This window comes from Achromobacter pestifer, assembly GCF_902859625.1.
In the GTDB taxonomy this organism is placed as follows: domain Bacteria; phylum Pseudomonadota; class Gammaproteobacteria; order Burkholderiales; family Burkholderiaceae_B; genus Achromobacter; species Achromobacter pestifer.
In genome coordinates, this window is sequence record NZ_CADIJX010000016.1 from 57,672 (window position 1) to 101,137 (window position 43,466).

39 protein-coding genes and 2 tRNA genes (1 of these 41 only partly in view) are annotated in these 43,466 nt (G+C 64.3%); 11 read left to right on the forward strand and 30 right to left on the reverse strand.

The genetic code is table 11. The features are described 5' to 3' along the window. The 5 genes from HV753_RS30185 to HV753_RS30205 form a co-directional block, all read right to left on the reverse strand. Positions 1-549, reverse strand: the 5' portion of a protein-coding gene (locus tag HV753_RS30185; RefSeq protein ID WP_175178250.1) for an amidohydrolase family protein. The gene continues 645 nt to the left of window position 1, outside the view; only the first 549 of its 1,194 coding nucleotides appear in the window; its start codon is at positions 547-549; its stop codon lies beyond the left edge, outside the window. Between the two features lie 27 nt (positions 550-576). Continuing rightward, positions 577-1,518: an ABC transporter permease gene (locus HV753_RS30190; protein ID WP_175178251.1), complete on the reverse strand. Its 942-nt coding sequence runs from the start codon at positions 1,516-1,518 to the stop codon at positions 577-579. Next, positions 1,508-2,500: an ABC transporter permease gene (locus HV753_RS30195; protein WP_175178252.1), complete on the reverse strand. Its 993-nt coding sequence runs from the start codon at positions 2,498-2,500 to the stop codon at positions 1,508-1,510. Before HV753_RS30195 ends, HV753_RS30190 begins: the two co-directional genes overlap by 11 nt. A gap of 74 nt (positions 2,501-2,574) precedes the next feature. Continuing rightward, on the reverse strand, positions 2,575-4,152 hold the full coding sequence (locus HV753_RS30200; RefSeq protein ID WP_175178253.1) for an ABC transporter substrate-binding protein: 1,578 nt from the start codon (positions 4,150-4,152) through the stop codon (positions 2,575-2,577). A gap of 102 nt (positions 4,153-4,254) precedes the next feature. Further along, positions 4,255-4,992: an aspartate/glutamate racemase family protein gene (locus HV753_RS30205; RefSeq protein ID WP_175178254.1), complete on the reverse strand. Its 738-nt coding sequence runs from the start codon at positions 4,990-4,992 to the stop codon at positions 4,255-4,257. Positions 4,993-5,310: 318 nt separating this feature from the next. Between HV753_RS30205 and HV753_RS30210 the strand changes: the two genes are divergently transcribed. Then, positions 5,311-5,961 (forward strand): GntR family transcriptional regulator, encoded by a 651-nt coding sequence (locus HV753_RS30210; RefSeq protein WP_246288426.1) that lies wholly within the window; start codon positions 5,311-5,313, stop codon positions 5,959-5,961. A gap of 148 nt (positions 5,962-6,109) precedes the next feature. On the opposite strand, the gene HV753_RS30215 is transcribed toward HV753_RS30210, so the two are convergent. Continuing rightward, entirely contained in the window at positions 6,110-6,400 is a 291-nt protein-coding gene (locus HV753_RS30215) for a DUF3579 domain-containing protein (RefSeq protein WP_175178283.1), read from the reverse strand. A gap of 179 nt (positions 6,401-6,579) precedes the next feature. Between HV753_RS30215 and HV753_RS30220 the strand changes: the two genes are divergently transcribed. Beyond that, entirely contained in the window at positions 6,580-7,761 is a 1,182-nt protein-coding gene (locus tag HV753_RS30220; RefSeq protein ID WP_175178256.1) for an aspartate aminotransferase family protein, read from the forward strand. A gap of 56 nt (positions 7,762-7,817) precedes the next feature. After that, a complete protein-coding gene (argF, locus tag HV753_RS30225; protein WP_175178257.1) occupies positions 7,818-8,759 on the forward strand; it encodes an ornithine carbamoyltransferase in 942 nt (313 codons plus the stop codon). A 70-nt stretch (positions 8,760-8,829) separates the two neighbouring features. Here argF and HV753_RS30230 read toward each other — a convergent pair whose 3' ends face one another. The 5 genes from HV753_RS30230 to HV753_RS30250 are packed head-to-tail and all read right to left on the reverse strand — an operon-like array spanning position 8,830 to position 12,698. Continuing rightward, positions 8,830-9,681, reverse strand: coding sequence for an alpha/beta fold hydrolase (locus HV753_RS30230; RefSeq protein ID WP_175178258.1), 852 nt, complete (start codon positions 9,679-9,681; stop codon positions 8,830-8,832). 33 nt (positions 9,682-9,714) lie between these two features. Beyond that, positions 9,715-10,290, reverse strand: coding sequence for a DUF4286 family protein (locus tag HV753_RS30235; protein WP_175178259.1), 576 nt, complete (start codon positions 10,288-10,290; stop codon positions 9,715-9,717). A gap of 12 nt (positions 10,291-10,302) precedes the next feature. Continuing rightward, positions 10,303-10,833: a carboxymuconolactone decarboxylase family protein gene (locus HV753_RS30240; protein ID WP_175178260.1), complete on the reverse strand. Its 531-nt coding sequence runs from the start codon at positions 10,831-10,833 to the stop codon at positions 10,303-10,305. A 2-nt stretch (positions 10,834-10,835) separates the two neighbouring features. After that, on the reverse strand, positions 10,836-11,789 hold the full coding sequence (locus tag HV753_RS30245; RefSeq protein WP_175178261.1) for a Bug family tripartite tricarboxylate transporter substrate binding protein: 954 nt from the start codon (positions 11,787-11,789) through the stop codon (positions 10,836-10,838). 42 nt (positions 11,790-11,831) lie between these two features. After that, positions 11,832-12,698, reverse strand: a complete 867-nt coding sequence (locus HV753_RS30250) for an amidohydrolase family protein (protein WP_175178262.1) — start codon at positions 12,696-12,698, stop codon at positions 11,832-11,834. A 97-nt stretch (positions 12,699-12,795) separates the two neighbouring features. Between HV753_RS30250 and HV753_RS30255 the strand changes: the two genes are divergently transcribed. Next, positions 12,796-13,704, forward strand: a complete 909-nt coding sequence (locus tag HV753_RS30255; protein WP_175178263.1) for a LysR substrate-binding domain-containing protein — start codon at positions 12,796-12,798, stop codon at positions 13,702-13,704. Here the strand turns inward: HV753_RS30255 and HV753_RS30260 are convergent. Genes HV753_RS30260 through HV753_RS30280 form a run of 5 tightly spaced genes read right to left on the reverse strand, consistent with a single transcriptional unit; the run spans position 13,701 to position 21,691 of the window. After that, positions 13,701-15,101, reverse strand: coding sequence for a heavy metal sensor histidine kinase (locus HV753_RS30260; protein WP_175178284.1), 1,401 nt, complete (start codon positions 15,099-15,101; stop codon positions 13,701-13,703). The two genes, HV753_RS30255 and HV753_RS30260, sit on opposite strands and share 4 nt — an antisense overlap. A gap of 22 nt (positions 15,102-15,123) precedes the next feature. Continuing rightward, complete coding sequence (locus HV753_RS30265; protein ID WP_175178264.1) at positions 15,124-15,810, reverse strand: heavy metal response regulator transcription factor; 687 nt, start codon at positions 15,808-15,810, stop codon at positions 15,124-15,126. 31 nt (positions 15,811-15,841) lie between these two features. Further along, the gene (locus HV753_RS30270) at positions 15,842-19,033 is read right to left on the reverse strand and encodes an efflux RND transporter permease subunit (protein WP_175178265.1); all 3,192 of its coding nucleotides are present in this window, start codon (positions 19,031-19,033) and stop codon (positions 15,842-15,844) included. Next, entirely contained in the window at positions 19,030-20,202 is a 1,173-nt protein-coding gene (locus HV753_RS30275) for an efflux RND transporter periplasmic adaptor subunit (RefSeq protein WP_175178266.1), read from the reverse strand. Before HV753_RS30275 ends, HV753_RS30270 begins: the two co-directional genes overlap by 4 nt. A gap of 4 nt (positions 20,203-20,206) precedes the next feature. Continuing rightward, positions 20,207-21,691 (reverse strand): efflux transporter outer membrane subunit, encoded by a 1,485-nt coding sequence (locus tag HV753_RS30280; RefSeq protein WP_175178267.1) that lies wholly within the window; start codon positions 21,689-21,691, stop codon positions 20,207-20,209. 235 nt (positions 21,692-21,926) lie between these two features. On the opposite strand from HV753_RS30280, the gene argG reads away from it, so the two are divergent. Then, a complete protein-coding gene (argG, locus tag HV753_RS30285; RefSeq protein WP_006224929.1) occupies positions 21,927-23,267 on the forward strand; it encodes an argininosuccinate synthase in 1,341 nt (446 codons plus the stop codon). A 547-nt stretch (positions 23,268-23,814) separates the two neighbouring features. Here argG and HV753_RS30290 read toward each other — a convergent pair. The 8 genes from HV753_RS30290 to HV753_RS30325 form a co-directional block, all read right to left on the reverse strand. Then, entirely contained in the window at positions 23,815-25,743 is a 1,929-nt protein-coding gene (locus HV753_RS30290) for a potassium transporter Kup (protein ID WP_175178268.1), read from the reverse strand. Then, positions 25,740-26,855 (reverse strand): sensor histidine kinase, encoded by a 1,116-nt coding sequence (locus HV753_RS30295; protein WP_246288427.1) that lies wholly within the window; start codon positions 26,853-26,855, stop codon positions 25,740-25,742. Before HV753_RS30295 ends, HV753_RS30290 begins: the two co-directional genes overlap by 4 nt. A 66-nt stretch (positions 26,856-26,921) precedes the next feature. After that, entirely contained in the window at positions 26,922-27,593 is a 672-nt protein-coding gene (locus tag HV753_RS30300) for a response regulator transcription factor (RefSeq protein ID WP_006218435.1), read from the reverse strand. Between the two features lie 64 nt (positions 27,594-27,657). Further along, positions 27,658-28,161: an ExbD/TolR family protein gene (locus tag HV753_RS30305; RefSeq protein ID WP_175178269.1), complete on the reverse strand. Its 504-nt coding sequence runs from the start codon at positions 28,159-28,161 to the stop codon at positions 27,658-27,660. Beyond that, positions 28,161-29,129, reverse strand: a complete 969-nt coding sequence (locus HV753_RS30310) for a MotA/TolQ/ExbB proton channel family protein (RefSeq protein ID WP_175178270.1) — start codon at positions 29,127-29,129, stop codon at positions 28,161-28,163. The genes HV753_RS30305 and HV753_RS30310 overlap by 1 nt, the downstream gene beginning before the upstream one ends. Before the next feature lies 1 nt (position 29,130). Next, entirely contained in the window at positions 29,131-29,928 is a 798-nt protein-coding gene (locus HV753_RS30315; RefSeq protein WP_175178271.1) for an energy transducer TonB, read from the reverse strand. 232 nt (positions 29,929-30,160) lie between these two features. Beyond that, a complete protein-coding gene (locus tag HV753_RS30320) occupies positions 30,161-30,847 on the reverse strand; it encodes a TehB-like domain-containing protein (protein WP_175178272.1) in 687 nt (228 codons plus the stop codon). 93 nt (positions 30,848-30,940) lie between these two features. Further along, positions 30,941-31,654, reverse strand: a complete 714-nt coding sequence (locus tag HV753_RS30325) for a Crp/Fnr family transcriptional regulator (protein WP_175178273.1) — start codon at positions 31,652-31,654, stop codon at positions 30,941-30,943. 57 nt (positions 31,655-31,711) lie between these two features. On the opposite strand from HV753_RS30325, the gene HV753_RS30330 reads away from it, so the two are divergent. From HV753_RS30330 to HV753_RS30350, 5 genes are read left to right on the forward strand one after another with little or no spacing between them, the layout of a single operon-like run. Further along, positions 31,712-32,716, forward strand: coding sequence for a substrate-binding domain-containing protein (locus HV753_RS30330; RefSeq protein ID WP_175178274.1), 1,005 nt, complete (start codon positions 31,712-31,714; stop codon positions 32,714-32,716). Then, positions 32,713-33,498, forward strand: coding sequence for an ABC transporter permease (locus HV753_RS30335; RefSeq protein WP_175178275.1), 786 nt, complete (start codon positions 32,713-32,715; stop codon positions 33,496-33,498). Before HV753_RS30330 ends, HV753_RS30335 begins: the two co-directional genes overlap by 4 nt. Then, positions 33,491-34,189, forward strand: coding sequence for an ATP-binding cassette domain-containing protein (locus HV753_RS30340; protein WP_175178276.1), 699 nt, complete (start codon positions 33,491-33,493; stop codon positions 34,187-34,189). The genes HV753_RS30335 and HV753_RS30340 overlap by 8 nt, the downstream gene beginning before the upstream one ends. Next, complete coding sequence (locus HV753_RS30345) at positions 34,186-34,626, forward strand: CopD family copper resistance protein (protein ID WP_175178277.1); 441 nt, start codon at positions 34,186-34,188, stop codon at positions 34,624-34,626. The genes HV753_RS30340 and HV753_RS30345 overlap by 4 nt, the downstream gene beginning before the upstream one ends. 31 nt (positions 34,627-34,657) lie before the next feature. Next, the gene (locus tag HV753_RS30350) at positions 34,658-36,760 is read left to right on the forward strand and encodes a TonB-dependent receptor family protein (RefSeq protein ID WP_175178278.1); all 2,103 of its coding nucleotides are present in this window, start codon (positions 34,658-34,660) and stop codon (positions 36,758-36,760) included. 123 nt (positions 36,761-36,883) lie between these two features. On the opposite strand, the gene HV753_RS30355 is transcribed toward HV753_RS30350, so the two are convergent. From HV753_RS30355 to rnr, 6 genes are all read right to left on the reverse strand, one after another. Continuing rightward, a tRNA-Val gene (locus tag HV753_RS30355) sits at positions 36,884-36,959 on the reverse strand. Positions 36,960-37,127: 168 nt separating this feature from the next. After that, positions 37,128-37,400 carry an HU family DNA-binding protein gene (locus HV753_RS30360; RefSeq protein WP_003812968.1) on the reverse strand — a complete coding sequence of 91 codons (273 nt, stop codon included), beginning with the start codon at positions 37,398-37,400 and terminating at the stop codon, positions 37,128-37,130. A 359-nt stretch (positions 37,401-37,759) separates the two neighbouring features. Then, a complete protein-coding gene (locus HV753_RS30365; protein ID WP_175178279.1) occupies positions 37,760-38,440 on the reverse strand; it encodes a Fe2+-dependent dioxygenase in 681 nt (226 codons plus the stop codon). A gap of 58 nt (positions 38,441-38,498) precedes the next feature. After that, positions 38,499-39,743: a cystathionine gamma-synthase family protein gene (locus HV753_RS30370; protein ID WP_175178286.1), complete on the reverse strand. Its 1,245-nt coding sequence runs from the start codon at positions 39,741-39,743 to the stop codon at positions 38,499-38,501. A 61-nt stretch (positions 39,744-39,804) separates the two neighbouring features. Beyond that, complete coding sequence (gene rlmB / locus HV753_RS30375; RefSeq protein WP_175178280.1) at positions 39,805-40,542, reverse strand: 23S rRNA (guanosine(2251)-2'-O)-methyltransferase RlmB; 738 nt, start codon at positions 40,540-40,542, stop codon at positions 39,805-39,807. 142 nt (positions 40,543-40,684) lie between these two features. Further along, positions 40,685-43,150: a ribonuclease R gene (gene rnr / locus HV753_RS30380; protein ID WP_175178281.1), complete on the reverse strand. Its 2,466-nt coding sequence runs from the start codon at positions 43,148-43,150 to the stop codon at positions 40,685-40,687. 208 nt (positions 43,151-43,358) lie between these two features. Here rnr and HV753_RS30385 point away from each other — a divergent pair. After that, positions 43,359-43,443 (forward strand) — tRNA-Leu (locus HV753_RS30385). The last annotated feature ends 23 nt before the right edge of the window (positions 43,444-43,466 follow it).

The window sequence follows — 43,466 nt, forward strand, 5'->3', positions numbered from 1 at the left end:
GCCCGCCGGGTCCAGCCCGCCCACCACTTCCGCGCCCATGCGCAACGCCTCGTCCATCAGTTCCAGCGTGCCCGGACGGATCAGCAGCCCGCTTTGCGGGAACGCCACGATCTCCACGTCGATCTGGTCGCGGTACTGTTCGCGGGCGCGCATCACGCCCTCGATGGCGCCCAGGCCGATGTCCGTGTCCACGTCGACGTGGCTGCGGACATGGCTGGTGCCATCGGCAATCGACATCACCAACTGGCGTGCCGACTGGCGGTACGGATCAATGCCCAGGCGCGTCTTTTCGGCGCGTTCGTTTTCGATCTTGTCGATCAGGCGCGGCCCCACCTCGTTGCGGTACCAGGGCATGCCGTACATCGTCTTGTCCAGGTGCGCGTGGGCATCGATCAGCCCCGGCAGCAGCAGCGCGCCGCCCCCGTCCACCACGGGCACGCCTTCGGGCGCCGCGCCACCCAGCGCCTGGATGCGGCCGTCGCGCACCAGTACCGATGTCGGCTCGCCGCCGGCCGGGCGGACGCGGGTATACAGCGTTGCGTTTTCCATGCTTGACCTCTTATTCAAGGATGCGCCTCAGCGCAAACGGGGATTCAGGGCATCGCGCAGCCAATCGCCCAGCAGATTCACCACCAGCACGATCAGGCTCAGATACAGCGCAGGGAAGACCACCACCCACCACTGCCCCGAAAACAAGAACTGGTTGCCCAGGCGGATCAAGGTGCCCAACGACGGCTCGGTCGGCGGCATGCCCACGCCCAGGAAGCTCAGCGTCGCCTCGATCAGAATGGCCAGCCCCAGATTCAGCGTGGCAGTCACCATCACGGGCGTCAGGGTGTTGGGCAGGATGTGCGTCAGCATGATGCGCAAGGGACTGACCCGGATCAGCCGTGCCGCCTGCACGTATTCCTTGCCGCGCTCAACCAGCGCGGACGCCCTCACCGTCCGCGCGTACTGCACCCAATTGGTCATCGAGATGGCCAGGATCAGGATCACCGACGACAGCGTTTCGCGTAGACCAGGCGGCAGCAGTTGCCGGAACACGGCCGTCACCAGAATGGCGACAAGAATCGTGGGGATACTTAGCAGCGTATCGCCCAGCCGCATCAGCGCGTTGTCGATCCAACCGCCGAAGTAGCCCGCGGCCAACCCCACCAGCAGCCCGATCGCCAGCGACAGCACCACCGTCGCCAGACCGATCACCAGCGACATGCGTGAACCATACAAAATGGCCGACCACACATCGCGCCCCTGCGTGTCCGTGCCCAGCAGGAATTGGGGATCGGCGCCTTCAATCCAGACAGGCGGCAGCTCGGCATTCAGCAAGTCCAGCTGCGCCAGGTCGTAAGGGTTCTGCGGCGCGATCCACGGCGCAAACAGCGCCAGCAACACCACCGCCAACAGCACGATGCCGGCGCCCATCGCCACGTAATCGTGCCGCAGGCTCCACCACAGGTCGCTTTGCAGAAAACGGGACAACCGGCTCTGCGTGCCGCCCGAAAAAGGGTTAGTGAGCATTGGCGCCTCCTTTGACGTGCTGGCTGCGCAGGCGCGGGTCGACCACGCCATACATCATGTCCACCAACGTGTTCAGCGCCACGAAGATGAAGGACACGATCACCAGGTAGGCGGCCATGACGGGAATGTCCACGAACATGACCGATTGAATGAACAGCAAGCCCATGCCCGGCCACTGGAACACGGTTTCCGTGATCAGCGCGAAGGCGATCAGGTTGCCGATCTGCATCCCCGTCACGGTGATGACGGGCATCAGACAGTTGCGCAGCGCCAGCCGAAAATGCACCACGCGATCCGGCAGCCCGCGGGCCCGGGCGAACTTGATGAACTCGGTGCGCAGCGTTTCCAGCATTTCGGCGCGCACCAGCCGCATGATCAACGTGATCTGGAACAACGCCAGCGTGATGGACGGCAACACCAGTGCGGCGCGGCCCGATGGTGTCAGCAGACCGGTGGACCATCCGCCGATCTTCACCGTGTCGCCTCGGCCAAACCCAGGCAACCAGCCCAACTGCACCGAGAAGATCAGGATCAGCATGATGCCCACCACGAAGCTGGGCAAGGAGATGCCCAGGATGGACACGAATTGCAAGGCCTGCGCCACGCGCGACTTGCGGTAGATGGCCGTCAACACGCCCAGCGGCACGCCGATGACCAGCGACAGCAGCGTCGCCATCATGACCAGTTCAAAGGTGGCCGGAAAGCGTTCGGCCACCAGCGCGAAGACGTCCTGTTGATTGCGGTACGAAATACCGAACTCACCCTGCGCCGCGTTGGTGACGAAATGCACGAACTGCATGCCCACCGACGTGTTCAGCCCCAGCCGCTCGCGCAACTCATCGCGCTGCGTCTGCGAGGCCTGCTCGTTCAGCATCATGTCGACGGGGTCGCCGACGAAACGGAAAATCACGAAAGCCAACAACGCCACCGCCAGCATCACGCCAACCGCGTTGAAGACCCGTCTAACAATGAATGCCAGCATGTGAGGCTCCCTTCAGACCCGATGTCAGACTTCAGGGCTGCCGCGAAGCGCACGGCAGCCCGCCCACGCACGCCCTACTGCATGCGTACGTTCCACAGTCGTGCCTTGTTGTCCGGCATCTGAAGCACTTCACCCACCTTGTTGCCCACGGCCCAGGCCATGGGTTGCTGATGCAACGGCAGGAAGCGCACGTCGTCATGCAGCGTCTGCAACACCTCGGCCATCATCTGGATGCGCTTCTCGCGGTTCATCTCGGCGGCGGCCGCGTCGATCTTCGCGTCCAGCGCGGCGTCGCCCCACTGCCCCCAATTGAAGACGCCCGCAGGCCCCGTGCGGCTATGCATCACTTGCAGCAGGATCGACAGCGCGTCGATCTGCGGCTCGTTGGCCCAGCCATGGATGGTGATGTCGAACTCGCCGCGCGAGCGCTTCGGGTTCTGTAGCGAACGCGGCCCGCTGGCCAGCGTCGCCTTCACGCCAATGCGCGCCCACATCGACGCGGCGGCCTGGCAAAGTTCTTCCTCATTGACGAACATGTCGTTCGAGCACAGCAGGGACAGCGTGAAGCCATCGGGGTACCCAGCGTCGGCCAGCAGCTTCTTGGCGCGCGCGGCGTCAAATGGCAGACGCTCTTCCTGCTTGCTTTCGTAGCCCGGAATCGACGGGGCCACCAACGCCCCCGTGGTGCGCGACAAGCCGCGCATCACGCGCTTTTGCAACAGGTCGGGCGACAGCGCCATGTACAACGCCTGGCGCACGCGCAGATCCTTCAGCGGATTCTTGTCGGTGATGTTCGAGGCCACCAGCTTGTCGCCCAGGTTGAAGCCGAAGTACAGCGTGCGCAATTCGGTGGCTGCCAGCACCTTCACATTCGGCGCGGCACGCAAACGGTCCAGATCTTGCAACGGCGCGTTTTCGGTGAAATTGATATCGCCTGACAACAATGCCGCCACCCGGGTTGGCGCTGACGCGATCGGGGTGAATTCGATACGGTCCAGGTTGTGGCGGGGCGTGTCCCACCAGTCCTTGTTCACCACCAGCACGGTGCGCGTATCGGGACGGTACGACTCCACCTTGAACGGGCCGGTGCCGTTGGCGTTGTGCGTGGCGTAGCCTTCGATCTTCTTGGCGGCGTCGGTTGGCCGGGTACTGTTGTTGTCCACCAGCCATTGGCGGTTGAAGATGAAGATGTTGGTCAGGTCGTTGAGCATCAACGGGTAGGGATGCGTCATTTCAATGTCGACCGTGAAATCGTCCACCTTGCGCACCGCCTTGAACGCCGGCAAATTGCCTTTCAGCGGCGAGGCATCGTCCGACACGCGGGTCATCGATGCCACCACGTCGTCGGCCGAGAACGACGCGCCGTTGTGAAACTTCACGCCCTGGCGCAGCTTGAAGCGCAGCACCGTGGGCGACGTGGCTTCCCAGGATTCGGCCAACGCGGGCGTGATGTTGAACTTATCGTCATAGCGGATCAGCGCTTCGTACACGTGGTTCAGAAACGCCAGGTTGAAGGTACTGCCGTAGGAATATGGGTCCAGCGAATCCAGGTCACGCGCGGCGCCCCACTTCAGCGTATTGGCGGCGGAAGCCCCGGTGATGGCGGATAGCGCGATCACCGCCCCGGCGGTCCATTTGAGCAACGTCTTCATGGCTGCAACTCTCCCTTGTCTATCGGTCTGAAATACCGGTTTGTGCGCCAGGACCAGGCCCGGCGTGATGTGTGAAGAAGCAATCGGGTCGGGCCGGGCGCCTCAGGCCTGGACGCACAGGCGCTGGGCGCGGTCCAGCGAGGCCAGCGCCAGCACCTGGGCCAGCGCGGCGCGGTAGGAATCGATGATGGGCACGGCGGGCCGGCGCGGCAGCACCGGCAGGTAGCCGGCCAGGGCAGCGCCCGCCACGATCACCACGTCGGCACCCTGCGCCACGGCAGCGTCAAGCGCGCGGCTGACCTCGGCCGCCGACTCTGGCGAACGCGACACGTAGTCCAGCGCATTGCCGGGCAAGGCGATGATGCCGGCGCAGCGAGCATCCAGGCCCAACTGGCGGATCTGTTCACGCAGCATGCCGGGCCAGCGCTGACCCACGGTGACGATGGCGTAGCGATCGCCACGCTGCATCGCGGCCATGATCGAGGCCTCGGCCATGCCCACGACGGGCACGGACAGGCATTCGCGCACGGCCCCGATACCGGGCTCGCCGAAACAGGCAAGCAGACAGGCATCGAAGGGGGTTTCCGCCCGCGAGACTTCGCGTTCAACGGTTTCCAGCACCGCGTGAGCGGCCACCGCCGCCTCAACCCGGCTGGCGATGTAGGCGGGCCCGAACGCGGCGGTCACGGCATGCACCTGCGCGGCGCCATGGAAGAACACCCGCGCCTGCTCAGCCAGGCTGCCGGTCAGGTCAGAGGTGGTGTTGCCGTTGATCACCAGCAGGCGGTACGGCGTGAAGACGGGCCGATCGATGGCGATGGCGTCGGGCATTGCGGACATGGAACAAACCTCTATCGGTTTGTATACAAATATGAATCAAAATTTCGACTCACAACAACAATTTTGTATAAATATTTGTATACGATTTATGCCGACAATGTACGCGCATCAATGCTGCCTTCAAGCTATCGCTAACCCTTATCGCCCGGTGTAGTATGCTTGCCTACACCCCGCCGTGCGCGCCGGCAGCGGGTGCCGGACCCTTTCCAACACAATGAAAACGCGCATGCACAGGAGCCTAAGAAGAAGATGAAACCTCTCGCGCCACCGGCTAACGAGCCCGCCAAGAAAGACACAAATCGCAGCGAAATCGTATACATGAATTTGCGCCGCGCGATCATCGAGCAAGCGCTGCTACCCGGCGACAAGCTGCCGGAAGACGTGATCGGCGAACGCTTCGGCGTCAGCAGGACGATCGTGCGGGGCGTATTGACGCGCTTGTTCAGCGAAGGCCTGGTGGATCTGCGGCCCAATCGGGGCGCCGCCGTGGCCCGCCCCAGCCTGGAAGAAGCCCATGACATCTTTGAGGCCCGCCGTTGCCTGGAGCGCGACGTGGCTCGCCGGCTGGTGCAGCACATTACCGAAGCTGGCTTGACGCGCCTGGCGCAGCATGTGAAAGAAGAAGAAGCGGCCCGCCAGCGCAACAGCACGAACGAATCCATCCGGCTGTCGGGCGAATTCCACATCCTGATGGCCGAACTCTCGGGCAATGCGGTGTATGCCCGCTATGTGAACGAAATCGTGTCGCGCTGCTCGCTGATCCTGGCGCTTTATGGCCGGCCGCATTCCAGCGAATGCGCGGTCAGCGAACACATGGAGATTGTGGATAGCTTGCGTGCGCGCGATGAAAAACACGTGCTGCACCTGCTGGAGCACCATCTGGAGTCGGTCACCGCGCGTGCCCTGCTAAGCACCGACGGCTCGGGCGTGCGTGACATCCGCAAGATCCTGGACCGCTACGGTACCTGAGCGCATCGCATGCGCATGCCGCGCGGCGATGGATGCCAACAGTGGCGCGAACGAGCCACGTAGGGGCGGACCCGCCCGATGGGCGTGCCAGTCACATCCCCTGAGAATGAGAAAAGCGCCCGGTCAGGGCGCTTCTTCGTTCTGGGGCCTAGATTTCGCGTTCTTCCGTCTTGAGGTTGTTGTCGCGGGCGAAATCCACCACGAACTTATACGCCAGCGGTTCCAGGTCGCGCAAACGCAGGTCGACCACGATTCCGCGCACGCCGTCGATCACGACGGGCAGCACATAAGGCGAATAGGTGAGGTGGTTACCAGCACTGCCGGGAGGCCGGAACTGTGCCATTACGCCAGCGAGCCGCTCCGCCCAATCGCTGGGGCGGAATCGGCTACCGCTTTCGGTAACGCCATGAATTACGAATTGTCTGACGCGAGTTGCCATGAGTTCTTTCACTACAGCGCGCCTTTCACGAAAGCCGGATCTTCGGCGTGATCAAACATGCGCCCTGCGCCGCGAATTGTATATGATTGATCCTTTGCCCTCTTCCAAATGACGTTTCCCCAAGAATTCGTCACAAAAAAAGAGCCGGCTTTTTTGGTAATCCCCCAGGAGGATCCGCAATGACCTCGCCTCTGGCCAATATCTATACCCGCCTGCCGGTTGCGTTCACGCACGGCCAGGGGGTCTGGTTGTGGGATGCCGACGGCCGGAAGTATCTGGATGCGCTGGCGGGCATTGGCGTTTCCTGCCTGGGCCATGCCCACCCGAAACTTGTCGCCGCCATCAGCGAACAGGCCGCGCGCGTCATCCATACCTCGAATATCTATGAAGTGCCGCAGCAAACAGCGCTGGCGGCCCGCCTGACGGCCTTGTCCGGCATGCAGGAAGTCGCGTTCAACAACAGCGGCTCGGAAGCCAACGAAGCCGCGATCAAGCTGGCGCGCTACTACGCCTACCAGCGCGGCAACAAGCACGCTCACATCATCACCATGGACTCGTCCTGGCATGGCCGCACATTGGCCACGCTGGCGGCCACGGGCAGCGACAAGGCCCGCAAGGGCTTCGAGCCCCTGCCGACGGGCTTCATCCAGGTGCCTTACAACAACATCGACGCCGTGCGCGCCGCGGGCGACGCCGAACCTCGCACGACCGCCGTGCTGCTGGAAGTGTTGCAAGGCGAAGGCGGCATCCGCCCGTCCGACATCGCCTACCTGCAAGACGTGCGCCGCCTGTGCACGGAACGCGGCTGGCTGCTGATGATCGACGAAGTGCAGTCCGGCATCGGCCGCACCGGCAAGTGGTTCGCCCACCAATGGGCGGACATCAAACCAGACGTCATGACGCTGGCCAAGGGCCTGGCGGGCGGCGTGCCCATCGGCGCGATGCTGGCCGCCGGCCCCGCGGCCGGTGTCTTGACACCGGGCAGCCACGGCACGACCTTCGGCGGCGGCCCGCTGGTCTGCGCCGCCGGACTGGCGGTGCTGGACGCCCTGGAATCCGAGAATCTGCTGGACAATGCCCACACCGTGGGTACCTACCTGAAAGACACGTTTGCCAGCGCCTTGGCCGGCACCGCTGGCGTGACCGAGATCCGCGGCCGCGGCCTGATGCTGGGCATTGAGCTTGCGCGCCCCTGCGGCGTGCTGGCCTTGCGCGCACTAGAGGCCGGCCTGCTCATCAACGTCACCCGCGACCGCGTCATCCGCATGCTGCCGCCCCTGATCCTGAACAAACAAGAGGCGGACCAGATCGTCACCACCCTGGTTCCGCTGATCCAACAGTTCCTGGCCGAAAAACCATAATCAACGTCCCGCCCGGGCCACGAGCCTGGCCGGGCCCAATGACCTGCGACATCACCATGACTCCTCCCACGACTCAAAACGGCCCGTTGCGGCATTTTCTTCAGTTCAAGGACTTCTCGTCCGCCGAGATCGCTTACGTGCTGGACCGCGCACGCATCATCAAGGAAAAGTTCAAGCGCTACGAACCCCACATGCCGCTGCACGACCGCACGCTGGCGATGGTGTTTGAAAAGGCCAGCACACGCACCCGCGTGTCCTTCGAGGCCGGCATGTACCAAATGGGCGGTTCGGTCATCAACCTGACCTCCAACGACTCGCAGCTGGGCCGCTCCGAGCCCATCGAAGACACCGCGCGCGTCATTTCGCGCATGGTCGACATCGTCATGATCCGCACGTTCGAGCAGACCCGCATCGAGCGCTTTGCCTCGCATTCGCGCGTGCCCGTCATCAACGGCCTGACCAACGAATTCCACCCCTGCCAGATCCTGGCGGACATCTTCACCTACATCGAGCACCGCGGCCCCATCGCCGGCAAGACGGTGGCCTGGGTGGGTGACGCCAACAACATGGCCTACACGTGGCTGCATGCCGCGGAAATGCTGGGCTTCACGCTGCATGTGTCCACGCCGGCCGGTTACGAGCTTGAAGCCTCGCGCATCGGCACGCCGTCGCCGTCCGTGCTGCGCCAGTTCAAGGACCCAATGGAAGCGTGCAAGGGCGCGCACCTGGTCACGACCGACGTCTGGACCAGCATGGGCTACGAAGCCGAAAACGACGAACGCCGCGCCGCGTTCGCCGACTGGTGCGTGGATGCCGACATGATGGCCACGGCCGACACCGAAGCCGTCTTCATGCACTGCCTGCCCGCCCACCGTGGCGAGGAAGTCACTGGTGAAGTCATCGATGGCCCGCAAAGCGTGGTCTGGGACGAAGCCGAAAACCGCCTGCACGTGCAGAAGGCGCTGATGGAATTCCTGCTGCTGGGCCAGATCAAGTAAATCTGTCCGGCAAAGGAAGAAGGGCCTGGGTATCGCAAGATGCCCAGGCCCTTTTGCTTTGCACCGTCTCTTAGCGCAACGTGCGTTCCCAGGCGGCGATGGCATCCACCACTGCCTGCGGCTTCTCGGGCACCAGCGCGTGCCCTGCCCCGCCGATCACCACGACGGATACGCGGCTGCCAAACTCGTCCTTGATTTCATTGCGCGTGGCGGGTGGCTTGAACAAGTCCAGATCCGCCTGCAAATCCAGCAATGGCTTGGCGCCGCCCGACCACCAATCGGACTGGCGCGTCGCCTTGCCCGCCAGCCGCTGGCTTTCACTGACCTCGGGATACCAGCCCCCCAGCCAGACACGCGCGTCATTGCCCGGCGCGAAGAACGCATACTGAATGGATTTCAGGCGTTCGGCGTCAGGCAGCGACAATTCGGCGCTGCGGTCCACGTGTTCGCTCAAGCCCTTGGGGTATTGCTTGGCCGCGGCCGCCACGATCACCACGCCCCGCACCAACTCGGGATGATCCACGCCCGTCGTGCGTGCCACCCAATTGCCGAAGGCATGGCCCACCATCACCACGGGCTGGCGTGCCACGTTGCGGATCACGGCGGCCTGATCCTCGGCCAGATCGTGCAGCGTGATGCCCGACATCGGCCCCGTGCTGCCGCCGATGCCCCGGGGTTGCGGCCGCAACACCCGATAGCCAGCCTGCGCGAAGCGTTCGGCCAGGTCGTCAAAGTCGTCCGCGCCGCGCCCGCGTGAAGGCAGCAGCACCAGCACCGGCCCCTGCCCTTGTTCCAGCACTTCAATGCTGGCGCCGTTACCCACCAGCACATTCACCCGTTTGGGCGCATCGGCCAGTGCCGGCGACGCCGCCGCGATGGCGCACGTGAACACCAGGCCGGTCAGCAGTTGCTTCATCATCATGTCTCCTCCGTTCGGGTCTGTCGCCCGAGGGTTTTATAGGATCTTCTTGAACATCGTCCGGCGCGTATTGCGGAACGACGGCCGCACACGGCTGCTCCAGTCGGTCGCGCGCACCGCCAGCCACGGCGGGCTGCCGAAGGTTTCGCGGGTGTGCAGGTCGTAGCAGGCCAGATAGCGCGGCGCCTGATCGCGGCATTCGTATCGCATCGCGCGCACCGTTCCCGGCACCGAGGCCAGGCCCGGCAGATGTTCCTGGTCGTACCAGGCGTTCAGATCCGCCTCGGCCTCGGGCAGCACATCGGTTTCAACGATGTAGTGCCACGGCGCGCTCTGCCCTGCCGAAGCGCCAGGCAAATCCAGGGTCTGGTGCAGCACCCGCGCCTGCGCGCCGGGGAACAGCTCTGCCAGACGCGCCTGGATCTCGGGCAGCGCGTCGGGGGCTCCGCGCAGATATACGTAGGTGTCTGCGCTTTCCACGGCGTCTTCCACCGTCGCAAAGGCGGTGACCTCCACGCCCTTCAACCCCTGCGTCAAACGCCGGGCCATGTCCGCCGCGCGCGCCTCATCAAAACGTTCGCCCAGCGCCACTAGCAATATGGTTTCCTGCATGGCCTTCTCCTTTCAATGCCCGACGCGCAATGCCACCAGGAAGCGCGACACCATGTTGTACGCCCCCACGGTCGCAGCCAGTTCAACCAGTTGCGTATCGTCGTAGCGTGCGCGCACGGGCGCAAACACCGCGTCCGGCACCTCAATATCGCGCGTCATCGCGTCGGTCAACGCCAACACGTCGGCTTCGCCAGGCGCCAGCCCCGGCACCGCGTCCGGCGCGGGGTTGCTGCGCAAGGCATCGATCACCGCCTGCGGCATGCCGCCCGCCAGCGCATGCGGCACATGCGCGTCGAACTCGTAGGGTGCATTGTTCAGGGTCGCCACGCGCAGGATGATCAGTTCGCGCAAGCGTGGCGCAAGCGATGTCTTCTGGCGGATGGCGGTCAGCATGGCTTCCCAGCCTTCCACCACGGCAGGGCTGTTCAGCAGCACCTGGTACAGCGGAGAAATCCGCCCCCGCGCGGCGGCGATGCGGGCCTCCAATACGGCCAATTCCTGGCGAGTGCCCGGTACGACAGGCGCGATTCGGCTTGCGCTCATGTTTACTCCGGGCGGATGTTCTTGCGCTGGATCAGCGCGGTCCACTTCTCGCGATCCGACGCGATCAAGGCAGCCAGTTCCTGGGACGAGCTGGGTGCCGCTTGCGCACCGAACTTCTCAAGCTTGGCGCGCACGGCTTCATTGCCCAAGGCGGCGCGCACCGCCTGGTTCAACTTATCGACCGTGGCGGCAGGCGTCGACGAAGGCGCCACGATGCCGTACCAATTGTTCGATTCCACGCCGGCGATGCCCTGCTCGGCCAGCGTTTTCACGTCAGGCAGCAGCGGATGGCGAGTGGGCGCGGCAATGCCCAAGGGCTTCAGCTTGCCGCCCTGGATATGGCCGATCAGGCCCGGCACGTCACCGAAGAAACCGGCCACCTGATTGCCCATCACGTCGTTGATGACGGGCGCCGCGCCCTTGTATGGCACATGCAGCACGTTGGCCTTGCTGGCGTCGGCAAACATTTCCATCGTCAGGTGAGGAATGCTGCCGATCCCCGACGAGCCGATCGCCACCGACTGCGACGCCGCTTGCGACTTCTTGACGAAATCAGCCGCGTCAGTCGCCGGATTGGACGGATTCACCACGAATACCGTGGCGTTGTTCACGACCCGGGAGACCGGCGCAAAATCGCGCACGGGATCGTACGGCAAGTCCTTGTACAGCGCAGGGCTGATCGCCACCGCTCCCACGCTGGTCAGGAACAACACCGAGCCATCGCCCGGTGCCTTGGCCACATACGCCGCGGCGATGTTGCCGTTGGCGCCCGCCTTGTTCTCGACGATGACCTGCTGCTTCAGCTCTTTGCCCAGTTGTTCGGCCAACACGCGGCCGACCAGATCCACCGGGCCTCCGGGCGGGAAAGCGATGATCAGACGAACGGGGCCGTCGGCGTGCGCCGCGCCCGCCACGGCCAGGCCTAGCAGCGTGACCGAGAGTAATTTCTTGAACATGGTGTCTCCTCGTTGAATTGAATATTTTTCTGGTTGAGCCGACTACAAGAATCCGTAGAGCCGTGCCGGGTTGTCCACCAGCACGCGCTGGCGCAGCCCGGCGTCCGGGCACGCTTCAAAGAACGTGTCCACCAATTCGCCATCGTCGGGCATGTCGCCCGCCACATTCGGATGCGGCCAGTCAGTGCCCCACAAGGTCCTGTCCGGCATGGCCTCGGCCAACGCGCGGACAAAGGGGATACCTTCGGCAAACGGACGCTGGCCGGACGCGATGCGGTCGATGCCCGACACTTTGACCCACGCCTGCGGCACATCGGCCAGGCTCAGCAAGGCGCGCATCGCGGGCGACTCCAGCCCATCCGCGGCCTTCAGCCTGCCCATGTGGTCCACGACGAATGGCACCGGCAGCGCACGCAGGCGCGGCAACAGCTGGGGCAGCATCGCGCCATCCAGATGCAGGCACACGTGCCAGCCCAGCGGCGCGATCAGGGAGATAACGCGGTCGAACACGGCGGGGGCCGGCGCACCGCCCAGGTGCGGCACGAAATTGAACCGTGCGGCGCGCACGCCGCCGTTATGCAGTTGCTTGACGCCCGCCGCCGTGGCATCCGCCCCCAGCAGCGCCACGCCTCGATAACGGCCGCCGCTTTGGGCCAGGGCGTCCAGCAAGGCGCTGTGGTCCGAGCCATGGCAATTGGCCTGCACCACCACCGCGCGCTCCACCCCCAGGTGCGCATGCAAGGCCGCCATCTTCGCGTAAGGCGCATCGGGCGGCGTATAGGAGCGGCCTTCGGCGTAGGCAAACACATCGCCGGGTCCGAAGACGTGGCAATGCGTATCGCAAGCGCCGGCGGGCAGCACATGACGAGGGCGGGACGGAGACGCAAGCGGGGGACGGCAATCGGGCACGGGCGGATTCCAGCGGTGAAAGCAACATCGTCCCGGATTGCAGGCTGCCAAACAATGCTATATCTTTGATTTCAGATATGCATAAATTAAATATCCCATGGATCTGAAGCAGATTGAGTACTTCGTCAGGGTCGCGGAGCGGCGCAGTTTTTCACGCGCCGCCGAGATGCTGGACGTGGCGCAGCCCACGCTCAGCCGGCAAGTGCGTCTGCTGGAACTGGAACTGGGCCAGCATCTGCTGTATCGCAACGGCCGGGGAGCCGAGCCCACGGAAGCCGGTTTGCGCTTCCTGGAGCACGCGCGCGCCCTGCTGACTCTGGCCGAACGCGCCAAGGAAGACTTGCAGACCTTGCGTGAAACCCCAACCGGCAAGGTCGTGGTGGGCCTGCCCCCGCGCATCGCCCGCGTGCTGACGCCCCCATTGGTGCAAGCGTTCCGCAAGAGCTTCCCCGATGCATCGATCGCCGTGGCGGAAGGCCTGAGCGCCCAGGTCCGCGAATGGTTGCTGGCCGGCCGGGTGGATCTGGCGCTGCTCTACGACCCTGCCCCTTCTCCGCAATTGGCCTATGAATCACTATTCCGGGAAGACCTGGTGCTGGCCGCCGCAGCCGGCCACCAGCCGCCCCTGCCGGCCCGCGTCACTGTGGCACGCTTGGGCGACTACCCCCTGGTGCTGCCCAGCTTGCCCAACGCCATCCGAACCCTGGTGGAAAGCGTCTGCCGCGCACAGGGCGTGCGCCTGAAAGTGGCCGCCGAGGTGGATGCCGTACAGACCATTGTGGAACTGGCCGCGCAAGGCGATGCCTACGCCATCCTGCCGCGTTCCGCCGCCCGGGGGCCCGCCGCCGAACACCCACTGTCGCTCTGCGACATCGGCTCGCCCAGGATCACCAACAACCTGGTGCTGGCCAGCGCCCGCCACCGCCCGGCCACCCGCTTGGCCACGGCCACCGGCCAGTTGATTCGCCAACTGGAACTGGGCGAATTGTTCGCGCCGACGGCTTAGGTCTGTCCTGCCCGGCGCGAAGGCCGCGCGTCCACGCTGAAGGCGATGCGCGTCGTCCCGCCCTCGCTGCTGGCGGACACCCCGCCGCCGTGCATGGCGGCCACGGCCTTCACGATGGCCAGCCCCAAACCGTGGCTGTGTTCCAACCCGTCACCGCGCCGCGCCGCGTCCACGCGATAGAAACGCTGGAACAGATGCGGCAGATGCTCCGGCGCGATAGGCGGCCCGGCGTTGCTGACGGCCACCTCCAGCATCTCGCCTTGCCGCTGAATGGCGACCGAGATCTCCGCCCCTGGCGCGGAATACTGAATCGCATTCTGTAGCAGGTTGGTCACGGCACGCCGGAACAAGGCCGTGTCGATCAGCGCACTGGCCTGGCGGTCGCCATCGATGCGCACCCGCATGCCTGCCTCGTCCAGCAGGAACTCGAAGAATTCGGCCGTCTTGCCGACTTCGTCCGCCAACACGGCGTGTATCCGTCCGGTGGCGGCCTCGCCCTGGTCGGCGCGCGCCAAGAACAGCATGTCGTTGATCATGGCCCGCAAGCGGTCCAGCTCTTCCAGGTTGGATTGCAGCACCTCTTGCAAGTCGTCCGAACTGCGGCGACGCGACAAGGCCACCTGGGTCTGTCCGATCAGATTGGTCACTGGCGTGCGCAACTCGTGCGCCACATCGGCATTGAAGGCTTCAAGCTGGTTGTAGGCCCCTTCCAACCGGGCCAGCGCGCCGTTGAACGACGTGGCCAGGTCTTCCAGTTCCACCGGCAGCTCGGCCATGCTCAAGCGCTGCGACAAGGCGCTGGGCCGCAAGGCGCGCGCCTCGGCCGACAGACGGTTCAACGGCCGCAGGCCCACCCGCGTCACCCAGAATCCCAGCAATGCCACCAGCAGGATGGCCGTCAACGACAAGCCCGCCATTGCCCACAGGAGATAGCGCAACGTGTGTGCGTAGGGCGCCGAATCCATGCCGACGATCAGGCGCACCTGCGGCCGGGCCTGACTCGCATCGACGGTCAGGGTCAAGGTGCGCAACACGTCCTCGCGATCCGGCAAGGTGATCTTGCCGAAGCCGTCGCGGGAGCGCTCCAGGCTGCTGATATCGGCCAGCCCCTTGCCGTACTCATAAGCGGGGTCATCCGACAACACCCAGAAACGCAGGCTGCCATCGGCCGGCGTCAACGTATCCAGCTTGGTCTTGAAACGGCCCCAGCGCTCGGCGTCGACGCTGCGGGTCAGGGAATAGCTGACTTCCTGCGCCGTGGTGCGCAGCGCATCTTGCTGAATGCGGTCAAGCTGGCGCTCCAGCACCCCGTACAACGCCACCCCCGTCAGGGCAAAGGTTGCGGCCGCCGCCACCGCGTACAAGACCACCAACCGGGATTTCAGCGAGAACTTCAACGAGGATCTCACCGGGACGCCCTCATTCCACGGCGCCGTCATCGCGCAGCTCCAGCACATAGCCCATGCCACGGATCGTATGCAGCAAGCGCCGGTCGAACGGCGCGTCCACCTTGCCGCGCAACCGCTTGATGGCCACTTCCACCACGTTGACGTTGCTGTCGAAGTTCATGTCCCAGACCAATTCGGCAATCGCCGTCTTGGACAGGATCTCGCCCTGGCGGCGGGCCAGCACCGCCAGCAACGCGAATTCCTTGGCGGTCAGATCCAGGCGCGTGCCCGCCCGCCAGGCCTTGCGGCTGATCAGGTCGATCTGCAAATCCCCGATGCGCAGTTGCACGGGTTCTTGCGCTCGGCCACGGCGGGTCAATGCCTGCAAGCGTGCCAGCAGTTCAAGAAAGGAAAAGGGCTTGACCAGGTAATCGTCCGCCCCGTCATGCAGGCCGCGGATGCGGTCTTCCACTCCGTCCCGGGCGGTCAGCATGATGACGGGCGTCTGCCGCACGGTACGCAGGGACCGCAGCACCGCAAAGCCGTCCATGCCCGGCAACATGGCGTCCAGCACGATCACGTCGTAGTCGTGCTCCAGAGCCAGATGCTGGCCGTCGATGCCGTTATGCGCGACGTCGACCGCACAGCCCTGCTCTCCCAGGCCCTTGCGCAGGTAATCCGCCGTCTTCAGTTCATCTTCGACTATCAGGATTTTCATGTGCCGCCCCGCAAGACCTTACGGTTGACCCCTATTTTGACCCAAGTTCGCTCGGCGGCGCGATGACGGCGGAATTTTCACCGCCCGCGCGAGCCGCCTTCCGGGCCGCCCGCGCCGCCTTGCGTTCCATGTACCAATAGTGCGCCCGGTCAAGGTACAGATAGACCACGGGCGTCGTGAACAGGGTCAACGCCTGCGAAACAATCAGGCCGCCCACCATGGCATAGCCCAACGGGCGACGCAGCTCCGACCCTTGTCCATGGCTCAGCATCAGCGGCAAGCCGCTAAGCAGCGCGCACATGGTCGTCATCATGATGGGGCGGAAGCGCAACACGCAAGCCTGGTAGATGGCCTCGGCCGGCGCCATGCCGTGCTGGCGTTCCGCGGTCAGCGCAAAGTCGATCATCATGATGCCGTTCTTCTTCACGATGCCGATCAGCAGGATGATGCCGATCAGCGCGATCACGCTCAAGTCATAGCCGCCCGCCATCAGGATCAGCAACGCCCCGACCCCCGCGGACGGCAAGGTCGACAGGATCGTCAGCGGATGGATATAGCTTTCGTACAGCAGCCCCAGCACGATATACACCGCGATCAGCGCCGCCGCGATCAAGTAGGGTTGCGTCGACAGCGAATCGCCGAAGGCCTTGGCCGTGCCCTGAAACGCGCCCGCCAAGCTGGCCGGCGCACCCATCTGGCTTTGCGCCTGCTGGATTGCCTGCACCGCGTCGCCCAGCGACGCCCCTGGCGCCAGGTTGAACGAAATGGTCACGGCCGGGAACTGGCCCTGGTGGCTGATGGACAGATAGGCGGTCTTATCCGTGTCCAGCTTCACGAAGGTGGACAACGGCACTTGCTGCCCGGTCAGCGGCGACGTCAGATACAGCTTGGAGAACAGGCTGGGATCCTGCTGCAACGCTGGCGTCACTTCCAGGATGACGTGGTAGCTGTTGATCTGCGTGAAATACTGCGCCACCTGGCGCTGGCCGATCGCGTCGTAGATCGTGGCGTCGATCAGCGCCGGCGATATGCCGAATGACGAGGCCCGCGCCCGGTCGATGGTCAAGGAAGCCGTGGCCGCCGCGTTCTGCTGGTCGGAGGCCACATCCGTCAGCTGTGGCAGGCCACGGAACGCCGTCAGCAATTTCGGCGCCCAGACGTTGAGTTCGTCCAGGTTGGAATCCGTCAGCGTGTACTGGTATTGGGTGCGCGACAAGCGTCCGCCCACATTGATGTCCTGCCCTGCCTGCATGAATAGCGTCACGCCTTCCAGCTTGGCCAGTTGCGGACGCAGCCGGGCAATCACCTCGTCGGCCGACGCCGTGCGCCCCTCATCCTTGGGCTTCAGGCCAATGTAGAAGTTGCCGGTGTTGTAGGTGCTTTGACTGCCGTTGAACCCGAAACTGGCGATGTCCGGGTCTTGACGAATCACCTCGGCCATCTGGATCATGCGCCGGTTCATCAGCGCAAAGGAAGAATCCTGCGCCGACTCCGCGAAGCCGAAGATGAAGCCCGTGTCCTGCTGTGGAAAGAAGCCCTTCGGGATCACCAGGAACAACGCCACCGTGCAAGCGACCGTCGCCAGGAACACGCACAGCGTGGCGAACTGATGCCGCAAGACCAGTTTCAGTCCACGCTCGTAGCCATGCAGCATGGCGTCGAAGCCGCGCTCGAACCACTGATACAGCCGGCCGTGGCGCTCGCCGTGATGGTTCTTCAAGTAGCGCGAGCACAGCATCGGCGTCAACGTCAACGACACCAGCACCGACACCACGATGGCCAACGTCACCGTCACGGCAAACTCCCGGAACAGCCGGCCGACGATGCCGCCCATCAGCAGCAATGGAATGAACACCGCGATCAGGGACACCGAGATCGACACGATGGTGAAGCCGATTTCGCCAGCGCCCTTGTAGGCGGCCTCCATCGGCGACATGCCGGCTTCCACATGCCGATACACGTTCTCCAGCATCACGATGGCGTCGTCCACCACGAAGCCGACCGCAATCGTCAGCGCCATCAGCGACAAGTTGTCCAGGCTGAAGCCCACCACATACATCACGGCGGCGGTGCCCATCAGCGCCAGCGGCACCGTCACGCATGGAATCAGCGTGGCCGCCACATTGCGCAGGAACAGGAAGATCACCAGCACCACCAACAGGATGGTGATCGTCAGCGTGAATTCCACATCCTGCACCGACGCGCGGATCGTCTGGGTGCGGTCGATGATGGTGTTCACATGCACCGACGGCGGAATTGAGGCTTCCAGCCGGGGCAGCGCCGCGCGGATGCGATCCACCGTTTCGATCACATTGGCGCCCGGCTGCTTGCTGATCTGTAGCACGATCGAACGGCCGTTGGTGATCGTGTTGTCAGGCGGCGAAGCCTTGCCCGCATAGGCCCAGCCCGCCAGCTTGGTGTTCTCGGGCCCGTCCACCGCCACGCCCACATCGCGCACCCGGATCGGTGCGCCGTTGCGATACGCCAGCACCATGTCGCCCCACTGCGCGGCCGACAGCAGTTGGTCGTTGGTATAGGTCGTAAAACTCTGGCGGGCGCCGTCGATGGTGCCCTTGGGTTGATTGACCGTGGTGGTGGCGATCACGCCACGGATGTCTTCCAGGCTCAGGCCCAGGGCCGACAACTTTCCCGGGTCCACCTGGATGCGCACCGCAGGCTTTTGCTGACCGCCAATGTTCACCAGCCCCACCCCGGAAATCTGCGAAATCTGCTGCGCCAGGATGTTGTCGGCAAAATCGTTCACCTGGATCAGCGGCAGCGTATCGGACTGCACCGCCATCACCATGATCGGCGCATCCGCCGGATTGACCTTGCGGAACGTGGGCGGATTCGGCAGGTTGGCAGGCAACTGGCCGGTGGCGGCATTGATGGCCGCCTGCACGTCCACCGCCGCTGAATCAATGCTGCGGTTCAGGTCAAACTGCAAGGTGATCTGCGTCGTGCCGATCGCACTGACGGAGGTCATCTGCGACAGGCCGGCGATCAGCGAAAACTGCCGTTCCAGTGGCTGCGCCACATTGGACGCCATCGTCTCGGGGCTGCCGCCCGGCAGATTCGCCTGCACCTGGATCGTCGGGAAATCCACCTGGGGCAGCGGCGCCACGGGCAGCAGCGGCCACGCCGCGATCCCCACCAGCAAGATCGCCAGCGCCAGCAGCGACGTGCCGATCGGCCGCTTGATGAAACTGGCCGAGATACTCATTTTGCGCTCCCGGCGGCGGCTGAAGCGGCGACCAGTTCGCGCACCTTGCTACCCGGCTTCAGCTTGTACTGCCCGTCCACCACCACGCGCTGCCCCGCGGACAGCCCGTCCTGGATGATCGCCATGCCCTCTTGCATCCGCTCGACCTTCACGGGCCGAGGCTGCGCCACGCCATTGCCGTCCACGGCATACACATAGGTGCCGGTCTGGCTACGCTGCACGGCGGCGGCCGGCACGGTCAGCGCGCTTTCGTGCGCATCCAGCACCAGGCGCGCGTTGACGTACAGCCCAGGCCACAGCCGATGCCGGGGATTGTCGAAACGGCCCTTGAGCTGCACCGTGCCGGTCGTGGTGTCGATCTGGTTGTTCAGCAGGACCAGCGCTCCGGTTTCCAGCGGCTGATTGCTGTCTCGCGCATACGCTACGACGGGCAAAGACTGGCCCCGGTCCATGGCGGCGTTGATCGCCGGTACCGCCTCTTCAGGCAACGAGAACAGCACGGTGATCGGGTCGATCTGGTTGATCACGACCAGGCCATTCACATCGGCCGCATGCACGATATTGCCGGGGTCCACCAACCGCGCGCCCACCCGGCCCGCAATCGGCGCCACGATGCGCGTGTAATCCAACTGCACCTTGGCATAGCTGATCTGTGCATCGTCGGTTTGCGTTGCCGCCTCCAGCTGCGCCACCAGCGCACGCTGCGCATCCAGCGTCTGTTGCGTGGCGGCATCCTCGCGTTGCAGCCGGGTATAACGTTGCAGGTCCAGCCGGGCGTTCAACAACGTCGCCTGATCCTTCGCGCGCTGCGCCTGAGCCTGAGCCAGCTGCGCCTGCAAGGCGCGCGGATCGATATTGGCCAACACCTGCCCGGCCTTGACATCCTGGCCTTCGACAAAGCCCACGCTGTCCAGTTGCCCATCCACTCGTGCCTTGACGGTCACGCTGGCCGCCGCCGTCACCGTGCCCACGCCAGTCAGATAGCGCGCCACGTCCTGCTGTTGCGCCAGCGCTGTCGCCACCGGCACGATGGGCTCGGGCGCGGCAGGCGGAGCCGTGCGGCCCCGCAGGAACAGCCACACCGCCAGCGCGCATGCCACCACCGCCAGCACCACGACGCCCATCCGCCATACCGGACGCCGCTCAAGGGAAGTCACCGCCTTATCCATGGACTTACTCGTTCTTTTTGGTGGAGGGGGTCGCAACCGCAAGCGCTTGCGTATCCGGGGTCTGTAGGGCGTCGGCGTTCCAGCCGCCGCCCACGGCTTTGACCAGTGCCACGCTGGCCACCATTTGGCGGCCTCGCAACTGGACCGCCGTGCGTTCGTTGGACAAGGTCAGCGCTTGCGCGACCGCGACCGTCAAGAATGTGGTGGTGCCGGCGCGATACTGCGCCAGGGCCAATTGCTCGCTCAATCGCGATGCGGCCACCGCTTCGTCTTGCGCGCGCGCCTCCCCATCCAGGACCCGCAGCGTGGACAGGTTGTCCTCCACCTCCTGGAAGGCACCCAGCACCGTCTGCTTGTACTGGGCCGCGCTGGCGTCGAACACCGCCACGGCCTGCGCGTCGCGCGCTTTCCTCAAGCCGCCATCAAAGACGGTCTCGGCCAGCAGCGCGCCCAGCGACCAGACGCGGCCAGGCGCGTTGAACCATTGCGCGAAACTGGCGGCGCCAAAACCTCCGCTTGCCGACAGCACCAATGATGGGAAATACGCGGCACGCGCCACCCCGATGCCCGCGTTGGCGGATGCCACGTTGCGCTCGGCCGACGCGATGTCCGGTCGCCGCTCAAGCAGGTCGGATGGCAGGCCGGTGGGCACCGGGGGAACGTGGAACATCCAGGGCTGGCTGGCCGGCAGTGGCGCCAGGCTGAACTGCGCCGGCGCCCGCCCCGTCAGGATGGCGATCGCGTGTTCCAGCTGGCTGCGGGTGGCATCCAGGTCGATGGATTGGGCCTCTGCGGTCTTCAGTTGCGCCTCGGCCTGCGCCACGTCCGAACGCAGCGCCACGCCCGCGTCGTACTGGCTGCGCGTCAGCTTGAGCGTGCGCGTGTAGGCGTCCAGCGTGCGGGCATACAGATCCTTCTCGCGGTCCACCGCGCGCAGTTGCAGGTAATCCTGCGCCAAGGCGGCTTGAATGCTGAGACGTGCCGCGGCCAGATTGGCCTGGCTGGCCTGCGTCGACGCATCGCTGGCTTCGACCTGACGCCGCACACCACCCCACAGGTCGGGTTCCCAGGACACATCGATCGCCGCGGCGTAGCTGTTGGACACCGCCGTCACGCCATTGGTCTTGGCCCGCGCCTTGCCCGCCGATGCGTTGACGCCGACGGTCGGCCAGAATCCCGCCCGTGCCGCATCCGCCACGGCACGCGCCTGACGATATTGCGCCTGCGCCTGCTGAATCGTCTGGTTGGCAGCATTGGCCGCCTCGACCAAGGTGTTCAGCTGGGGATCCCCATACGCTTCCCACCAATGCAGATTGCTATCGATCGTCCCCGGTTCGGCCGGTTTCCAGGGGCCGGCCTCTTTGTAGGCGTCCGGCAAGTCCATCGCCGGACGCGAGTAATCAGGTCCGACGGCGCAGCCGGCCAGCGCCAAGGCGAGGGTCAGCCCTGCCACCGCCCAACGCGGCCCGATGCGGTTTCCGTGGTTCATTCGTGGCGCCGGATGCCCGGCCTACAGTGAATACGGCTCCACTGTAGAAATGCCTCCGGGACCCCACGCTGTCCGCATCCTGACAAAACGGACAGGTTCGGCGCTGCCCGGGGGACGGATGCCTTGCGCCGCCCCCGACTCCGCCCGCCCCGGTCAAAAGAGTTAAAATACCGGTTACCTTTCTTGTTTGGCGGCTCGTTGCTGTCAAAGTCCTGTTGGCGTCTCACCTCAAACAATGACCACTATCCTCCCGAACCTTCCCACCGGCCAGAAGGTCGGCATCGCCTTTTCCGGCGGCCTCGACACCAGCGCAGCGCTCCTGTGGATGCGCAACAACGGCGCCATTCCGTACGCCTACACGGCGAACCTGGGCCAGCCCGATGAGTCCGACTACGACGAAATCCCCCGCAAGGCGCTGGCCTACGGCGCCGAAAATGCCCGCCTGATCGACTGCCGCGCGCAGTTGGTGGCCGAAGGCATCGCCGCCCTGCAAGCGGGCGCGTTCCACATTTCGACCGCCGGCATCACCTACTTCAATACGACCCCCATCGGCCGCGCAGTCACCGGCACGATGCTGGTGGCCGCCATGAAGGAAGACAACGTCAACATCTGGGGCGATGGCAGCACCTTCAAGGGCAACGACATCGAGCGTTTCTACCGCTACGGCCTGCTGACCAACCCGGACCTGAAGATCTACAAGCCCTGGCTTGACCAGCGCTTCATTGACGAACTCGGCGGCCGTTCGGAAATGTCCGAATACATGCGCCAAGCCGGCTTCGACTACAAGATGTCGGCCGAAAAAGCCTATTCGACGGACTCCAACCTGCTGGGCGCCACCCACGAAGCCAAGGATCTGGAACAGTTGAATTCCGGCATCCGCATCGTCAAGCCCATCATGGGCGTGGCGTTCTGGCGCGATGACGTGGCCGTCAAGGCCGAAGAAGTCACCGTCCGCTTCGAGGAAGGCCAACCGGTCGCCCTGAACGGCGTGGAATTCAGCGACCCGGTCGAACTGCTGCTGGAAGCCAACCGCATCGGCGGTCGTCACGGCCTGGGCATGAGCGACCAGATCGAAAACCGCATCATCGAAGCCAAGAGCCGCGGCATCTACGAAGCCCCGGGCCTGGCCCTGCTGTTCATCGCCTACGAACGCCTGGTCACCGGCATCCATAACGAAGACACCATCGAGCAATACCGCGAAAACGGCCGCAAGCTGGGCCGCCTGCTGTACCAAGGCCGCTGGTTCGACCCGCAAGCCATCATGCTGCGCGAAACCGCCCAGCGCTGGGTTGCCCGCGCCATCACCGGCGAAGTCACGATCGAACTGCGCCGCGGCAATGACTATTCGCTGCTGAACACCGAATCGGCCAACCTGACGTACGCGCCTGAGCGCCTGTCCATGGAAAAGGTGGAAAACGCCCCCTTCACCCCGGCAGACCGCATCGGCCAACTGACCATGCGCAACCTGGACATCGTCGACACCCGCGAAAAGCTCTTCACCTACGTGAAGACCGGCCTGCTGGCCTCCAGCGGCACGTCGCTGCCGCAGTTGAAGGACGACGGCAAGAAGAAGTAATTCTTCCAGGCCTGGCAAAAATCCCCTCGATGGTTCGAGGGGATTTTTTTTGGTGTGGGGTCGTGCTTGATGCAGAGGGGTTGTTGATGGGTTGCGCGCGATGGATGCCGGTGTGCTTATCAGCGTCTTCTCGCGCTACACCCATCCTACGATGCTTCATTGGCGCGGGCTCGACCCACACGCGAAGCGTCATCACGCCAACGCATCCTCGCCGCGTAAGCTTCGCAAGGCCGCCCGCGCGGCCGGCGCGGAGCGGGCCCCACAAGACGTTCCATTCCCGCTCAACCCTGGGCGCGAGCCCTAAGCAAACCAATCGCCCCCGCAGACGGCCAGTTTCCGCCAATGCAGCCCGTCGCGTGGGCGGCCCGGGATGCGAGGGGCGTCAATAAGCCCGAGGGAATCTGAAGGAATCGCCGAAGGCGAAGACGAAGATGACGACGGGGAAGTTCGGAGCGAAGGCTCCGCACCGCAATCGTTGGCCCGAGCATCCCGGGCCGCCCGCGCGACGGGCGTCAATAGCACCTCAAACGCCCCACAAGAAGCCAGCCTACAGCTCGACCTGCATCCCCATCTCCACCACCCGATTCGCGGGAATCTTGAAGAACTTGGTGCTGCGCGTGGAATTCCTGGCCATGAACGAAAACACGGCACGCCGCCAGCGCCACAGCGCCGGCTTTCTTGCCGCCACCACCGTCTGCCGCGACAGGAAATACGACGTCCGCATCGGCTCCAGATCCAATTCCGGATAAGCCTCCGCCACCAGCCGCAACGCTTCCGGCACATCGGGATCTTCCTTGAACCCGTAGTTCACCGTCGCGGTCCAGCTGGACGCCGACAACTTCTTCACCACAAAACGCTCTTCCGGCGAGATATACGGCACATCCGCCACCAGGATCGTCAGGAACAGCACATGGTCGTGCAGCACCTTGTTGTGCTTCAGGTTGTGCAGCAACGCCGGCGGCACATTGCCCGAATTCATCGTCATGAAAATCGCCGTGCCCGGCACGCGCGACGGCGGATATTCCTCCAGCTGCTCCATGAATTCCTTCAGCGGCTGGCGATCACGATGTTGCATGTCGGACAGCAGGCGCCGGCCACGACGCCACGTCATCATCAGCGTGAACACCACGATCGCCACCAGCAGCGGCAGCCAGCCACCCTCGTGAATCTTGAACACGTTGGCCGAAAACAGCAGCACGTCAAACAACAGCAACAAGCCCAGCACCGTGAACCACAGCATGCGCTTTACCCCCGTGGTGCCGCGCGGCAGCACCGCAAAGGCCAATACCGAGGTCGTCAGCATCGTGCCCGTCACCGCGAAACCGTAGGCGGCAGCCAGGTTGTCCGAATTGCGGAACAACAGCACCAGCACCAGCACGGCGCATAGCAGCAGCGCATTGACCTGCGGCAGATAGATTTGGCCCTTCTCGACCGCCGACGTATGCAGAATCTGCATCCGCGGCCAAAAGCCCAGTTGCACCGCCTGGCGCGTCACCGAATAGGCGCCGGAAATCACCGCCTGGGATGCCACGATCGTCGCGATGGTCGCCAGCGCCACCAACGGAACCAGCCCCCACTCGGGCGCCATCATGAAGAACGGGTTGCGGATCGCCGTGGGGTCGCGCAACAACAGCGCGCCCTGGCCGAAATAGCACAGCGTCAGCGCCGGCAGCACCATGCTGAACCAGGCGCTGCGGATCGCGGGGCGGCCAAAATGACCCATGTCGGCATACAGCGCCTCGGCGCCGGTCAGCGCCAGCACCACCGCCCCCAGCAGCACGAAGCTGATCAACGGGAATTCAACAATGAAGCGCAGCCCCCACATCGGGTTCAGCGCCGACAAGACTTCTGGCGTCTGCCAGATCTGCCAACCGCCCAAGGCGGCCAGCGTGCCGAACCACACCAGCATCACCGGGCCAAACAGCTTGCCCATCACGCCGGTTCCGTGCGACTGGATCGCAAACAGTGCCACCAGCACCACCAGCGCGATCGGCACCACCCACCTATCCAGCGTATGCGACACAATGCCGATGCCTTCCAGCGCCGACAGCACGGAAATGGCAGGCGTGATCATGCTGTCGCCATAGAACAGCGCCGCGCCGAAAATCCCCAGCACGATCAGCACCCAGCGCATCTTGCCCTCGCGCGCGCGCACGGCCAATTCCAGCAGCGCCAGCGTGCCGCCTTCGCCACGGTTGTCGGCACGCAGCACCAGGGTCACGTATTTCAACGACACCACCACCATCAACATCCAGAACAGGATGGACAGCACGCCCAGCAAATGGGCCGGCTCCAGGTCGGTGTGCACGCTCAGGCCCGTCAGGCAGGCCCGCAAGGTATACAGCGGGCTGGTGCCGATGTCGCCATACACCACGCCCAACGCTCCCATGATGAGCGCCGCGCGCGACGAAGGCGCATGCGCGCCGCCCGCGTGGGCGCCAGGCGATGAAGGAACACCCGCCGTGGCTTGGCTCATGATGTAGGTTCTTGACGAGTAAGTTGAGCCCCTTTGCGGGGGCCGGGGAACACGACGGATAGCCGTGTGCCGGAAAAATCGGGGCGGCTGGTCAGCTTCCACCAGGCGCCATGCGCATGCGCGATTTCGCGCACGATCGCCAGGCCCAGGCCGGAGCCGCCCGCCGTGGCGGTAGGCGACCGGTAGAAGGCCTCGAACACGCGGTCGCGCTCATCGGGCGGAATACCCGGGCCGTCATCCTCGACCGTCAGGGACGGCGGGTTCGCACCCACGATCAGGGTGATGCGGCCGGTCTCGTTGCCGTAACGCAAGGCGTTGTCGATCAGGTTGCCCAGCAATTCGGCCAACAGCAACGGGTCGGCATCAATCCAGATGGGCGCGTCCGGCGCCACCAGGTCCAGTTCATAGCGCGCCTCGCGCACCCTCGGGAACCACTCCGCGCCATTTGCCCGCACCCATTCGCACAGGTCGATGCGCACAAAGCTGTCCTGCGGACGGGCATTGGGGTCGGCGCGTGCCAGCACCAGCAATTGCTGGCCCAGCCGGATCATGCGGTCGCTGACGGCCTTGATGCGTTCCGCGCGTGCCCGCACATCATCCGGCAAGGGACGGGCCAGCATCAGTTCGGATTCCAGCCTCAGGCCGGACAAGGGGGTGCGCAACTGGTGCGCGGCATGCCCGATGAAGCGGCGCTGTGCCGCCAACGAGGCATCCAGCCGCAGCAGCAGATCATTGGTGTGGGTCACCAGGGGTTCGATTTCCACCGGCACGCCCGCCACTTCCAACGGCTGCATATCGTCGATGGAACGTTGCCGGATCTCTTCGGAAAGATGGTTCACGGATCGCAGCCCGGAGCGCACGCCCTGCACGACCACCCAGGTGAACAAGGCGATCAGTGCCACCTGCCCCACCACCATCAGCCAGAAGAAATCTTCCAGCATCCAGAGCGACATGTCGATTTTGTGGGTAATGACCCAGGTGGCCGCCAGGTCCAGCAGGACCAGCAGCAGGATCGGCGGCATCAGGCGGATCACCAGATGCCGCGCCAGGGAGCGGGAGGGAAGCAAGGGGCGGGTTGCCGGAGGCGCGGAAGGAGTGCGTTCGTGCGTCATGACGCGATACCCTCGCTTAAGCGGATGGAAGTGCGCAGCCGACGCTTGCCGGCCGCGACCGGCCCGTCAGGCCGTTTCCACATCCAGCATGTAGCCGAAGCCACGCACCGTCTGAATGCTGGCACCCGTGCCTTCCAGGCGCTTGCGCAAGCGGTACACATAGACTTCGACGGCGTTTTCGCTGAAGTCGGCATCCCAGGCGGACAGCGAGTTGACGATCTGGCGCTTGGTCACGACGCGGCCCACTCGGGCCATCAGCATCTCCAGCACGGAGAGCTCACGCACGGACAAGGACAGCCGCTGGCCATTGGCGCGGACTTCACGGCCAACCGTGTCGAACACCAGGGGGCCCACTTCGATCAGCGGCTGCGCCTGGCCGGCACGGCGCCGGCCAAAGGCGCGCACGCGCGCCGCCAGCTCGGGCAGTTCAAAAGGCTTGGTGACGTAGTCGTCGGCCCCGGCATCCAGGCCCGCGACGCGGTCTTCGATGCCGTCGCGCGCGGTGAGGATCAGCACGGGGACCTGATTGCCGTCCTGGCGCAGTTGCCGCAGCACATCAAGCCCGCTCATGCCGGGTAGATTCAGGTCGAGCAGCATCAGGTCGTACGGCTGGCCAGCCAAAGCGCCCAGGACACGGTCGCCTTCAGTCAGCCAGTCGACCGCATACCCCTGGTCGGCCAGGAATTCCTGGAGCGCATGGCCCAGGGTGGTGTCGTCTTCGATTACCAGAACTCGCATGCCGCGATTCTAGCGCGATCCGAAAAAAAAGGGGCGCGAAATGCGCCCCCTTTCCAGGAATCGTTCACCGGCCGGACGGTGCCCCGGCAGGCGCCGGGGTTGCCCCACCGGTAGCGGCACCGGTTGCCGGCGCTTCGGCAGCGGGAGCGCCGGAAGGCGGCGTCGTGACGAATCCAATACGCGACATCCCGGAGCGGCGAGCCGAGGCCATGACCTTGGCCAGCGTTTCGTAGCGGGTGTTCTGGTCGGCGCGGATACGGATTTCCGGTTGCGGCTTGGTGCCGGCGATCGACTTGAAGCGATTCGGCAGGTCATCGATATTGACCGGCTTTTCATCCCAGAACAGCGCGCCGCTGGCATCGATCGCCAGGTCCACGGTCTTGGGTTCTTCCTCGATCTGCTCGGCGGCCACCTGGGGCATGTTGATCTTGATCGAATGCGCCAGCAGCGGCGCCGTGATGATGAAGATCACCAGCAACACCAGCATGACGTCGATCAGGGGCACCATGTTGATCTCGGAAACCGTATGGCTCCCGGACCCTTTACCCTCGAAGCTGCCAAAGGCCATTATTCGCTCCCGCGTTGAGCCACGGCGCCGTTACCGTTCTGGCGACGCAGGGCGCGCACCTTGCCGTCGGACAGCGCAACTTGCTGGCCGGTGGTCAGGAACGCGAACAGGTCATGGGCAAACGCATCCAGGCGCGACAGGAACACACGGTTGTTGCGCACGAAGGTGTTGTACGCCAGCACCGCGGGAATGGCCACCGCCAGGCCCAGGCCCGTCATGATCAGGGCTTCGCCCACCGGACCCGCGATGCGGTTGATGGTCACGCCGTCAGACAGGCCGATGCCCACCAGAGCGTGGTAGACGCCCCAGACCGTGCCAAACAGGCCAACGAAGGGCGCCGTCGAACCCACCGATGCCAACACCGTCAGGCCGTTTTCCAGCTTGGCGGTTTCTTCGTCGATGACCTTGCGCATGGTGCGCGTGACGAAATCGGTATTGGAACCGGCCTCTTCCAGCTTGGTCGCGCCGAATTTGTTGTGATGTGCCTGGGCATGCATCGCGTGGCTGGCCAGGTGCGAGAACGGATCGCGCGCGCCGTGCGTGACGATTTCGTTTTCAACCTGCTCAAGCGAGCTGGCATTCCAGAACTTGTTCAGGAAGTCGGCCGAGCGCTTGCGCATGCTGACATTGCTGGCGGCCTTGACCAGAATCAGGTACCAGGTCACCAGCGACATCAGGATCAGGATGATGAACAGGCTCTTGCCCACGAAGTCGCTCTGGGCGACAAAGTGCAGGAACCCCATGTCGGGCACGGCGGCAGGAGCCGGCGGCAGCGACGGCAACGCGGCGGCGGCGCTGTGCAGCGCGTCCGCGGATTGCTGGACGACACCGCCAGCAGTCGTGGCAGCTTGTTGGGCTGCGGGCGCAGCCGCGGCGGCGGCGGGCGCAACGGCGCCGGCAGCCGCCGGCGCTGCCGGGCTGGTGGTCGCCTGCGCCACCAGGGTGGCGCTATGCAGTGCGTTGGACATCTCAGTTCCTCATTACGAAATCGAACGGAATTTTGGCTTTGGCGGGATAGGCCACGCCATTACGGGTATAGGGCTTGAACTTGGCCTTGCGGGCGGCGGCGAGCGCCGATTCGTCCAGTCGCGGGAAGCCCGACGACGTATCGATCGACGCACGGTCCACCAGACCCTGCGTATTGATTTCCACCAGCACCAGCACCCGGCCTTCTTCCCGCATCCGGCGTGAAGCCATCGGATAGCTGGGCATGGGACGCGCCCCCTGGAACTCAATGCTCGACACCAGGATCGGCTGATCCGGCGGCGGCCCTTGCTGCGGGCTCTGCGAGGCCTGGGCGCCGTCTGTCGCACCGGCGGGAGGCGTCTGCGGAGGCGGCGTTTCCGGCTTGGGTTCGGGTTTGACTTCCTGCTTGGGCTGAGGCTTGGGCTTAGGCTTCGGTTTGGGCTTGGGCGCCGGCATCGGCGGCTTCTCGACCACGGGTTCGGGTTCCGGCTCGGGCTCGGGCTTCAATTCGGGTTCGGGCTCGGGTTCCGGCTCGATCTCGGGTTGGGGCTCGGGCGGCGGCTCAACCACCGGTTGAGGCACTTCCGGGGTGGGCTCGGCCTTGGCGATCTGCGGGATGGGTGCATCCACCAGACTGACCATCACAGCCTCGGGCTCCTCCAATTCTGGACGATTTTCGGGAGCCATGAAAATGGCTCCGATCACAGCCGCGTGAAGTGCGACTACCGCCAGGCCAGCGCCTGCACGTATACCAAACGAAGACGGCGAAGAAGAATTCCAACCGCGTTGAAAACTAGGCATGAATCAGCCAGGGTGCATTGACTTATCCGGCCAGCCAGGAAAAGACGCGCACGAAATGGGTGACGCCTGCTGACCGGTACAAGCCCAACATAATATCTCAAATGCGAATGATTCGCACGTCCTATTTCGTCTACGCTAGCGTAGCATCCCCAGGCCGGGACTCGTGCGTCATGCACAAAACGCTTACGAAATACCAGATTCACGAGGGCTTGGGCAGGCATCCCAGCCTGCCTCAGGCCCGGCAGAACGTGATCTGGAAGCTGCCCGGCAACTCGAACGCCACATGGTGGCGCACCTGCGGCTCGATCACCACCTGCTGGCCCGCTGCCAGCACGACCTCAGTGCAAGGCGGGTCGTCCAGCGTGAATCGCACCACGCCCGCCTGCACCTTGAGCAGCCCCCATGTGCCGGCCTTCGTGGCATGCGCCGCCCGCAGCGCGGCCGGCAGATTCTCAGGGGTGAATACCGGGCTGTCCTTATAGGGCAGCACGCCCTCGGGAAGCGTCTCGGGCAGGCCGGACACGGCCGAGCGCTGCTGCCAGGCGCTCCACAGCTTGGCGGCGATGCGTTCGGCCATGGCGTCGACCTTGACCTGCAATGCGGGACAACCCAATTCCGCGGACGTCCCGTGGAACAGCGCCAACCAACGTTGGAACAAGGGCCAGGACAGCTCTTGAATCCGGGCGTGCGCGGGAATCGGCGCCCCCTTGAAGCGGCCCGTGCCCAGCACCAGCGCGGACCAGAAATCACACAACATCTCCAAGTGATGGTCCCAATCCGTCACCCGGGCATTGAAGATGGGCCCCAGCACTTCGTCCTGGCGCACCCGGGCGTAGAACCGGTGGACCAGCCGTCTGATGTCGTCCTCGGAAGGGGCTGCCGTCGAATCAGTGGCTGAAGTGGACGCGGCGTGGGGCATGGCAAGGCTCTTCTATCGGAATCAATGCCCCATTCTCAGGCCTTCGGCTTGCCGGCCCCATGACGCAAGTCATTGGAGCCCCGTGATCCTTGCTCAGAATGGCCGCCGCGCCGTCATGGACAGATCGGCCAGAAAGGCCCGGTCATGCAGGACCCACTGACAACGCTTACCGCTGATGTAGCCCTGCGTCTGCCAATCATTGAGCAGCCGGCTCAGCGTTTCGGCGCGGATGCCCAGATGCGCGGCAAGTTGGCGCTGATTAAGCGGCAAGGTCAATTCGCTGCCCTGACGTTCGACCAGCCCCATCAGGTAATTGGCCAGCCGCTCGGCCGCCGAACTGGAGGTCATCCAGTCGACTTTGTTCACCTGGTCGTACACCGCCTTGCTCAATCCGGCCAGCAACTTGAGCGCCAGGTCGGGCCAGCGCCGGCAGGCCTCATGCAACCGGTCACGGCACAGCCGCCAGCACTGGACATCGCTACGCGCCCGCGCCTGCATGGGATAGCGGCCATGCGGCATGAACATGGCCGCCTCGGCCATCAGCTGGCCGGGCTCGAACACCCGGAAAACACGTTCGTCCCCGTTATAGCTGTAACGCATGACCTCCACCTGGCCCCGCTCAACCAGCAGATAGTGGCGTGCCTCATCGCCTTCGCCGAACAGGATCTGCCCCGCCGCCGCGCGCAACACGCTGGCGTCGCGCAAGAGATCGGCGGCCACGCCCGCCGGCAGCCCGCCCAGCAGCGGGTGCTTGGCCAGCAAGGCCGCCGCGGCGGCCAGCGGCTCAGGCAGATTGATATTTGTCATTCCGGTTCTTTCGGCATGAATGTGAGAATAAAACAATAATAATTCTTATTTAGAAAAATGACTGCCTATCCGCACACCCGCCGCCGCTTTTGCGCGGCAGCATTGGGCGCCGCCCTACTGCCACGCCTGCCAACTGCCCGAGCTTCCTCCCCACCCCGCCACGCCAGCGTGACGCTGGCCGGCCCCGGTGCCGTGGTCAGCTATCCGCTGATGCACATGGCGGCCACCGGTGCGCTGTCCGACCAGACCGGGCAGTTGAAATTCCGCCTGTGGCAAACGCCGGACCAATTGCGCACGCTGCTGGTCAATCATGACATTCACTTCAGCGCGGCGCCCAGCACCCTGCCTGCCTTGTTGCACAACCGCGGCATGCCGGTGCGCCTGCTGAACATATCCGTATGGGGCATCCTTTGGCTGGTCAGCCGCGACCCGGCGGTGAAGACCTTCGCCGACCTTGCGGGCCGCGAACTTGCCGTGCCGTTCCAGCGCGATCTGCCCGCCGTGCTGCTGGATACCTTGCTGGATGCCCAGGCCGCCCGCGGGCTGGCGCCCATCGCCTTGCGGCGCACCCGCGACAGCCAGGACGCGATTGCCCTGGTGCTCAATGGCCAGGCCAAGCATGTGTTGCTGGTGGAGCCCATGGCCTCGGTGCTGTTGTGGCGCGCGCAACAGGCCGGCCATACGCCGCTGTATCGCGCGCAAAGCCTGGAGCAGGCCTGGCGCGGCGAATTCCCCGATCAGCCCTCGCTGCCGCAAGCCGGCGTCATGGCCGCCGCCAACGTGGCAAGCGACATCGGCCTGTGCCAGGCGGTGGATCAGGCCTACGCGGCATCGGCGCTCTGGTGCGCCGCCAATCCTGGGGCCTGCGCAGAGCTGGTGCGCGAACACCTGCCGCACCTGCCTGCTGCCGCCATTGAGACCGCCATCCGCGGCACCCGGCTGGAAAGCCGCCGCGCCATCGATGCCCGGTCGGAACTGGAAGCCCTATATCGGCTGCTGGCCGGCCGCTTTCCCCAAGCCATCGGCGGCGACCTTCCGCCCATCGGCTTCTACGGTCCATGAGCGCGCCCACCGCGGGGCATGGCCCCGCACGCACCTCGCGCGCCTGGAGCGCAGCCGGCGTTTTGCTGCTGTTGCTTGCCTGGCATGTGACCGCCCGCCAACTGGGCCCGCTGCTGATGGCCACGCCCTGGGATGCACTCCGGGCAATCGGCCCGCTCGTGCGCAGCGAGCAATTTTTCGCGCACGCCGGCATCAGCCTGATGCGTATCGGCGTGGGCGTGCTGGCCGGCACCACCCTCGGTTTCACGCTGGGCATGCTCGCCGGGCACAGCGCCCGCCTGCGCGGCTTGATTGAACCCGTGCGTTGGCTGCTGATGGCCATGCCGCCCGTGGTGATCGTGGTGCTGGCAATGCTGTGGTTCGGCCTGGGATCGCCGATGGTGATCTTCATCACGACGCTGATGATGGCGCCCGGCATGTACGTCAATACCGTCAAGGGCATGCTGCATGTGGATCGGCAACTGGTGGAGATGACGCACGTGTACCGCTACGGCGCCTGGCTGCGCCTGCGGCACCTGTACCTGCCCGCGCTCAGCGCGCCGCTGCTGGCCGCGCTGCTCATCGCCCTGTGCGGCGGCGTGCGGCTGGTCGTCATGGCCGAAGTCCTGGGCGCCGAGAATGGCGTGGGCTATGCCTTGGCGAACGCCCGCAGCGCCTTCGATACCGCCGAACTGTTCGCCTGGGTGCTGCTGATCCTCGGCCTCGTCGCCTTGCTGGAGTTCGCGCTGCTCCAGCCGCTGCAACGCCGGTTGGGCCGCTGGATGGAGCCTAGCCATGCTTGAGATGCAATCACTGTGCCTGCGCTATGGCGCCCAGCCCGTGCTGAATCACGTGGACCTGCGACTGGCGCCGAGCGAACGGTTGGGACTGCTGGGTCCCAGCGGCGCAGGCAAGAGCTCCTTGCTGCGGCTGGCGGCCGGCCTGTTGCGCCCCAGTGAAGGCCTGCTGCGCAATACGTTCCGGCACCCGGTGCTGATGTTTCAGGAACCCAGGCTGCTGCCTTGGCGGCGCGTGCTGGACAACGTGGCCCTGCCCCTGCGTGCCGCTGGCCATCGGCCGGCCGACGCCCACGCCATCGCGATGGATTGGCTGGCGCGAGTGGGACTGGATGCTGCCGGACAGGCCTGGCCGGGTGAGCTGTCCGGTGGCATGGCGCAGCGCGTCTCACTCGCCCGGGCGCTGGCGCTCGAACCCGACCTGTTGCTGCTGGATGAGCCTTTCAGCGCACTCGACCCTGCACTGCGCCACCAACTATCCCTGTGTTGCCACGAAGCGCTGACCCGGCGTCGCACCGCCCTGCTTTGCATCAGCCACGACCCGCATGAACTGCTGGGCCTGGTGGACCGCTGCATCCTGGTGGACCAGGGCCGCCTTACCCCCATACCCCTCAGCGGCCCTCTCGGCAGCCCGCAACGGGCAGCCGACGCCGAGCGCCTGCGCACCCTTCTGCTCGACATAAGGAAACAACCATGACCTACCTCCTGCTGCTCACCCTGCACCTGCTTGCCGCGCTGGTTTTCATCGGCACGGTCACGTTCGAGGTGTTGTTCCTGGAACCCGTGCAAAAACGCCTGCCTGCCGAGGTTCGCAAGGCGCTTTCGCGAGAGCTCGCGCCGCGAGTGCGCGCGGTCATGCCCTGGGTGCTGGTGGTCCTTTATGGCGCGGGGCTGAGCATGGCCTGGCAATACCGGAGCGCGCTTGCCAACCCCGGCAGTTCGGCCTTCGGCACCTTGCTGCTGATCAAGATCGCCTTGGCCGCCAGCGTGCTGCTGCACGTGGTCATCGCCATGACGCTTGCACGCCGCAAGCGTCTCTATGCCGCCCTGCGCGAGCGGGTGCACCTGAGCGTGTTCTGTCACATGGTCGGCATCGTGTTGCTGGCCAAGGCTCTATTTCATGTCTCCTGGTAACGCCCAGTCCGTTCTTCGTGGAATCCTCCTGATGTCTACCCTTGTCCTGCGCCAACTCGCGTCCACTCTTACCCTCAGCGCCTTCGGGCTGTCCGTGGCCCTTGCTCAGGAGACGCCTTCGCTGGCTCCCGTGGTGGTGTCGGGGCAAGCTGTCCCCAGCGCCCTGGAGCCCAGCGTGCGGCAGACGCAAGCCGAATTGCGAGCCGTGCCCGGCGGCACCAATTTGATCCAACCTCAGCAGGAAGTGCGCTTGACGACCCTGCGCGACGCGCTGGACTACCAGCCTGGCGTGGTCGTGCAGGAATTCTTCGGCGGCCTCGATCAGCCTCGCCTGAACATCCGGGGATCCGGCATTCAGAGCAACCCGCTTAGCCGGGGTCTGTTGCTGATGCAGGACGCTCTACCGCTAAACGATGCGGACGGCTCATTCATCATCAGCCTGCTGGAACCCCGCAATGCAGGGCTGATCAGCGTGCGGCGCGGCGCGAACGCCCTCTCGCCCGGCGCCAGCACCTTGGGGGGCGAAGTGGACTTCCAGTCGCTTACCGGCACCCAGGAAGACATCATCCGACTGGCTGGCGGCAGCTTTGGCACCCGCAACCTGACGCTCGCCAAGGGCTTCGGCGATGACCGCATCGACGGCCGCTTCAGCTTGGGCTATGACAAATCAGATGGCTACCGCCACCACTCCGCCTCGGAGCGCACCAGCTTCCAGGGCAACCTGGGATTCCGCCGCGGCGCTTTTGAAAACCGCACCTATATTTCCTATACCGATCTGAAATTCGACATTCCGCAGCCCATCCCGAAAGCGCGCATGTACGACGATCCGCGCAGCGTGCTCGGAGACGGCAATACGCCGCAAGACCTGGTCAACAACGTCTACCTGCGCGATCCGCATCGCGACACCACCCAATTCCGCCTGGCCAACCGCAGCTTCTGGGGCACCGAAGCCTTTAACCAAACTGCCGGGATCTACTGGCAGCACACGAAAGACGATTTCACCAATCCGCAAGTCGCCAACCTGACGGACGGCGACACCTACGGCCTGCTATGGCAATTGGCGGGCAAGCTTGGCGCGGTGGACTATCGGGTAGCCTTGGACTGGCAGCGCAGCGATATGGACCGCGACCTGGTCGCGATCAGTCCAGCCAATGGTCAGCGCCTGCAACGCTTTGGCGTCTACGGCTTGCGCGCCGAGAACCGCAGCGCGATGGTGGGCCTGGACTGGCACCTGACCCCGCAATTCACCGTGGCCGGCGCCCTCAAGTACAGCGAGGCGGTGCGCGATGCGCACGAACGCAATAGCGGCAAGACGCTGAATCAGGATTGGCGCTTCGCCACGCCGAAGCTCGGCATCATCTGGCAACCCGCCGCGTCCCAGCGCTGGTACGCCAACGTCAGCCGCAGCAACGAAGCGCCGACCTTCTGGGAAATCGTCAACGGGGAAGTCGCCGCCCCGATGAACCCCGCCACCGCCAGCACCTCCATGAGCAAGCTGGACTTGCAGCGCGCTCTCACCTACGAGGTGGGCGGCGACGGCACGTTCACCGTGGCCGGCCGCGATCAGCACTGGAGCGTGTCCCTGTACCGCAGCAAGGTCGACGACGAACTGATGTCGGTCAGCACCGAGAACGGCACGCCCGCCGGCACCTACAACTACAGCGGCCGCACACGGCACCAAGGCATCGAAGCCGGCTTGAGCGGCACGCTGCCCGCGCCCGGCGCCGGCAGCTTCGACTACCGCCTGGCCTACACGCTAAGCGACTTCCGCTTCCGCAGCGGCGAATATCAGGACAACCGGCTGGCGGGCGTACCGCGCCATCTGCTCAGCGCCGAAGTGATGTATCGCATCGGCGGCTGGCGCCTGGGCCCGAACGTGCGCTGGCTGATGAGCGACACGGAAACCAACCACGCCAATGCGCCCGGCACCCAGCAAGAGGCCTACGCGCTGCTCGGCTTCAAGATCGCCTATGAGCACGATGCGAACTGGAGCGCTTACGTCACGGCCGACAACCTGACCAACAAGATCTATGCCAGCAGCTACGCCATCCGCAACACTGCTACACCGGCCATGCCCATCTTCCTGCCGGGCAACGGCCGCGCGTACAGCGCAGGGGTCGCCTACCGGTTCTAGGTTGCACGTTGGCGCCCGAGGGCCGAGGGGGCCCGAAGAAGCGTCAACATAAAAAGGCTATAAAAAAGGCAATAAAAAAGGCACTTGGCTAACAGCCTAAGTGCCTGATTCATCGCTTTTGAGTGGTGGGTGCTACAGGGGTCGAACCTGTGACCTACGCCTTGTAAGGGCGCCGCTCTACCAACTGAGCTAAGCACCCGATCCTGACTTCTTTTCGCTGCCTCACAACAAGGGTCTAGGTGACGCTTCGTGTGATGCAACTGCCATCTCGGGGTACTCAAAAGCAATACGCGGGCCGGAGTATACCGGACCGCGTAGTTGTCGGCAAATCGCGTCGGGGCAATGCCCGGCGATCGCCGTGCCGTCCTTAGTTGACGGCGTCCTTCAGGGCCTTGCCCGGACGGAACTTCGGCACCTTGGCCTTCTTGATCTTGATGGTTTCACCGGTGCGCGGGTTACGGCCCGTACGAGCAGCGCGCGCCGAAACGGCAAACGTGCCAAAGCCAACCAGCGTGACCGTACCGCCCTTCTTCAGAGTGGTCTTGACGGCACCGATCAGGGCGTCGAGCGAGCGACCGGCGGCAGCCTTGGAGATATCGGCCTTGCTGGCGATGTGATCGATGAGTTCGGTTTTGTTCATTCAGGTGTACCCCTCACAAGGTATTGAGTCTGGCGAGGCCGTGCGGTTCATGGCTGTCATGATGGGACGCCACTAACCAACGCAAGGCCCGACAAACGACGAACAGACAGTGGATAAACTTTTTTCTTGCGCTGCAAAGCACAACTTTTAAACTGCTGCGCCGCTTAGGATTTGATAGCTCTTATGCCTTCAAATCGTCAGCGACGCAGACATGTATTAGGCCTTGGCGTGGCGCGGCTGTCAAGCAAAAACCTCACTACAACCCGCGCCAATACTAGCTTTTAGCTGTTTTCGCAATAAACAAAAACGCGCATTTCGGGGTTTGCGCGACACCATCCGGACATCGTTTCAAGCCTGAATCAAACATCCACCCAGCGGCGCAGCAAATTGTGATAAATGCCGGTCAGCTGCACGATGGAGGGATGCCCCGCCGTATCCTGATTCAGACGCTGTATCGCAACATCCATGTCCAATAGCAAGGCGCGCTGACTGTCTTCGCGCACCAGACTCTGCATCCAGAAGAACGAACTGACACGCGCCCCGCGCGTGACCGGATTCACTTTGTGCAGGCTCGTGCCGGGATACAGCACCATATGCCCCGCAGGCAGCTTCACCGCGCGCGGCCCATAGGTATCGTCGATGACGAGTTCACCGCCGTCGTAGGAATCGGGCTCGGAGAAGAACAGCGTGGCGGACAAGTCCGTACGCACGCGCTCGGACGTGCCGGCGATGCCGCGCACCGCATTGTCCACGTGATAGCCGAAGGCTTCACCGCCCTCATAGCGATTGAACAGCGGCGGGAAGATCTTGCGGGGCAGCGCCGCCGACATGAACAGGTTGTTCGCTGCCAGGCGTTGCAGGATCAGGTTGCCAAGCTCTTGCGCCAGCGGATGTTGCTCAGGCAACTGGCGGTTGCGCTTGACCTCGGCGGACTGGTAGCCCGCCGTGACCTTGCCATCCACCCATTCAACCGCATCCAGCCTGCGCCGGATATCAGCTGCCTCGTCTGGCGTGAACACTTCTGCGATCTGTATAAGCATAAAACCCGTCCTGATTGCCACGCGGGCGGCACTTCGCGCCCGCCTCGTGCTAGCCGCATTATCCCTTCAGGCAACCATTCAACGCCTGATCGAAATCAAACAGCAGATCGGCCTCGTCCTCGATGCCCACCGACACGCGGATCAAGCTGTCGGCGATGCCCATCTGCTTGCGGCGCTCGGCACCCATTTCGTAATAGATGGTGTGCGCGGCAGGCAACGCCAGGCTGCGCGTGTCGCCCAGGTGGGTGGCCATCAGCACAATGCGCAGGCGGTTCAGGAAATCGAAGCAGTCCACGCCATCGGCCAGCTCAACGCCCAACAGCCCGCCAAAACGCGCGCCAAACAATGCCACCGCCCGCGCATGCTGCGGATGGCCGGCCAGACCCGGGTAATGCACCTTGGACACACCAGGATGCTCTTCCAGAAAACGCGCCAGCGCCAGCGCGTTGGCGCAGTGCTTGGCCATGCGCAGGGCCAACGTCTCCGCACCCACGGCAATGCGGTGCGCGGGTTCGGCAGCCAAGGTGCCGCCCATGTCGCGCAAGCCCTTTTTCTTGATCTGTGTCAGCCCCCAACCCGTTGACGGTCCCTTGCGGTACGTCTCGTAAATGTTGGCGTATCCCGACCAGTCGTACAGGCCGGTATCCGTCACCGCACCGCCCAGCGCATTGCCATGGCCGCCGATGTACTTCGACAGCGAATTCATGACCAGCGACGCGCCCACGGTCGAGGGACGGAACATCCATGGCGAGGTCAGCGTGTTATCCACGACATAAACCAGGCCCTTCTCGCGGCAGATCTCGCCGATCACGGCCAGGTCAGCAATCTGCGTGCCCGGGTTGGCGATCGTCTCGGTAAACACCATGCGCGTGTTGGGCTGGATCGCAGCGCGCACCTGCTCTGCGTCCGTCGCGTCCACGAAGGTGATCTCGACGCCCAATTCCAGCAAGGTGCCAAACAAACTGTTGGTGTTACCGAACACGAACTGGCTGGACACCAGATGATCACCCTTGCGCAGCAGCGTCGTGAAGATCGCCGACAACGCCGCCATGCCCGTGGCAAAGCTCACCGTGCCCTTGCCGCCTTCCATGTGGTTCACCTTGGCTTCCAGCGCCGTGGTGGTGGGCGTGCCCTGGCGTGCGTACGTGAAGCCTGCCTTGCCCTGGAATACCGCAGCGAGCTCGCGGGCATCGTCATAGGCAAATTCCGACGACGGGTGCATGGGCTTGTGCACCGCTCCGTGCTCGACGGATTGTTGGCGGTCGGAATGGAGGATCGTGGTGGTAAAGCCGTTCTGGTGCATGATGGGCTGACGCTTGAAGGAAGAGCTACGCAAGAGCTACAAATAAGTCGGGACGATCAAATCAGGATTGGCGCTGACGCACGGTTTCGTACAGGCAGACGGCGCTGGCCACGCTGACGTTCAGGCTTTCCACCGAACCCAGCATCGGAATATTCACCAACTGGTCGCAGGTTTCGCGCGTCAGGCGGCGCATGCCCTCGCCTTCGGCGCCCATCACCCATGCCATCGGCTGGCGCGCATCAATCTGGTGCATGCTTTCAGTGGCCTGGTCATCGGTGCCAACGAGCCACACGCCACGGTCCTTCAGGCTGCGCATCGTGCGCGCCAGATTGGTGACCATCACGTAAGGCACGGTATCGGCTGCGCCGCAGGCCACGCGCTGCACCGTGGCGTTCAGGCCAACGGCGCGGTCGCGCGGCGCGATCACCGCATGCACGCCAGCGGCGTCAGCGGTACGCAGGCAGGCGCCCAGGTTGTGGGGGTCGGTCACGCCGTCCAGGATCAGCAGCAGCGGCGGGCCTTCGATCACGTCGAGCACCTCGTCCACATCCACCGCCAACTGGCGTTCGTCGGCCAGGGCCACCACGCCTTGGTGGCGGGTGCCTCGCGACAGACCGTCCAGGCGCTCCATCGGAACCGGATGCAGGCGGCAGCCTGCCTTCTCAGCCTGTTCGATCAGCGTCTGCATCCGCTTGTCGCGGCGCGACGCCTCTACATAGATTTCCTTGATCGACTCGGGCGCGTGGCGCAGCCGCGCGACCACCGCGTGAAACCCGGCTAGAACTTGGGTCGACGCCATAAATGCAATACCTTTAGATAAACGAATACCCGCCCCAGAGGGGGCGGGCCACCGGACCAAGCCGGCCATCAGCGCAATGTTACCCCTTATGGCCGCGCCGCCCTAAGACGTGCTGGCCATAAAGGGGATCCATCAGGGCAGATCAATGCCGCTTGTGCGTCGCTTTCTTGGCCGGCGCGGCACGCTTGGCAGCCCTGGGCGGCTTACCCGCCTTCTTGGCGTCAGCACGCCGCTCTTTGGCGGTCTGTCCCTTCAGGGCAGCGGGCTTGGGTGCCGCCGCCTTCTTCACACGGCGCACAGGCTCTTCCGGGCCGCGTGCCGCTGCTTTGCGCAAGGCGTCGAAACTCGTGCCTTGCACCAGGCGGAATTCGATGCGGCGCGCTTCCAGATCGACGCGCGCCACCTGCACTTGCACCTTGTCGGTCAGGCGATAGCGCATGCCCGTGCGCTCGCCACGCAGCTCGTGCAAGCCGTCGTTGAACTGGAAGTACTCGCCGCCAAGCTCGGAAACGTGCACCAGCCCTTCAACGTGCAGCGTATCCAGCGTGACGAAGATACCGAAGCTGGCCACGCCTGTGACGGTGCCGCTGAAATCCTCGCCCACTCGCTCTTTGACGAACCAGCACTTGAGCCAGGCTTCGACATCGCGCGACGCTTCGTCGGCGCGGCGTTCGCTGGCCGACAGCACCAAGCCCATCTTTTCCCAGATGGCTTGCTCGTGTTCCTTCTGCGTGCGCCCGATGACCACGGCCTGTTCATCCAGGCTGGGCACATAGCGTTGACCGGCCAGCAGGGCCTTGATCACCCGGTGCGTCAGCAGGTCGGGATAGCGGCGAATGGGCGACGTGAAGTGGCTGTACCCCGGATACGCCAGGCCAAAGTGGCCCATGTTGTCCGGACTGTAGACGGCTTGCTGCATCGAGCGCAGGCACATCGTCTGTAGCAACTGGTAGTCAGGACGTCCACGCACGGTATCCAGGAAGTCGCCGTAGTCCTTCGCGGTAGGCGTTTCACCACCGCCCATCGACAGGCCCATCGTGCGCAGGAATTCGCGCAGCGATTGCAGGCGTTCGGGCGTGGGGCCTTCGTGGATGCGGTACAGACCGGGGTGCTTGCTGCGCGTCATGAAATCGGCCGCGCAGGTATTCGCGGCCAACATGCATTCTTCGATCAGCTTGTGGGCATCATTGCGCACGGACGGCACGATCTGTTCGATGCGGCCCAATTCATTGCAGACGATCTTGGTCTCGACCGTGTCGAAATCGATGGCGCCGCGCTTCTTGCGGCCTTGCGACAGCAACTGGAAGAGCTCATACAGATGCTGGACCTGCGGCAACACGGCGCGCATCGCATGCGCGGCCGGGCCGCCGGGCTGCTGCAATGCCGCCCACACGTTGGTATAGGTCGTGCGGGCATGCGAGTGCATCACCGCGTTATAGAACTGATAAGCCGTGACCGTGCCAGCCTTGGCGCCGGTGGCGGGAATCACCATGTCGCAGACCAGCACCAGGCGATCGACGTCGGGATTCAGCGAGCACAGCCCGTTGGACAGCGATTCGGGCAGCATCGGAATGACGCGGCGCGGGAAGTACACGCTGGTGCCGCGCTCAAGCGCGTCGTCGTCCAGCGCATCGCCCGGACGCACGTAATAGCTGACGTCGGCAATGGCCACCAGCAGGCGCCAGCCCGGACGCTTGCGCTGCCCCGTGCCCAGCTCGACCGGCTCGCAATAAACAGCGTCATCGAAGTCGCGCGCATCTTCGCCATCGATCGTGATCAACGGCACGTCGCGCAAGTCCACGCGGTCTTTCAGATCGCTCTTGCGCACCACGTCCGGCAGGCGCGCGGCCTGCTTGCGGGCGGCTTCCGAGAATTCGACGGGCACGTCGAACTTGCGCACCGCGATCTCGATTTCCATGCCGGGGTCATCGATCTCGCCCAGCACCTCGGCCACGCGGCCCAAGGGCTGCGTATGACGAGTGGGCTGCGCCATGATTTCCACCGCGACCACCTGCCCGTGTTGGGCGCCATTGGTGTCGCTGGGCGGAATCAGGATGTCGTGCTTGATGCGTTGGTCTTCAGGCACGACGATGGACAGGCCATGTTCGTGCAGGAAGCGGCCCACCAGCTTGTTCGTGCGGCGCTCGATGACTTCGACAATGGTGCCTTCCGGCTTGCCACGGTATTCGCCAGCCGGCTTGACCAGGACACGGTCGCCATGCAGCACCTTGAGCATTTCGCGCGGCGACAGGAACAGGTCCGGCCCGCCGTCATCGCGCAGCAGGAAGCCGAAGCCATCACGGTGGCCCAGCACTTTGCCGGCAACAAAATCCAATTTGGTGGCCAGCAGCAACACGCCCTTGCGGTTGGGCATCAATTGCCCGTCGCGCTCCATGGCGCCCAGGCGGCGCTCGAACCCGACCAACGTCGCCGCACGCTCGACGCCCATGCGCTCGGCCAATTCCACCGGTGACAACGGCGAACCCGCGGCACGCAGCGCGGTCAGAATGGCTTCACGGGACGGGACATCAGGATCGAAGTCCGGCGGCGCTTCGGGCAAGGGTGTTGATCTGTTGTTTTTCGATTCGTTATTCGATCGTTTTGCCAAAGCTGAAATTTCCGTATATAATGCGCAGCTTCTGTGGTTCGCCCAAGGCTGAACACTGAAGCAGAAATGGTCAGAACATTGTAAGACCAACTGCGCTCGGGACGCATGTTTTAGTTAAGTAAATACGCTGGAAACAACGTATGGCCCTTAATAAAACAACGCAACTAGAGCGGCAGCGTATCACATAGTTCTGACAGTATCTTTCAGTGCCCAGGTGGCGGAATTGGTAGACGCGCACGGTTCAGGTCCGTGTGCCGCAAGGTGTGGAGGTTCGAGTCCTCTCCTGGGCACCACCCGCATATAAGTCGGATCCGCT

Excerpts from the sequence above, each read along its gene's own strand:
- HV753_RS30190 (WP_175178251.1), bottom strand. The coding sequence starts at position 1,518 with ATGCTCACTAACCCTTTTTCGGGCGGCACGCAGAGCCGGTTGTCCCGT.
- HV753_RS30195 (WP_175178252.1), bottom strand. The coding sequence starts at position 2,500 with ATGCTGGCATTCATTGTTAGACGGGTCTTCAACGCGGTTGGCGTGATG.
- HV753_RS30200 (WP_175178253.1), bottom strand. The coding sequence starts at position 4,152 with ATGAAGACGTTGCTCAAATGGACCGCCGGGGCGGTGATCGCGCTATCC.
- HV753_RS30205 (WP_175178254.1), bottom strand. The coding sequence starts at position 4,992 with ATGTCCGCAATGCCCGACGCCATCGCCATCGATCGGCCCGTCTTCACG.
- HV753_RS30210 (WP_246288426.1), top strand. The coding sequence starts at position 5,311 with ATGAATTTGCGCCGCGCGATCATCGAGCAAGCGCTGCTACCCGGCGAC.
- HV753_RS30215 (WP_175178283.1), bottom strand. The coding sequence starts at position 6,400 with ATGGCAACTCGCGTCAGACAATTCGTAATTCATGGCGTTACCGAAAGC.
- HV753_RS30220 (WP_175178256.1), top strand. The coding sequence starts at position 6,580 with ATGACCTCGCCTCTGGCCAATATCTATACCCGCCTGCCGGTTGCGTTC.
- argF (WP_175178257.1), top strand. The coding sequence starts at position 7,818 with ATGACTCCTCCCACGACTCAAAACGGCCCGTTGCGGCATTTTCTTCAG.
- HV753_RS30230 (WP_175178258.1), bottom strand. The coding sequence starts at position 9,681 with ATGATGATGAAGCAACTGCTGACCGGCCTGGTGTTCACGTGCGCCATC.
- HV753_RS30235 (WP_175178259.1), bottom strand. The coding sequence starts at position 10,290 with ATGCAGGAAACCATATTGCTAGTGGCGCTGGGCGAACGTTTTGATGAG.
- HV753_RS30240 (WP_175178260.1), bottom strand. The coding sequence starts at position 10,833 with ATGAGCGCAAGCCGAATCGCGCCTGTCGTACCGGGCACTCGCCAGGAA.
- HV753_RS30245 (WP_175178261.1), bottom strand. The coding sequence starts at position 11,789 with ATGTTCAAGAAATTACTCTCGGTCACGCTGCTAGGCCTGGCCGTGGCG.
- HV753_RS30255 (WP_175178263.1), top strand. The coding sequence starts at position 12,796 with ATGGATCTGAAGCAGATTGAGTACTTCGTCAGGGTCGCGGAGCGGCGC.
- HV753_RS30265 (WP_175178264.1), bottom strand. The coding sequence starts at position 15,810 with ATGAAAATCCTGATAGTCGAAGATGAACTGAAGACGGCGGATTACCTG.
- HV753_RS30270 (WP_175178265.1), bottom strand. The coding sequence starts at position 19,033 with ATGAGTATCTCGGCCAGTTTCATCAAGCGGCCGATCGGCACGTCGCTG.
- HV753_RS30275 (WP_175178266.1), bottom strand. The coding sequence starts at position 20,202 with ATGGATAAGGCGGTGACTTCCCTTGAGCGGCGTCCGGTATGGCGGATG.
- HV753_RS30280 (WP_175178267.1), bottom strand. The coding sequence starts at position 21,691 with ATGAACCACGGAAACCGCATCGGGCCGCGTTGGGCGGTGGCAGGGCTG.
- argG (WP_006224929.1), top strand. The coding sequence starts at position 21,927 with ATGACCACTATCCTCCCGAACCTTCCCACCGGCCAGAAGGTCGGCATC.
- HV753_RS30290 (WP_175178268.1), bottom strand. The coding sequence starts at position 25,743 with ATGAGCCAAGCCACGGCGGGTGTTCCTTCATCGCCTGGCGCCCACGCG.
- HV753_RS30295 (WP_246288427.1), bottom strand. The coding sequence starts at position 26,855 with ATGACGCACGAACGCACTCCTTCCGCGCCTCCGGCAACCCGCCCCTTG.
- HV753_RS30300 (WP_006218435.1), bottom strand. The coding sequence starts at position 27,593 with ATGCGAGTTCTGGTAATCGAAGACGACACCACCCTGGGCCATGCGCTC.
- HV753_RS30305 (WP_175178269.1), bottom strand. The coding sequence starts at position 28,161 with ATGGCCTTTGGCAGCTTCGAGGGTAAAGGGTCCGGGAGCCATACGGTT.
- HV753_RS30310 (WP_175178270.1), bottom strand. The coding sequence starts at position 29,129 with ATGTCCAACGCACTGCATAGCGCCACCCTGGTGGCGCAGGCGACCACC.
- HV753_RS30315 (WP_175178271.1), bottom strand. The coding sequence starts at position 29,928 with ATGCCTAGTTTTCAACGCGGTTGGAATTCTTCTTCGCCGTCTTCGTTT.
- HV753_RS30320 (WP_175178272.1), bottom strand. The coding sequence starts at position 30,847 with ATGCCCCACGCCGCGTCCACTTCAGCCACTGATTCGACGGCAGCCCCT.
- HV753_RS30325 (WP_175178273.1), bottom strand. The coding sequence starts at position 31,654 with ATGACAAATATCAATCTGCCTGAGCCGCTGGCCGCCGCGGCGGCCTTG.
- HV753_RS30330 (WP_175178274.1), top strand. The coding sequence starts at position 31,712 with ATGACTGCCTATCCGCACACCCGCCGCCGCTTTTGCGCGGCAGCATTG.
- HV753_RS30335 (WP_175178275.1), top strand. The coding sequence starts at position 32,713 with ATGAGCGCGCCCACCGCGGGGCATGGCCCCGCACGCACCTCGCGCGCC.
- HV753_RS30340 (WP_175178276.1), top strand. The coding sequence starts at position 33,491 with ATGCTTGAGATGCAATCACTGTGCCTGCGCTATGGCGCCCAGCCCGTG.
- HV753_RS30345 (WP_175178277.1), top strand. The coding sequence starts at position 34,186 with ATGACCTACCTCCTGCTGCTCACCCTGCACCTGCTTGCCGCGCTGGTT.
- HV753_RS30350 (WP_175178278.1), top strand. The coding sequence starts at position 34,658 with ATGTCTACCCTTGTCCTGCGCCAACTCGCGTCCACTCTTACCCTCAGC.
- HV753_RS30360 (WP_003812968.1), bottom strand. The coding sequence starts at position 37,400 with ATGAACAAAACCGAACTCATCGATCACATCGCCAGCAAGGCCGATATC.
- HV753_RS30365 (WP_175178279.1), bottom strand. The coding sequence starts at position 38,440 with ATGCTTATACAGATCGCAGAAGTGTTCACGCCAGACGAGGCAGCTGAT.
- HV753_RS30370 (WP_175178286.1), bottom strand. The coding sequence starts at position 39,743 with ATGCACCAGAACGGCTTTACCACCACGATCCTCCATTCCGACCGCCAA.
- rlmB (WP_175178280.1), bottom strand. The coding sequence starts at position 40,542 with ATGGCGTCGACCCAAGTTCTAGCCGGGTTTCACGCGGTGGTCGCGCGG.